Origin of the sequence: Novosphingobium sp. (assembly GCF_965228995.1) — a bacterium.
Taxonomy (GTDB): domain Bacteria; phylum Pseudomonadota; class Alphaproteobacteria; order Sphingomonadales; family Sphingomonadaceae; genus Novosphingobium.
Genome location: NZ_OZ245852.1, coordinates 2,342,171 through 2,399,841, shown reverse-complemented (window position 1 = coordinate 2,399,841; position 57,671 = coordinate 2,342,171). Strand labels below are relative to the sequence as shown.

Genomic DNA, 57,671 nt, shown 5'->3' with positions numbered 1-57,671 from the left:
TCCTCGCGGATAGCCCAGAGCAGCGGCGTATCCGGCTCGACTGCGAAGCTGACCGGCTTTCCGTTAACCTTTGCCTCGATAGCCACGATTTACCACTCCCCTGGACGCAAGCACTACCTTGCCTGCTGCACTAGGTCGCTTTTAGCAACTGATATCGCGCTACGCCACTGCCAAGAGGAAACTTGCCCGCAGCCTCACCCGAGAGGGCATCACGCTGCACCGCAGCAACGGTTGCGCTGAACCCCTAGAGCCCATACTTAGGTTAAGTGCGCCGAATCATCCTTCTCCCGCTTCTCGCAACTGCGGCGCTTGCCGCTTGCTCACCCTCAGCCCCGCCTCCGCCGCCCAAGCCTCATGTTTCCGTTGCCGTGCCGCTCAAGCGGCAAGTGGTGGACTGGGATGATTATGTGGGCCGGTTCGAAGCGGTGCAGGACGTGGAGATCCGTCCGCGCATTTCCGGTACGGTCGAAAGCGTAAACTTCCGTGAAGGCGTGGAAGTTTCCAAAGGTCAGGTGCTGTTCACCATCGATCCGCGTCCCTACCGGGCTGCGGCCGAACAGGCCCGCGCCGATCTCGCCAAGGCGCAGGCGCTTGTCACCAACGCCCGCACCGAGCTCGCCCGCGCGCAGAAGCTGGTCGATGCGCAGGCGATCAGCCGCGAAGAGTTCGAGACCAAGGAAGCCAATCTGCGCAGCGCCGTAGCCGCTGCCGGCGCCGCCCGCGCCAATCTTGAGGCCAAGTCGCTCGACCTCTCCTTCACCACGATCCGCTCGCCGATCAGCGGCCGGGTCTCCGACAAGCGCGTCTCCATCGGCACTTATGTCGCGGCGGGGCAGACGGTGCTCACCCGCGTCGTTACCGTCAATCCGATCCGCTTTGCGTTCGAGGGCGCGGAGACCTTCTACCTCAAATATGTCCGCCAGGCGCAGTCCGGCGAACGGCAATCCTCGCGCTATGCCCCCAATCCGGTCGACATAAAGCTGGCGGATGAAACGAGCTATCGCTGGCATGGCCTGATGAAGTTCGTCGACAACGCGATCGACCGCAATTCGGGTACGATCCGCGCCTTTGCCGAAGTCGACAATCCCACCGGCTTCCTCGTCCCCGGCATGTTCGGCCGCGCCCGCCTTCTGGGCTCGGGTACCTACAGCGCGCTGCTCGTGCCCGATGAAGCCATCGTCACCGATCAGACCCGCCGCTTCGTCTATGTCATCGGCAGGGACGGCAAGACGGTACAGCGCAATGTCGAAACCGGCCCGCTGGTCGAAGGCCTGCGCGTGATCAAGACGGGCCTTGCCGCCTCCGAAAAGGTCGTGCTCGATGGTCTCGCCCGGCTCCAGCCCGGCATGGATGTCGATGCCAAGGTCATCCCGCTGAAGCCCCGCGCGGCAGCGGATGCGCCCGCGTCCTCGGCGATCAAGGCGCCCGCAGCGGCAGAAGCCACGGCCAAGTAATGCGCTTGCCGCATTTCTTCATCGACCGTCCGATCTTCGCGGCGGTGCTTTCGATCCTGATCGTCATCATCGGGGCGATTGCCTATCCTTCGCTGCCGGTTGGCCAGTACCCAGAAATCGCCCCGCCAACCGTGGTCGTCTCGGCCAACTATCCGGGCGCAACCGCCGAAACGCTGGCCGAAACCATCGCCGCCCCGCTCGAGGAATCGATCAACGGCGTCGAGAACATGATCTACATGCAGTCGTCCTCCACGGGCGACGGCAACGTCACGATCACTGTCACCTTCAAGGCGGGCACCAACGTCGATCAGGCGCAAGTGCTGGTGCAGAACCGCGTCGCCACGGCGGAACCGCGCCTGCCCGAGGAAGTGCGCCAGATCGGCGTGACGGTGCGCAAGAACTCGCCCGACTTGCTGATGGTGATGAACCTCTATTCACCCAACAAGTCGCTCAGCCAGCAATATGTCGCCAACTACGCGACCTTGCAGGTGGTCGACCGGCTGAGCCGCGTGCAGGGCGTCGGCGGCGTGCGCATCATCGGCGGGCGCGATTACAACATGCGCGTGTGGATCGATCCCGATGCGGCCTCGAGCCGCAACCTCACGGTGGACGAGATCATCGCCGCGATCCGCGCGCAGAATGCGCAAGTTGCCGCAGGCTCGGTCGGGCAGCCGCCGTTCAACCAGGGCGGCACCGCATTCCAGCTCGGCATCCAGACCACCGGACGCCTGACCACAACCGAAGAGTTTGGTGACATCATCATCAAGCGCGACGAAGATGGCCGCCTGACGCGCCTGCGTGATATCGCCCGCCTCGAGCTTGGCGCGCAGGACTATGGCACCAATGCCTACCGCGATAACTACCCCTCGATCGGCGTCGCCGTCACCCAGCTTCCCGGCTCCAACGCGCTCAAGACCGCCGCTGCAGTCGAGGCGGAGATGGAGTCCCTGTCGAAGGCCTTCCCGCCGGACCTCGTCTACTCGATCCCCTACCACCCGACCGAATACATCAGCGCATCGATCAATGCGGTCGAACACACCCTGTTCGAGGCGATTGTCCTCGTCGCGCTTGTCGTGCTGGTGTTCCTGCAAAGCTGGCGCGCCTCGATCATCCCGATCATCGCCATTCCGGTCTCGCTTATCGGCAGCTTCGCAGCGATGGCCGCGTTCGGCTTCAGCCTCAACAATCTCTCGCTCTTCGGCCTCGTGCTCGCCATCGGCATCGTGGTCGACGACGCCATTGTCGTGGTCGAGAATATCGAGCGCCTGATGGAAGAAGGCCTCTCCCCGCGTGAGGCCGCGCACAAGACGATGGACGAAGTATCCGGCGCGCTTATCGCCATCGCGCTGGTGCTGTGCGGGGTGTTCATCCCCACCGCCTTCATCCCCGGCATCTCGGGCGCGTTCTACAAGCAGTTCGCGCTCACCATCGTCAGCGCCACCGCGATTTCCGCGTTCGTCTCGCTCACCCTGTCGCCGGCGCTTGCTGCGCTGATCCTCAAGCCCAAGAGCCACGAGGAAGCAGCCCCCGCACCCGGCTGGCGCGGAGTTCCGGTACGCTTTGCGCGCGGCTTCAACCGCGGGTTCGAGCGACTGTCCGAACGCTATGGCCGCCTCACCGCAAGGCTGGTGCGTTCGCTCGGGATGCTCGGGATCGCCTATATCCTGCTGCTCGCCATCGCGGGCTGGCGCTTCTACGAGACGCCCACCGGCTTCATCCCCGCGCAGGATCAAAGCTACCTGATCGGCGTCGTCCAGCTGCCGCCGGGCGCCTCGCTCCAGCGCACCGACGAGATCGTCCAGCAGGCCGCGAAGATCGCGCGCGACAATCCGGCGGTCAAGGCGACCATCGCGTTTGCGGGCTTCGACGGCGCGACGTTCACCACCGCTCCGAACGCGGGCGCGATCTTCGTCACGCTCAAGGATTTCGATCACCGCTCGGTTTCGTCGGATCAGGTCGCCGCACAATTGCGCAAGGCCTATGGGGCGATCACTGCGGGCAATGTCCTCGTCGTGCCCCCGCCGCCCGTGCGCGGTATCGGCACCGGCGGCGGCTTCAAGATGATGATCGAGGACCGCTCCGGCGCTGGCTATGCCGCGCTTGAAGGCGCCGCCTTCAAGATGATGATGGCCGCCAATCAGGAGCCCGGGCTCAATTCGGTCTTCACCACCTTCAACACCAAGACCCCGCGCCTCAAGGCGGACATCGACCGCGAGCGCGCCGAGCAGATCGGCGTGCCGGTGGAGCGCGTGTTCTCGACGCTGGGTACTTATCTCGGCAGCACCTACGTCAACGATTTCAACTTCCTCGGCCGCACCTTCCGCGTGACCGCAGAGGCAGACGCGCCCTACCGCGATGATATCGGCGATATCCTCCGCCTCAAGACGCGCTCGGCCTCTGGCACGATGGTCCCGCTCGCGGCGGTAATGACGCTCAAGAACGACAGCGGCCCCTACCGCGTCGTGCGCTTCAATCTCTATCCGGCTGCCGAACTCCAGGGCGATACCACGCGCGGGTTTTCCTCGGGCCAGTCGCTCACCACGATGGACAGCCTTGCCAAGGCCAATCTGCCCGCAGGCTTCACCTATGAATGGACCGAACTGGCCTACCAGCAGCAGCAGGCCGGCAACACCGGCAGCCTTGTGTTCGGGCTTGCGGTGGTCTTCGTGTTCCTGCTGCTCGCCGCGCAATACGAAAGCCTCGTGCTGCCGCTCGCGGTGATCCTGATCGTGCCGATGTGCCTGCTGGCCGCCATCGTCGGCGTGGGGCTGATGGGGCGTGACAACAATATCCTCACGCAGATCGGGCTCGTCGTGCTCATCGGGCTGGCCGCCAAGAACGCCATCCTCATCGTCGAATTTGCCCGCCAGGGCGAGGATGACGGGCTGGAGGCGCGCGCCGCTGCCGAACGCGCCGCGCACCAGCGCTTGCGTCCGATCCTGATGACCTCGATCGCCTTCATCCTCGGCACCCTCCCGCTCGTGATCGCAACCGGCCCCGGTGCGGAAATGCGGCAGGCGCTCGGCATCGCGGTGTTTTTCGGGATGATCGGGGTGACCGGCTTCGGCCTGCTCTTCACGCCTTCGTTCTACATCATCAGCCGTGGCTTCGGCGAACGGGTCGGCCGCTGGCTGCGCCGCCGTCCGAAGCCCGGAAGCGAGGTTGCACCGGCCGCGGAGGGCGAGGCATGAAGCGTCTTGCCGCGTTGATCCCCGCGCTGTTGCTGGCCGCCTGCGCGGTCGGCCCGAACTACAAGCGCCCCGCCGCCTTACCGCCAGAGCAAGTGCGCCTGACCGAGGCGCTCGAAAACGGTACGGTCACGCCCTCGCCCCTGCCGGACCAGTGGTGGCAGCTGTTCAAGGATCCGGAACTCGATCGGCTCGTCACGCAGGCGCTCGTGAAGAACACCGACTTGCGCGTCGCCGCCGCCAACCTGCAACGCGCCCGCGCGGTTCTCTCCGAAGCAGGCGCTGCGCGGCTACCCACGTCCACCACCAAGGCGCAGTTCTCGAACAGCCGGCAGGTTGTCCCCTCCATCGGGCGCACCGTCACGAACGATTTCTTCTCGGTCGGCTTCGATGCCTCCTACGAAGTTGATCTCTTCGGCGGGGTCAGCCGCTCGCTCGAAGCCGCCCGCGCCGATGCCGCCTCGGCGCAGGCCGCCGTCGATGCCGCGCGTGTCTCGGTCGCCGCCGAAACCGCGCGCGCCTATGCCTCGGCCTGCGGGTTCGGCGAGCAGGCCGATGTCGCGCGCGAAACCGAAGATCTGCAGGCGCACACGCTCGATCTCACCGAGCGCCGCCTCTCCGCCGGACGCGGCACCCGCAGCGAAGTCGATCAGGCCACCGTCCTCGTCGAGCAGGCCCGCGCGCAGGTCCCCGTGTTCGAAGCGCAGCGCCGCTCCGCTCTCTATGCGCTGGCGGTGCTCACCGGCGATCCGCCAGCCGCGATCCTCGACAGCGCGGCGGCCAAGTGCCGCACCGTGCCGATGGCGTCCGAACCGCTCCCGGTCGGCGATGGTCAGACGCTCCTCGCCCGCCGCCCGGATGTGCGCCAGGCCGAACGCGCGCTTGCCGCCGATACTGCGCGCATCGGTGTGGCCACGGCCGCGCTCTATCCCAAGATCTCACTGCTCGGCAGCACTTCTCTGGGCGCTACGCAGTTCAGCAATCTCGGCACCTCGAGCTCGTTCGGCTATTCGGTCGGCCCCCTGATCAGCTGGAACTTCCCGTTCAACGGCGCCGCCCGTGCGCGGGTACGCGAAAGCCAGGCCGTCGCGGAAGGCTCGCTCGCCCGCTTCGACGCCGCCATCCTCAACGCGCTCAAGGAAGCCGAACAGGCCCTCGCCCGCGCTGGCGGTGCCGCGAGCCGCGAAGGCTCACTGCGCCGCGCGATGACCGCGAGCAGCGATGCTGCCCGCCTCTCGCGCACCCGTTTCGACTACGGGGCAGACAGCTTCCTCCAGCTGCTCGACGCCGAACGCGAACGCGCCCAGACCCGCGCCGCGCTCGCCCAGGCGGAGGCGGACCGCGCGGACGCGCAGATCAGCGTGTTCAAGGCACTCGGCGGCGGCTGGCAGACCGCAGGTGCTCCCCCGGCCCCCTGAGTCCACAGCCGCACATGCCGCGCAAACCGCCCTGCCCCCCGCCTACGCGGGGGTGACGAAAGGGCGGGGACCATCAAGCCCCTCGTCATTTCCGCGAAGGCGGCGCTCAGAGCGGCTCACCCCAGCTCGCGCTCCAGCATCCGCCGCGCCGAACGCTGCACATGTTCGGCGATCACCCGGAATGCCGCTTCCATGCTCGTGCCGCGCCGCCACGCCAGCGCCACCGAACGGTGCACTTTCCACCCCTCGACATCGACCACGCCGAGCCCCGAAAGCCCGCCCACATCGCTCTGCAAATAGAGCCGTGGCAGCACTGTCAGCCCAAGGCCTGATGCGGCCATCATGTGCAGGCTGTCGAGGCTCGTCCCTTCATAGTCCGGGCTCAGTGCCATGCCATGGGTCTCGGCAATATCGCGCGTCTCGCGGTGCAGGTGGTGGCGGGTATCAAGCGAGAGCAGCACTTGCCCCGCCAGTGCCGCAGGTGCAACCGGCCCCCGCGCCAGCGGGCTGTCCACTGCCGCCACCAGATCGAGCGGCTCGCGAAACAGGGGCTCGATTTCGAGGTCGTCGCCCCGGATCGGCAGCGGCCCGAGCATGACATCAAGCTCCCCGCGCGAAACCTGCAGCGCCTGCTCGTCGGGGATTCCCTCGCGCACATAAAGCCTCAAGCCCGGCGCCGCGCGGTGCAGATCGGCAATGATCGGCGATAGCAGATAGGGCCCCAGCGTTGGCGTCGTCCCCAACCGCAGCGTGCCGGTCAGCCCCATTGCGGCACTGCGCGCCAGTTCCTCGATCCCGCGCACTTCGCCCAGAATCCCGCGCGCCTTGGACACGATGCTCCGCCCGATCGGCGTAAGGATTGCGCCGGTGGTGGACCGCTCAAGCAGCCGTACGCCCAGTCGCTCCTCGAGCGCCTTGACCTGCTGGCTCAGCGCAGGCTGCGAAACATGGCTGATCCGCGCTGCCTCCGCAAAGGAGCCGGTGTCCGCCAAGGCAACAAGATACTGTAACTGGCGAATGGTAAGCATGAGAGGTTATAACCACAGCCTATAGCGCCCCCGCAAGACTTCTGATTGGCGCTGCTCCGCGCCCTGTCGTAATTTGTAAGCCGCCGGTTTCGGACAAACAGAGCTCTCAGGGATTTTCATGGCTGCACCAACGCGGGTTGAACTGCGCGATGCAATACGCTGGCTGGCCGAGATCATCGGGCCTGATGCCGGCTATCTGCGGCTGGCGGCGGTCTATGGCATTGCCATCGGCCTGCTTTCGCTCGCCACGCCGATCTCGGTCCAGCTCCTCATCAACAGCGTGGCCTACACCGCGCTCCCCGCCCCCTTGTGGACGCTTTCGGGCCTGCTCTTCGCGCTGCTCTTCGTCGTCGCGATGCTCAGCACCCTGCGCGTCTACATCATGACCTTGTTCGAGCGCCGTCTGTTCGCCCGCGTCGTTGCCGAGATCACCATCCGCGCCGTCCACGCGCGCGATCCCTTTTTCGGTGATGCGCGCCGGGCAGACTTGTTCAACCGCTTCTTCGATCTCACCGTCGTGCAGAAATCGGTGCCAAGCCTGCTCATCGGCGGCTTCACCATCATGCTGCAATCAGCGGTCGGCCTGATCGTCACCAGTTTCTACCACCCCTTCTTCCTCGCCTTCAACGTGGTCCTGCTCCTCGCGATCCTTGTCATCTGGCTGCTGTGGTCACGCGGCTCGATGACCGGCGCGGTTGCCTTGAGCCACGCCAAACACGATACCGCGCGCTGGCTCGAAAGCGTCGGCAGCTCCAACGGCTTCTACAAGTCGAGCCGCCATGTCGGCTTCGCGATGGACCGCTCGGAAGCGATGACGGCGAACTACATCGCCAAGCACAAGAGCTATTTCCGCTATAGCTTCGCGCAGACGCTGGCCTTCTTCATGCTCTACGCGACCGCATCTGCGGCGCTGCTCGCGCTCGGCGGCAATCTCATCCTCGCGGGTGAGCTCACCATCGGCCAGCTCGTCGGCGCGGAGCTCATTCTCTCCAGCGTGTTCTACGGCGTCGGCCAGCTCGGCTGGTATCTCGACACGTTCTACGATCTCGTCGCCAGCTGCGAGGAACTCTCCCTGCTCTACGGCATCAGCCAGGAGAAGCTGCCGCTCCCGAGCACCCAGGGCCCGCGCGATGGCGCCATCGCCCTGCGCGACGTCAAGCTCGGCGAAACGCACTTCAACTTCTCGCTGGCCGCCGGCGAACGCCTCGTCACCGTGCCGGAGCCGGGGGCAGAGCGCACGCTCTCGATGCTGCTGAAGCGCCACATCGCGCCCGAACACGGCCTCGTCACCGTGGGCGGCTCCGATCTCGGCGGGCTCAACATGTACCTGCTGCGCTCCGAGATCATCGTGCTCGACCGGCCGACCATCGTCGAAGTCACCATCCGCGAATACCTCAATCTCGCCGTCTCGGGCGTCACGTCGGCCAGCATCCTCGATGCGGTGGAAGCGGTCGGCCTCAGCGAACGCATCGCCAGCCTGCCCGAAGGCCTCGATACCCCGCTCGCCTCCTCGGGCTGGCCGCTGACAGTGGGCGAAGTCATGGAACTCAAGCTCGCCAACGCGCTGCTCGCCCACCCCAAAGTGCTCGTCCTTGCGCCCGTCTTCGATGTCATGCCGCCCGCGCAGCTGTTCGGCGTGCTCGAACGGCTGAAAGTGGCGGGCACCACCGTCCTCCTGTGCACCTCGCGCCCGGGCAGCTTCGCGCTCGATGGCTGGCTCTGGCTGGGCCGCGGCGAGCAGATCCGCTTCGCCTCCGCCGCCGAACTGCAGGCCCACGTCAAGGATCGGGAGGCCGCCAATGCCCTATCGTCTTGAGCATCTCGAGCACTTCCCCACGCTCGCGGGCATGAAGGCCCCGCGCGTTGCGGTCATCACTGCGTGGATGGTCGCGCTCGGCATCATCGCCGCTGCGCTCGTCATGGCCTTTGTCCCCTGGGTGCAGACCGCCAATGGCGACGGCCAGGTCGTCGCGCTCAATCCGGACGACCGCTCGTCCGACGTCTCCGCGCTCGTCAGCGGACGCATCAGCGAATGGTACGTGAAGGACGGCGAGCAGGTCAAAGCCGGCCAACCCATCGCCCGCGTGGTCGATCTCGATCCCGATTACCTCACCCGCCTCGCCGCCGAACGCGCCCAGATCGAAGCGGAAATCGCCGCCGTCACCCAGTCCCGCGCCACCGCCCAGCTCGATGTGAACCGTACGCAGCAACTCTTCCGCGAAGGCCTCGTCGCCCGGCGCGATTATGAACTCGCGCAGATCAAGGTCGCCGAAGGCGGCGCCAAGCTCGCCGAATCGCGCGCCAAGCTCCAGCGCATCGACGTCCAGCTTGCGCGCCAGTCCTCGCAGCTTGTCCGCGCCCCGCGTGACGGGCGGATCCAGACAGTCAACGCCGGCCTCAGCGGCGGCGTCGTCTCGCCCGGCTCGGTACTCGCCACCATCGCGCCCGAAACCGCGGAGCGCGCCGTCGCGCTCTATATCGACGGCCGCGATATCGCGCTCGTCCGCCCCGGCCAGCATGTCCGGCTCGAATTCGAAGGCTGGCCCGCGATCCAGTTCAGCGGCTGGCCCTCGGTCGCGCAGGGCATCTTCGATGGCCGCGTCCGGGCGCTTGATCCCACCTCGGGCGGGGGCGGCCTGTTCCGCGTCCTCATCGAACCCGATCCCGCCAAAAAGCCCTGGCCCGACCTGCGCTTCACCAAGCTCGGCGCCAAGGTGCGCGGCTGGATCCAGATGGAAACCGTCCCGGTCGGCTACGAACTCTGGCGCCAGCTCAACGATTTCCCGCTCGAATTCAGCAAGGACATCAAGGCCTCGATGGCCGACAAGGACAGTTCCGCCGCCGCCACGAAGGATGATGACGCCACCGTGCGCAAGGCCGGGAAGCCGAAATGATCCGCCGCCTTCTGCTGTCCCTCGCCCTGCTCTGGCCTATCGCCACGGCAGCGCAGACAGCGCCGCTCACGCTCGATGAGATCCTGCGCACCTCCGCCGTGCAGGCCCCGCAGATCGTCGAGGCCATGGCCCGCGTCCGCCAGGCCGAGGGCCGCGCGCTCACTGCCGAGGGCGCGTTCGACACCGTGTTCGATGTCGATGCGCAAAGCCGCGTGCTCGGCTACTATTCGGGCAGCTATCTCGAAGGCAAGGCCACCCGTCCGCTCACCGGCAATGGCGGCCAGGTCTATGGCGGCTACCGCGTCAGCAGCGGCACCTTCCCGATCTACGAGGACAAGGCCTATACCGACCGCCTCGGCGAACTGAAGATCGGCGGCCTGTTCGCCCTCCTGCGCGACAAGGCGATCGACGAGCGCCGTGGCCGCATTTCCATGGCCGCGCGCGATATCGACGCCGCCCGGCTCGAACGCGAGATGGTCGCCATAGGCGTACAGGCGCGCGCGGCCGCCACCTACCAGAACTGGGTCGCTGCCGGCCTGCGCCTCAAGGCCTATCAGTCGCTGCTCGATCTCGCCGAAGCACGCCGCGCCGGCATCGCCCGCCAGGTCCAGCTCGGCGCGAGGCCTGCGATCCTGCTCACCGAGGCCGATACCAATATCGTTCGCCGCCGCGCGCTCGTCGTCCGCTCGGAGCAGGAATACGCCGCCGCCGCCAACGCGCTCTCGTTCTTCTACCGCGACGACAATGGCGAACGCCTCGTCCCCGGCCCCGAACGCCTCCCCGCCGCGCTCCCCGGCTTCAAGCCGACGCGCCCCGGCACCCCTGCCATCGACCGCCCCGACGTGCAGACCCTCAGCGCCCGCCTCGCCCAGTCCGAACTCAAGCTCGCGCTCGCCGAAAACGAGCTCAAGCCCCGCCTCGATGTGCGCGGCGAGCTTTCCTACGATCTCGGCAAGACCGGCCCCGGCGGCAAATCGCGCGATGGCGAGGAAGCCATCGTCGGCATCCGCCTCACCGTCCCGCTCCAGCGCCGCGCCGCCAGGGGCAAGATCGCCGAAGCCCGCGCCGAAATCGACGGCCTGCGGACCCGCCAGCAACTTGTGCGCGAACAGATCGCCGTCGAGGTCAAAGGGATCGCCATCGGGGTAGACGGCGCCGCAAAGACCGCCCGCCTCGCCGCCGAAGAATCCCGTCTCGCCGACGAACTCGCCGCTGCCGAACGCCGCCGCTTCGATCTCGGCGCGAGCGACTTCTTCCTCCTCAACATGCGCGAAGAAGCCGCCACCGACGCCCGCGTCCGCCTCCTCGACGCACAGGCCCGTTCGGCGCTGGCCGGGATAGACCTCGCCGGCGCAACCGCAGACCGCGCCGCGCTGGGCCTGCCAGACGGGCCATTGCCTTAACCCCCGTCATTCCCGCAACGGCAGCAAGCCAAAACGGCACGCACCGCGCCAACCGCCCTGCCCTCCCGCCTACGCGGGGGTGACGAAACGATTTGGACCATCAAACCCTTCGTCATTCGCGCGAAGGCGGGTGTGACGAAACAACGCGGACCATCAAACCCTTCGTCATTCCCGCGAAGGCGGGAACCCAGAGCCGCACGCACCGCGCCAGCCGATAAATCACCCGGTCCGCGACGCCTCGCGAAAGGAAACCATTTCCCGCCGGTTCTCATCCCACAAGGCCAGCCGCAGGGTCCCGCAAGCGTCCAGCGCAGTGAACCGGTTCAGCTCCCGCAGGCGCGGATGCTTCTCCAGCACTTCAGGCAACCGATAGAAGGGAATCTGGCTCGACAAATGGTGGACGTGGTGGATCCCGATATACCCGGTGAACCAGCCAAGAATGCGCGGCAATTCAAGGTATGAACTACCATGCAGCGCAGCCTCGTAGAACGACCAGTCTGCGCGCTGTTTCCAGTAGGCCTCCGGGAACTGGTGCTGCACATAGAACAGCCAGACGCCGAGCGAGGCCGCACTGAGCAGCACCGGAAAAAACACCAGCGCCGTCACGCCAAGGCCGAAGAAATAGAACGGCAGCGCCAGCAGCAGCGCCGTGACCAGATTGGTAGCCATCGCGCTCGCCCAGTAGATCCAGCCTTCCTTCATCAGGCCGATCGGCAACCGGTGACGCAGCAGGAAAAGATAGGCCGGGCCGAGCCCCAGCAGCACCAGCGGGTGGCGATAGAACCGATAGCCCAACCGCCCGAGCCACGTGCGCTGCCGGTACTCGCGCACCGTCAGCATATCCACATCGCCATATCCCCGCGCCTCGAGATTCCCGGTGCCCGCATGATGCATGGCGTGCGAACGCCGCCAGCAATCGTAAGGCGTCAAGGTGAGCACTCCCAGCGCCCGCCCGACCCAGTCGTTGCTCGCCCGCTTGCGCAAGAAGGCACCATGCCCGCAATCGTGCTGGATGATGAACAGTCGCAGTAGAAACAGCCCGGCGAGCGGGGTTGCCGCCAGCGCCAGCCAATACCCGGCATTTACCGCAACCGCGATCAGCGCAAACAGGGCGAGGAAGGGAATCAGCGTAATCGCCAATTCCCATCCGCTGCGCTCCGGGCGCGGATCGCGAAACGCCTGCATATCCCGCGCCAGTTGACGGGGATCGATCGGCGCAGACGCGGTGCTCTCAAGAGTGTCGATGGCGGGCTTCTGGAGTTCTATGACGGTCACGCAGATCAGCTAACGGCCTCCGCAGATTTTGTCACGCCGGTTGAAAAGTGCTCCACAGCCGGCAGCGATCAAACTCAGCGATTGCCCTTATTTCTTGACCACCGGCGTGATTTCCAGCGCCCCCGGCTCGACGATATTCACGCCCGAGAAGACGAACATCCCGCCGCGAAACTCGATCAGGCTGTTATCCTTGTAGCGACCCAGATCAAATCCCCGCCACTTCAAGGGCTTGCCCACGAACGGGAGCAAGCCGTTGGTGGCGACCTTGGCATCATCGTTGCGCGGAATGCGCTGTGAACGATCGAGCAGCATCACGTCCGTCGCGGTATCAAGCTCGGCCGTCAGCAGCTCCTTCAACCGGGCGCCATCATTTTCGGTCAGACTTGCCAGCGGCAGCGCCTTACCTTCGCAGCAGAAATACTTGATCGTCTTGCCCGAATCCGTGCCCGTCGCGACTTTCGTCTTCAGCACGATATAAGGGCGGACATCCTCGGTCTTCTTGACGAACGTGAGCACGACATACGGCGTCACCGTCATCGTGCTGCCACCCGGCTGAGGCGTGAGCGTGTAGGCCGTGCGGAACTTGTCGTCAGCCATCTTGGCATTGGTCATCTCGATGGCCTTGGCCCGGACGTCGAAGCGCAAGTCGTCCTCGACATTGCGGACCTTGCCCGTGCCGGTCTCGGTGTTGATCGAGCTCTGCACCAGCAGGCCGACGACGCCGAACAGCATCCCGATCCCGCCGCCGCCCTGATAGCCCGAGATCACGACGTTGCTGTCGGGAATCCGGTGGACGCCCATGGGCAGATCGCTCATCCCGTTCGCGCCCTTCTCCGAAAAGACGATAGCCGTCGGCCCTGCCGGAACGGCGCTCGCCGGCGCTGGAGGGGGAGTCGTTTGCGCCATCAACGCGGGCGCAGCCATGACCAATGCAAGAATGCCAATACGCTTCATCATTTCCCCCCTCAACCTCGGCTCGAGCTACCGCCCCCGGCGTTTGCTCGGCCATCTTATCGATTGGTAGACTAGCGAAGCAGGTAAAAACAACCTGTAAGCGATTGTGCACCGGGGAAGTTCGCGGGTTATCCTGTGCCATCGGCGATTTTTGCGGAGCGTTCGACCGCAAGGGCAAGCAGCCCTGCACGGCGGATGCAGTTCGGCGCAATGCGAACGCAGATCGATTGGCAGCTATCGGTCCTAACCCTTTGTCTCCGTTATGACCGGAATTGGTGGAAGGCGGTCATTCGCGTGCTACACTTGGCCGATGAAAACTCTCACCATTGCCAGCATGATCGCAGCTGCTGCCATAGGAAGCAGCCCGAATGCGCTCCCCAGCAAGATGCCCGGCGGTCAACAATACTTCGAGCAACGATGCCGCCCGCTTAGGACCGGATGGCGTCGGCAAGGATGTGAGTTCGGCGAGTTGGCAACTGTGAACCTACTTGAACTCCGGAAAGATCGCCTTTTCTGGAATGGCAATTTAATCAATGAGCAGACACTTCGCGATTACATAGGTCAGAGCCTTCGCTTAACGCCGTCGCCCGGTATCGCCCTTGTCGTTGACGCTGCTTCGTCAGCTGCCCGCGTGGCGACTATTCGACATCTGATCAATGTGCGCTTCGGCTGCCGTCTGGAAAAGGTTTGCGTCGAATACACAGCCTTCGAGTGGCAGCGATGGCGTTCACGGTTCAGACGAAATGTCCACTAATGGGGCGTCTCCGGAACGTCAGCTTTTGCGGCAAAACAGCGCAAAGCGGACCTCGCTCCCACGACCAAGGCCGCCAAGTATCCCCTTCCCCCACTGTCCTACTCGCCCCTGCTGCGATACAGTCCGCGCATGAGCCGAAACCGTCGCAAAACCGCCGCCCGCTTGGCCTGCCGCCCTGCCAGCACTTGCGCCGAAATCGGCCCCGCGAGTTTCTCCTCAGGACTGTGTCAACTGTGTCAACCTGACCTAAATTCAAAGCGAGTGCGCCGCCCATGAATGCTCTGATCAAAACGGCCCTCGCGGCTGTCCTCGCCCTCCCCGCAGTCGCCAACGCCGAACCGCAACGCACGCTCCTGCGCCCTGCGCAAGTGTTCGATGGCACCGATCCCGCGCCGCATCCCGGCTGGCAAGTGCTGGTGGAAGACACGCGGATCGCCGCGGTCGGTCCCAACCTCTCGCTCCCGCCTGGCACGCAGACCATCGACCTGCCCGGCCAGACTCTCATGCCCGGCATGATCGAAGGCCACGGCCACTTGTTCCTCCACCCCTACAACGAAACGCCGTGGGACGATCAGGTCCTCCACGAACCCCTCGCCTTGCGCACGATCCGCGCCGCCAGGCAGGCCGAAACGACCTTGCGCGCCGGGTTCACCACCGAGCGTGATCTCGGCACCGAGGGCGCAGGCTACGCCGATGTCGGCCTCAAGAAGGCCATCGACAGCGGCCTCACCCCCGGCCCCCGCCTCCTCGTCGCCACCCGCGCCATCGTTGCGCAGGGTGCCTATGGCCCCAAGGGCTTCGAGCCCGGCGTCAGCGTCCCGCAGGGGGCCGAGGAAGCGAGCGGCGTCGAAGGCATTGTCCGCGCGGTGCGGGGTCAGATCGCCGCCGGGGCCGATGTCGTGAAGCTCTATGCCGATTACCACTACCGCCCGGGCGAACCCAGCCTGCCCACCTTTTCCGAAGCCGAACTGACCGCCGCCACCGCCGCCGCGCACGATGCCGGGCGCACTGTCGCGGTCCACGCCGTCACGGCGGAGGGCATGCGCCGTGCCATCGCCGCCGGGGTCGATACGATCGAGCACGGCGATGAAGGGACTCCTGCGGTGTTCAAGGCCATGGCCGCCAAACACATCGCCTTTTGCCCGACACTCGCCGCCTCCGAAGCCATCGCGCGCTATCGCGGCTGGACCGATCCCGACCACCCGCCCGCCGGCGTCGCCGAAAGCCGCACCGCCTTCCGCGCCGCGCTCGCCGCCGGCGTGCCGATCTGCATGGGCGGCGATGTCGGTGTCTTCGCCCACGGCGAGAATGTGCGCGAGATCAACGCCATGGCCGCTGGCGGCATGACACCCGCCGCCGTCCTCGTCGCCGCTACATCGGGCAATGCGCAGGCCTTCCACCTGACGGATCGCGGCGCGGTCAAGTCCGGCCTTCTTGCTGACCTCATCGCTGTCGATGGTGACCCGACCCGCGACCTGTCAGCGCTCACCCATGTGAAGCTGGTGATGAAAGGAGGCGTAGTGGTCCGCTAAAACCCGCTCCGCTCAATCTCCTACCCCGTCCATGCTGAGCTTGTCGAAGCACTGTCCTTGTTCTTGCGGCGCAGCGCTGCCTCGAAAGAAAGAACAATCCTTCGACAAGCTCAGGACAGACGGGGTTAGAAGGCAGGCTGGTCGTATCCCGCGGCTCAAACCAGATTATTCCGCGCCAGCGTCGTCCCCGCGCGCCATGAAACGCCGACTTCGTGCCAGTACCCGGCGATCTTCTCCTGCGGCGCGATATCAAGCAGTTCCTCAACCGGAGAATCGAAGTACGTGAGGTCGAAATCACCCTTGAAGCAGCGCCCGAAGTCGACATCGTAGCTCGACATGGTGACCACCTCGTCAAGGCTCTGCGTCCCGTCGGTTTCGATGGCAGGCATCCAGCGGTTATGGACCATCGGCAGGCCGTTGACGAAGCCGGGTTTTTCGGCGGTTTCGGTGATCGTGAAGCGGCCTTCGGCAAGCCGCCGGTCGAACGCTGCCAGCGTCACGCCGAAGGTTCCACCGGGCTCAAGCCGCGGCCCTGCCTTGCCGACGTTGACCGGGCGGCTCATCTGGATCGAGCCGAGCTTCTTCGGGTACCCCTGATGCTGCCCGCGCAGCATCGCGAATTCCTTGTCCACCCAGATGTAGACGCAGCGCGACCACGTCTTGCCCTGGAACTGGCAGCGCACCACGATGAACATTTCCTTGTACTGCACCCGCACCGGATCAAGGATCTGCGCCGGATCGTCGCTCGTCGATTGCCAGTCCGCCCAGATCGCCGCGACAGCGCCGGGGTCTTCGTCGGCCAGGGTGAAGCCTTCGGGCAGCAGCGCGGCGACCTTCTCCGGGTCGGTGCGGTATTCGAGCGTGATGAGCTCGCCCGAATAGTGCCACGGCACGGGCGGCACGATGCTCGCCTTGCCGCTCGGTGTGCGCGGATAGAACAGGCCCTTCAGGTTGCTCATGGATACCTCATCTCGATGTCTCGCCATCCGCTTCTAGCGCCCATCCCCTCGCAAGCTTGGCCGCAGCGGCCAATGCCTGTGGCGCACGGCCCCGCTAAGGCATAGCATATCTGGAAACGAGGGCCCCGAGATGAGCAAGCCGATGACCACCGAATACCGCCGCATCCTGCTCGATGGCTACCCCATCCTCACCACCCGCCACGGCGATGAGCTCGTGACGAAGGACGGCCGCAGCATCGGTGTCGATGAAGCCGTGCACCTCGCGCCCTGCAATCCCAGCAAGATCATCTGCGTGCACCTCAACTACGCGAGCCGGGTCAAGGAGTTCATCACCAAACTCCCGCCCGCGCCCACCTATTTCCAGAAGCCGCTGACCGCGCTTAACACCCACAAGGGCGCAATCGTCCGGCCCGAACGCTGCAAGTATCTCAATTACGAAGGCGAGATCGCCATCGTCATCGGCCGGACCTGCCGCAACGTCTCGCCCGATGAGGCGGCGGACTACATCCTCGGCTACTCGGTCGCCAACGACTACGGGCTCCATGATTTCCGCGATACCGATGCGGGCTCGATGCTGCGCGTGAAAGGTTCGGACACGCTGTGCCCGATCGGCCCGGGCCTCGTCACGGGCTGGGATTTCCGGAACAAGCAGATCCGCACCATCGTCAACGGCGAAGTGAAGCAGGACGGCAATACCAGCGAGATGGAGTGGGACATGCACTACCTCGTCGCCGATATTGCCCGCACGATCACGCTGGAGCCGGGCGATGTGCTGCTTTCAGGTACGCCCGCCAACAGCCGCCCGGTGCAGCCGGGTGATGTGGTCGAAGTCGAAGTCGAAGGCCTCGGCAAGCTCACCAACACCATCGTCCACGGCCCCACCCCGATCCGCGACGATTGCGGTGCGCAGCCGACCGAATCCGAGGAAGTGATCTCCACCGCAATGGGCGGTGACTGGGAATTCCGCGGCAAGCGCGCTGCCGGAGGCCAGGGCGCAGCATTCTATGAATCCGCGCTTGAGACGAAGTAACCACGCCTTGCCTGCACGGGCGCGGCTGATAGGCTAGGCCGCATGGCCGAGCCTCAGATCGCCGCGCAGTTCCTGCGCCATGTTGCCAATTGTGTCGAGCTGACCGGCCATCCGGCGTCAGGGCTGCTGACGCGCATCGGCGTGACACGCGAGGTGCTGGAAGATCCGGACGGGCTGATCCCGCTCGCCAACTTCGTCTCGTTCTTCGAGGACGCAGCGGAGCTGGTGCGCAATCCGCACTTCGGGCTTCATGCGGGGCGGCTCTCAGGATCGGACAGCCTCGGCCCGCTGAGCTTCCTGTTCCTCAGCGCGCCCGATCTGCGCACCGCGTTCACCAGCTTCACCCGCCACCTTGCAACCATGCAGCAGGCGAGCCGGAACCAGTTCACCGACGAAGGCCGCTGGGCGACGTTCTCTTACGGCGTACTCGACCCAACGCTCACCCGGCGGCGGCAGGATGCGGAATACTCGATCGGCGCCATGTTCAGCCTCGCCCGGCAGTTCACCGGCGGCGAGATCGAGTTCCGCGAGGTGCGCTTCGAACACGAACGCATCGGCGATTATGCCCGCTACCGCGACTTCTTCGGCTGCGACGTATTCTTCGAGCAGGACTGCAACGCCATCTCGATGGACGGCCGCTACCTCGATCTGCGTGGCCGGGTGCTCAGCCCCAGCCTCCACCCGATCCTCGAGGAACATCTCCGGCGGCTCGCCGGGCGCGGCACGGACTTGTCGTTGGCAGGACAGGTCCGGGTGATGATCGAGCAGGCCCCGCTCGACATGCCGCCAGACCTTGCCGAGGCTGCGCGCAGGCTCGGCTTATCCGTACCCACCCTGCACCGCCGGCTGACTGCCGAGGGCACAGGTTGGCGCAGGCTGGTCGACGAGCACCGCATGGAAGCGGCGGCGCGCCTGCTCCGCACCAGCCGCCGCAACGTCAGCGCCATCGCGCTCGACGTCGGGTTTGCGGAAAGCGCGAGCTTTACCCGCGCCTTCGCCCGGCATTTCGGGGTCTCGCCCGGGCGTTACCGCAAGGGTTGAGGCTCACACTTAAGGAACCTCGTCATTCCCGCGAAGGTGGGAATCCAGAGCCGTAAACACCGCGCAAGCCGCTCTGGACCCCCGCTTTCGCGGGGGTGACGAGGGAATAGGACCAGAGCACTTTCCGACCAATCTGGTTCACCGTGATTGCGTCAGGAAGCTTCTCGGCAAGGAGCGCCGCGCAGTGCGGGCTGGTAGCCCGTGCCAGCGGCGCGACGCTGCCATAGAGACATTTGGCCGAGAGGCTTCCTGACGCAACCCCGAAGGGGCGGGCCGCTTTTGGCCCATCGCAGCGTCTCTCGTCGGTCACTATAGGCAAGCATAGCTCCCTCCTCGATCCTCGCGCTGGGCCGAAATCGGCTCCGTCACGGTGAACCAGATTGGTCGGAAAGTGCTCTAACCGGCAACCCGCCGCATCAGGCCGGTCAGCCGTTCCATCGCCTCGGCCAGCAGATCATCCGGCATGGTCAGCGCCGGGAGGAAGCGCACGACATTGCCGCGCATGCCGCAGGAAAGCAGCAGCAGCCCGTCCTTCGCGCCTTCCTGCACGATGGCCTTGGTGAGTTCGGGGTTCGGACGGTCCGGATCGCCGTCGTGGACCAGTTCCATCGCGACCATCGCGCCGGGCCCGCGCACATCGCCGATCGTGCGCATGCCGCCCTGCTGCAGCGCGCGCAGCGTGCCCTTGATCGTGTTGCCGATGGTCACCGCGCGTTCGCAGAGGTTGTCCTCGGCGATGATCTTGAGCACCTCGAGGCCCGCGACACAGCCTAGCGGCGAGCCGCCATAAGTGCCGCCAAGGCCGCCCGCATCGGGCGCGTCCATGATTTCGGCCTTGCCCATCACGCCCGAGATCGGGAAGCCGCCGGCCATGGCTTTGGCGATGGTCATGATATCAGGCGTGACGCCGGTCGCTTCGCGCACCCAGTCCATCGCGAAAAGGCGCCCCGTGCGCGCGAAGCCCGACTGGACCTCGTCAGCGATCAACAGGATCCCGTGCTTGTCGCAAATGTCGCGCAGCGCGCGGAAGAAGGCATATGACGCGGTGTAGAACCCGCCCTCGCCCAGCACCGGTTCGAGCACGATGGCCGCGACCGCCGAGGGTTCGATGGTCGAGGCGAACAGGGCCTCCAGCGCCGCGACGGCCTGCTTCTCGTCAAAGCCATGATAGGGGATCGGGAAGCGCGTGTGGAACACATCGCCCGGCAGCGGGCCGAAGCCGGCCTTGTAGGGGAGCACCTTGCCAGTCATCGCCAGTGTCAGCAGCGTGCGGCCATGATAGCCGCCCTGGAACGTCACCACGCCGCGCCGCCCGGTTGCCATGCGCGCGATCTTGACCGCGTTTTCCAGCGCTTCCGCCCCGGTCGTCAGGAAGATCGTCTTGACCGGGCCCTCGATGGGGGCGGCGGCATTCAGCTGCTCGGCAAGCGCGATGTAGCTTTCGTAGGGCGTCACCTGGAACGAGCAGTGCGAGAACTGATCGAGCTGGCGCTTCACCGCATCGACGATGCGCGGATCGGAATGGCCGGTGTTGCACACCGCAATGCCAGTCGCGAAATCGATGTAGCGGTTGCCCTCCGCGTCAAACGCTTCGGCATTCACGCCGCGTTCGAAGAAACGCGAATGGATCGAGGCGACCCCGCGCGGCACGGCGGCTTCGCGGCGAGCCATGAGGTCCGCGTTGTTGGTCATTGGGCTGGTCATCGGCCAATTCCTCCCATGAGGCAGTATTTGAGTTCGAGATATTCATCGAGGCCGTGGCGCGAGCCTTCGCGGCCAAGACCGGATTGCTTGATCCCGCCGAACGGCGCGACTTCGGTCGACAGGATGCCGTCATTCACCCCGACCATGCCGTATTCCAGCGCCTCCATCACGCGCCAGACACGGCCCAGATCGCGCGCATAGAAATAGGCGGCAAGGCCGTAGGGCGTGTCGTTGGCGAGGCGCACGGCCTCGTCTTCCTCGGTGAAGCGGATCAGCGGGACGACGGGGCCGAAGATTTCGGAGGTCGCAATCGCCATGTCACTGTGCACGCCGCCAAGTACGGTCGGCTCGAAGAAGCCTGGGCCGACGTTCGAGCGGTTGCCGCCCATCAGCGCGGTTGCCCCGCCGGCGAGCGCATCGCGCACCAGCGCATCCACTTTCTCCACCGCGGCGCCGTTGATCAGCGGGCCGACTGTGGTGCCGGGGGTAGCGCCATCGCCCACCACGAGCGATGCAACCTTTGCGCGCACGCGCTCGACGAACGCATCGTAGACGCCGTCCTGCACCAGCACGCGGTTGGCGCAGACGCAGGTCTGCCCGGCGTTGCGGAACTTGGAAGCCATCAGGCCATCGGCGGCCGCATCGAGATCGGCATCGTCGAACACGATGAAGGGGGCATTGCCGCCCAGTTCGAGGCTGAGGCGGGTGACGTTTTCGGCTGCCTGCGCCATCAGGATCTTGCCGACGCGGGTCGAGCCGGTGAAGCTCAGCTTGCGCACTTTGGGGTGGCGGCAGAACAGGCTGCCGACGCCTGCAGGATCGTTCGAGGGCGTGACGCGGAACAAGTCCGCCGGCACCCCGGCCTCACGTGCCAGCGTTTCCAGCGCGAGGGCGGACAGCGGCGTCGCTTCGGCGGGCTTGACGACAATCGAGCACCCCGCGGCGAGCGCGGGCCCCACCTTGCGCGTGATCATCGCAATCGGGAAGTTCCACGGCGTTATCGCGGCGCAAGTTCCCACCGGCTGCTTGATCGTGAGGACGCGCTTGCCTGCCGCGAAAGTCGGCACCGTTTCACCGTAGGCACGCTTGGCTTCTTCGGCGAACCACTCGATGAACGAGGCGCCATAGGCCACTTCGCCGCGCGCTTCGGACAGCGGCTTGCCGCATTCGGCGGTGATCAGGGCGGCAAGTTCCTCCTGCCGCTCCATGATGAGGGCGTACCAGCGGCGCAGCACAGCAGCGCGGGCCTTGGCGGTTTCAGCAGCCCAGGCAGGGCGCGCGGCATCGGCGGCATCGATGATCGCAGTGATCTCGGCCGGCGCATAGTCGCGCACCGTCGCGATCAAGGCGCCGGTGGCAGGGTTGTGGACAGCGAGGCCGGTGCCTTCTGGCACGGTTTCAAACACGCATGAGCTCCTCTTGAAACACAATCAGGTTGGCAGCGCCGATAGCGCCTGATGCTTGCGGATGGGAACCAGCAACAGCGCATAGCTCACGATGAACAGCGCCACGCAGAGCAGCTCCGCCGAGCGGTATCCGCTGCCATCGAGCAGCTGGCCCGCAATCAGCGGTCCGCCGCCGAGACCGATCATCTGCATCATGATCGCGAAGGACATCATCCGCCCGCTCTCATCGAAATCGCAAACGCGGCCAAGGATGAACGGCAGCACGAAATTCCACAGCACATTGAAGCCGCAGACGCCGATGACGAACAGAGTCAGGCTCGGCTTCCCGATGAGGAGGGCGATGCTTGCCGCGCCCGCGAGGATGCCGAAAGCAATGGCGCCATTGCGGCTGACATGGCCTGCAAGAAACACCGAGGCGAGCGCACCGCCCACAGCCAGCATCTGCGAGAGGAACAGCGCATCCGCCACCGATTGTTCGGTAATCCCCGCGCCAATGCCGACGAGAAACAGCACGGCCCAGGCGATCCCTTGCGCAATGTTGTAGGCGAGCACCCCGGCAAGCGCGACCACCAGCAGCGGGGTCGCCAGCTGGCGCGCCTCCGGATTGACCATTTCCTCAGGCGAGTAGGCGTGCGGCAGGAACGGCAGGGTGCACAGCGAGGCCAGCGTAAGGACCGCAAATCCGATGAACATGGCATCGAGGCCGTGCCCTTCCAAAAACGCAGGAAGATACCACAGCCCGAACGCGCCGTACGTCAGCAGCAGGGTGAGATAGAGCGCGAGATTGCGTTCGGCGCGGATCGTCACGCCGACGAAAGTGAAGCTGATCGAGGTGATCGTCCCCTCCCCCAGCCCGGCGACGAAGCGCGCGAGTTCGAACCGTCCGCCAAGCGGCGCGGCAAGCGAAGCGAGATCGCCCGCTGCCGCGATGAGGAGACCGCCCGCGACGACCCAGCGCCAGTTGATCCGCGTGCCCCACACCGCCATGAAGATCGTCGCCAGCGCGACGCCGAGCATTTCGACGCCGGCCAGATTGACCGCAGTAGCCTCGTCCACCCGCAGCTGGGTGACATAGCCTTGCACCACGCCCGGCTGGATGATGAACGAAAGCACGCCGATCGTGCCCAGGATCACCGCGCAGAGGATCGCCGGCCAGCCATTGACATCGATGTCGCGCCGCGCGGACGTTGCTGTCGGTTTCTGCACTCATGTCTCCCCGTTTATCCCTGCTGCCCTTGCATGGCAGGGCCGCGCCCGCTTGGCAGGATCGGACATTCCGGCCCCCGCGTCCATGCCCCCGCTCACGACTTTTTTGATCAAGTTTTGATGATTTGGATCAATATCTGTGGCAGGCGAATCGCTTAGCCTCGCACCATAAGACTACGTCCACGCGTGGCCCGGGGAGACAGCATGGCACCAGCGACCGTACGCGCCGCCGCAATGAACGGCTGGGAGAGCTTTCTGGAAGATCGCGCCGCCGCGCCGGTGCTCGGCGATGGGCCGCCGCCTGACTCGATGCCGCTCGCGGAGTTCGTGCGCTTCTCGGAAGATGTCGTCGCCCGGACCCGCGATGTGGCGATCCCGTGGCTGGCCGGAGGCAACTATGATCTTGCCGCGCTTGGGCCACTGGGCGATGCGATCAATTCGGCGGGGCGCGTCGGCTCGGCGCTGCGGCGGCTGGTGGACTACTTCTCGCTGCTGCAGGATTGCACCGATATCCGGCTCGGCCTTGAGGACGACATGGCCTCGGTCAGCTACCGCATCCTCGATCCCGATATCTGGCCGCGCCACCACGATGCCATGTTCACGCTGGGCATCGTCAGCCAGATCCTGAAGCGTGGGACGCGTGGAGGCTGGGACAAGATCGAATTCGCGTTCGAGGCGGAGAGCCACGAAATGCGCGGCGATATCGGCAAGGTCGTCTGCGCGCCTTGCACCTTCGGCGCGGATGCCAACCAGATCCGCTTCCCCGCCGCCTTGCTCGATCTAGCGCTTCCGGCGCAGGCCAATCCCCATTTGGCCGATGTCCGCCTGCTCACCCGCTCGATCGTCACAAAGCGGCGCGAGACCCCGCTGGTCGACCGGCTCAGCCAGATGGTGCTGCGCGATCTCAATACCCAGGCCATCGAGCAGGAGCGCTTTGCGCGCGAGATGGGCATGTCGAGCCGCACCTTGCGCCGCAAGCTCACCGAGCAGGGCAGCTCGTTCCAGCAGGTGCTCGATGAATGCCGCATGCGGCAGGCGGTGTTCGAATTCCGCGTGCGCCCCGATTTGTCGATCGCCCAGATCGCGCTAAGGCTGGGCTATGCCGAGCACAGCAACTTCACCCGCGCCTTTCACCGCTGGAGCGGCGTTTCGCCGCAGGCTTTCCGCGCCAAGCTGGCCGGCACCGCGCACTGATTTTCAGGACCTGACATGACCCGACTGCTGCTGCTCGAAGGCAACACCGCGCCCAAGCGTGCCCGCGCCCATGAACTCGGCGTGCGCACTTCGAGCGAGATCTACATCGAGGCGATTGCCGCGCATTACCCCGATATCGCACTCGACGTGCTGAATGGCGCCGATGCGGGCGAGACGATCCCCAGCGGGCGGACCTGGGCAGATTACGCGGGCTTTGTCGTCACCGGCTCGGCGCTCCATGCCTATGATGACGATTTTGCCGTGACCAACCAGATCGCCTTGCTGGTCGAGGCCGCAGAGGCGGGCCTGCCGATCTTTGGTTCGTGCTGGGGCCTGCAGATCGCGGCAGTCGCGGCGGGCGGCGAAGTCGCTTTCAATCCCAAGGGCCGCGAAGTGGGTTTTGCGCGCAAGATCCTGCTGAACGAGGCTGGCCGCGCGCACCCGATGTTCAAGGGCAAGGCGCCGGTGTTCGATGCGCCCTGCATCCACTACGACGAAGTGATCCGCCTGCCGCAAAGCGCGACGCTGCTGGCTTCCAATGCCCACAGCGAAATCCAGGCGGCCGTAATTCCGCTGGGGAACAGCGAAGTCTGGGCGGTGCAATATCACCCCGAGTTCGATCTGGGGCAGCTCGTGCAGCTTTATACGCTTTATGCCGAGGACATGGTCGCGCAGGGTTTCTTTGCCGATCTGCCAGAGCTGGTGGCCTACCGCGATAAACTCTCGGCGCTGGCGGCCGATCCGGGCGACGCCGGCCTCGCTTGGCAGCTGGGCGTGGACGAGGATGTGCTGGAAGACCGCACCCGGCGCGCGGAGATCCTCGCGTGGATCGAGGCGAAGGTCCTTTAGCAAAAGGCAAAGCTCCGGCTCCTCCGTTCGTCATCCCTACGAAGGCGGGAATTCAGAGCCTTAAACGCCGCGCTTGCCGCTCTGGATTCCCGCCTTCGCGGGAATGACGAAGGGGTGGGTTTCGGACCTCACATATCAAACCACACGTGAACCTGGCTGGTGCCGGTCGCGTTTTCGTAGTCCGAGAACTGCCGCCCCTTGGCCCTCCAGTCGTGCCCGCCGCATGCCGCAGCCATCATCAGGTAGTGGCCGAAGCGCGCTTCGGGGGCGTGGCGCAAATAGTCCGGCATCGTGTCGATGACTGCGGCGTGGTTGCCATCGGCAAACCAGCGCAAGCGTTCGAGGTCGGCCTCGCGGGCTTCGGGTGAGGAAATGTGGATGGGATCGGAGGCTTCATGCGCCGCGATCTGATCGAAGGGCCAGAAGCGGTGGCTCATCGATCCGCTGGCGATCAGCACGACGCGCTTGTCCGATTCGCGGATTGCCTGACCGATCCCTGCCCCCACGCCGAGAAAATTGTGCGGCTCGGCCGAATAGGCGTGGCTGACCGAAATCCACTGTTCGTCGCCCTGCAGGAAGGTCGCAAGGTTCACGGTGGGATAGTGGATCGGCAAGTGCGGATCGTCGATCGCATTGGTGCGCACGCCGTGCTCCGTGGCGCGCTCGGCCATCGCAAAGGCAAGTTCCGGGCAGCCGGGGATATCATAGGGAATCTGGCGCATACCGCGCGGCAATTCGTCTGACGTGAAGTGCCCGGTGCGGCGGGCCTGCGCAGCAATGCAGAATTCCACGATGGTGAACCAGTGCGTGTCGAACAGCACGATCACATCGGGTTTCAGCACATCGAGCACTTCGCTCTTGAGCCGCCGCAGCCCCGGTACGAGGCTGATTTCCTTGCCCTCGTTGAGTTCGTAGCGATCCGCCTCGGACATCATGATGGTCGGCGCATGTGCGACCAGACCGGCTCCGATGATTTCACCCATGCTGCGGCTCCCTATGCTGCGGTACGCCGCCTCAATAGGCCCGCCGCGCGCCGACAAGAAGGCCTGCAGCATGGTGGGCCCTCACTCTGTCCGGTTATGCCAAGTCCCTGCCCGGCCAGTGGGACTAGCACGGCAATCGAACTGGAGGTTCCCATGCCCTTTGCCTTTTCGCGTCAGGCCGATCCCAACGTCGATCTGTCCTCGCTTGATGCCTTCAACGACGGTGCCCCGTTCGAGACCTTTGCACGCATGCGCCGCGAAGCGCCGATGGCGTGGAACGAAATGGCAAGCGGCGAGAAAGGCTTCTGGTCGGTGACGCGGCACGCCGATCTGCTCGAGCTCAACCGGCAGGCCGATCTCCTCTCCTCTGCGCGCGGCATTCGCATGGAAGACCAGACCATGGAGGAAGTCGAGGCGCGCAAGACCTTTCAGGAAACCGATGCGCCCCACCACCGGGGCTTTCGCGCGCTGGTTTCCAAGGCCTTCGCCAAGGGCACCGTCGCGCAATTCGAGGACCAGATCCGCGCCATCGTGACCGATCTCCTCGATGTTGGGCTGGAGGAAGGTGAGTTTGACGCGGTGGACCGCATCGCGCGGCGCCTCCCCATGCAGATGCTCGCGCAAATCATGGGCGTGCCGCAGGAAGATGGGCCGTGGCTCGTCGAGAAGGGCGATGCGCTGATTTCCAACGCGGACCCGGACTACACCGATTTCGTTGTCGATCAGCTGGATAGCGATGCTTACCGCATGCTCCCCTTCCGCTCGCCCGCCGCGGTGGACCTGTTCGATTATGCCAACAAGCTGCTCGACCGGATGGATGCGGGCGAGCAGATCGGTGTGCTCAATCTGGTGCGCGAGCCCACCAACAGCGGTGCGCAGATGTCGCGTGACGAGTTCCGCAATTTCTTCTGCCTGCTGGTCGCGGCGGGGAACGACACCACGCGCTATTCGATTTCGGCGACGATCCACGCGCTGGCGAACGATCCCGCACTGCTGAAGCGCCTGCAAACCGGCGACTTTCACAGCTGGGAAGGCGCGGCGGACGAAATGATCCGCTATGCCTCGCCGACCACCCATTTCCGCCGCACCGCGATGCGCGACTTCACCTTTCACGGGCAACAGGTGCGCGAAGGTGACAAAGTGCTGCTGTGGTTCATTTCGGGCAACCGCGATGAAACCGCGATCCCCGATCCCTACCGCATCGACCTTGGCCGGGAGCGCAATCCGTTCCTCTCGTTCGGCCAGGGCGGCCCGCATATCTGCCTCGGCATGTGGCTGGCAAAGCTCGAGGTTGCCATCGTCATGCAGGAACTGGCCAAGCGGCTCACCGGCATCGAGCAGATCAGCGACCACGCCTTTTTGCGCAGCAACTTCATTCACGGCATAAAGCATCTGCCGGTACGCGTCAGCGCGCGCTGAAGGGGAGAGAGATGAACCGCCTGTCTAAAATCGAACAGCCTAAAATCGAACAGTCCAAGATCGAACCGGGTCTGGTGCGCGCCGAAGGTTTCGAGCGCTGCCGAATTCTTTTCGCCGACCAGCTCAATCTGGCGCGTGGCAAATATGTGCCGATGAGCGAGGCGGCCAAGGGCCACGCGCGCATGTGTGTCGGCACGTTTGCAGTGACGTATGACAAGGCCCTTGTCGCAGCGCCCGGCGGCGGGCTGCTGACCGGCCTGCCCGACATGGAAGTGACCTTCGATCCCGCCGACTTGCGGCCCTCGTGGGAGCCGAACACGCAGATCGCGCTCGGCGCGCTGCGCTTTCAGGGCGAACCCTTCGCGCTCTGTGGCCGCTCGGCGCTGGCCCGGGCGATCGAGGCCTGGCGCGCGCGCGGGCTTGACCCGATGGTCGGCATCGAGATGGAAGCCTATGTCTTCCAGCGCGGTGCGGACGGCAGCTGGGTGCCGTATGACACCCCGGGCGCTTTCGTCTACGGCACCGGTCCCTTCGCTGATCCGGCTGGCCTGATCGAGGAAGTCTGGGCGATGGCGGCGGCCTGCGGCATCCCCATCGAATCCATCAACGCCGAATATGACGCGCCGCAGTTCGAGCTCACCTTGCGCTATGCGGATGCGATGAAGGCGGCGGACGATGCGTTCCTGTTCCGCCAGATGGCGCGGGAAGTGCTCTACAAGCGCGGCTACCTGCTTTCGTTCCTGCCCAAGCCCTTTGCCGAAAAGAGCGGCAGCGGGCTTCACTTCAACCTGAGCTTCACCCAGGGCGACGGCAGCAACGCGTTTGCAAACGATGTGGCGAGCGGCACGCTGTCAGACACCATGAAGGGCGCCATCGCCGGGATGTTGCGCCATCATGAGGCGCTCTCCGCGATCATGGCGCCGCTCACCCAGAGCTATGCGCGGCTCCAGCCAGCCAGCCTTTCGGGCTATTGGGCCAACTGGGGCATCGACCACCGCAGCGTGACCGTGCGCGTCTCGGCCGAAACCGGCCCCGCCGCGCGCATCGAGCACCGCCTCGCCGATTGCGCCGCAAGCCCGTATTTCGCGATGGCGGCGCTGCTGCAAGCAGGCTTGCTCGGCCTCGAAAACGGCTACGAACTGCCGCCTGAGGAAGTGAACGACGGGCTGGAGACGATCAACACCGATCGCCACACACCCCACGATCTGGGCACCGCACTCGATGCGCTGGAGGCCGATACCGTGCTCTCCGGCGCGATCGGGCAAGTGCTGATCGACAATTTCATCGCGATCAAGCGCGAGGAAGTGCGCATTCTCGAAGGCAAGTCGGCCGAGGAACAGCTCGCCTACTACCTTCATTACATCTGACGGAAACCCCATGCGCGACCGGATCGATATCGACGGTGCTTCCGTCTCGCCCGACCATTTCATCGGCGGCAAGCGGGTCAGCTCGCCTGAAACCTTCGAGACGCGCTGCCCGTTCGACTGGGAGCGCAAGCTGGCCGACATCGCACGCGGCGATGCGCAGACGGCAGCTCTGGCAGCAGAAGCCGCCAGCGCGGCATTTCCGGCCTGGGCGGCGCTGACGGCAGCCGAGCGGGGCGCCTATCTCCACCGGCTGGCGGACCTGATCGAGGCCAATGTCGAAAAGCTCGCGCGCGTAGAATGCCTCGACATGGGCATGCTGCTCGAAAGCCTGCGCCTGCGCGTGATCCTGCGCGGTGCGGCCAATTTCCGGAATTACGCCGATCTCGCCACGGCACACGAGGAGCGCGTCTGGTCCTCGCGCGGGACACTCAACCGCGTGATCCGCATGCCGGCAGGTCCGGCGCTGATCATCACGCCGTGGAACGCACCGTTCATGCTTTCCACGTGGAAGTGCGCACCGGCGCTGGCAGCGGGCAACACGGTCATCCTCAAGCCCGCCGACTGGTCGCCGCTGTCTGCCTCGGTACTGGCGGACCTGATCGCGGAGGCGGGCTTCCCGGCGGGCGTGTTCAACATCGTGCAGGGCCTTGGCGCGGAGCTTGGCAATGCGCTCACCTCCGATCCCCGGATCAAGCGCATCAGCTTCACCGGCTCGGTGCCCACCGCGCGCGTGATCGGCAAGGCGGCGGCGGAAAACATCGTGCCCTTCACCGCCGAACTGGGCGGCAAATCGCCGCTCCTCGTATTCGCCGACGCCGATCTCGATGCGGCGGCGAAGAAGGCGGCGGGGCAGTTCGACGACAGCGGACAAGTCTGCATGGCTGGCACGCGGATCATCGTCGAAGAGAGCGTGAAGGACGCCTTCCTCGCGAAGTTCCATGCCTATACCGATGCGCATGTCATGGGTGACAGCCGCGATCCGGCCACCACGATGTCGGCGCTGATCCATCCAGTGCATGCGGAGCGCGTGCTCGGCTTCATCGACCGCGCGCGGGCGGCGGGCGATACTATCGTGCGCGGCGGCAAGCGGTGGAAGGAAGGCGCAAACTGGATCGAGCCGACGCTGATCGTTCCGAAGGACAACCACAGCGAAGTCGTCCAGAACGAAGTCTTCGGCCCGGTCCTCACGTTCCAGACGTTCAGGGACGAAGCCGAAGGCGTCATGCTCGCCAATTCGACCGCCTTTGGCCTTTCCGGCATTGTCTACACCGGCAGCGAGGAACGCGCCCAGCGTGTCGGCCGGGCGGTTCGCGGCGGGACGGTGTGGGTCAACACGTTTCTGGTGCGCGATCTCACCGCGCCGTTCGGCGGCATCGGCATATCGGGCATCGGGCGCGAGGGCGGCGATTATGCGCTCGATTTCCACTCGGATCTCAAGACGCTGCAGATTCTGGAAGGCAGTGTCGCCTAACCCGGATCGAAGCTGCGCACGATGTCGATGAACGAGCGGACCGCGATCTGCTCCACTGCCGGCATCCGCTGCGCAAACGGCATCTGGTACCCGGCGAACACGGTGAGGCCTTCCATCGAGGCGGAAATGAACAGCCCAAGGTCCAGACGCGCCGCTTCCGGCAGATCGGGGCGCATTTCGGCGATGATTTCAACCAGCGGTGCGCGGGCGCGGTCGTAGAGTTCGTGGACGCGTTCGTAGACAAAGGCATCGTGGTTCGAGAGCGCCCAGAGCTCGGGAAACAGCCGCGTCGTCTTCTTGCTGCCGATGTCCTCGATGATGAGGCTGCACAGCCGCGTGAGACGTTCCTCCGGCGAGAGGCCGGGCGCATGGACAATCGCGGCGAATTCGACCTCGTAGCTGCTGATCACCGCATTTAGCAGTTCGCGCACGAGATCCTCGCGCGTGGGGTAATGGTAGGTCAGGTTGCCAAGTCGCATGCCGCAAGCCGCCGCAATCCGGCGCATCGACATGGCGCGGTAGCCTTCCTCGATGAGGATATGCAGCGCGGTGCGCAGGATCAGCTCGCGGGTTTCATAGCCCTTCGCGTAGCCACCATCGCGATCGGGCATGAGCAGGTCGGTGACCAGCTTCGGGATACCGTCCATGTCTCTCTCCGGTTTGGTCTGGCGCCGTGCCGATTACCTAGCGCAGGTTGAATTTATGTCCAACGTCCAATTTAGGACAGTTGACAATTTTATGCCGATTGGGTCAGTTCCCGGAAGGGAAAGCGGGGTCCGCCCGTTTTGAAAGGGGAATAGAATGCGACCGATCGCGCCCGTTTTCGCATCTGCTGCTTTTTGCCTATCCGCATTGCTGGCTTCGCCGGCCGCCGCAGCCGAGAACCGCTTCCCGCAGCCGCTGGCAGAAGAAAGCCTGCCGAGCGTTGCGAAGTTGCCCGCTGTCTGGCCGCAGAGCTGGGTGACGGTGCACGATTTCCATTTCAATGCGATCGTGGATGGCCGCGTCGCGGTGGTGGACACGGCCGATCCGGTGCAGCCGCTCAAAGGCCTTGTCCGCGCGTCACAGTTCGCCAACCTGCTCATCGCGAAGGATAAGGGCGAGCTGTATACCGCAGAGACGTTCTACCCCCGCCTTACCCGCGGTGAGCGCACCGATGCGATCACCGTGTGGGACATGGCGACGCTCCAGCCCAAGGGCGAGATCGTGCTGCCCGGCGGCAAGCGCCAGCAATCGGTGACATATCCGCACCTGTTCCAGTTCACCAATGGCGGCAAGTGGGCGCTGGTCGCCAACTTCACGCCTGCGCAGTCGGTGACCGTCGTCGATCTTGCCGCGCGCAAGGTGCTGGGTGAGATCGACCTCCCCGGCTGCTCGCAGATCTACCCGACGGGCGAGCGCGGCTTCACCAGCCTGTGCGCCGATGGCTCGCTGTTCAGCGTGGCGCTGGATGCAAATGGCGCGGCGGCCTCGTCGAAGTCAGTCGCCCACGTGCAGAATATCGACAACCAGGCCCTGTTCAGCACCCCCGCCATGGTCGGCACAACCGCGTGGTTCGTCAGCTTCCACGGGATGATCCAGGGCTTCGATCTCTCGGGCACCGTGGCAAAGCCGATCCCCGGCACCTTCAGCGTGGGCACGGCCGAGGGCGGATCACCCGAATGGCGCCCCGGCGGCTGGCAGGTCATCAATGCCGACGCTTCGGGCAAGCTCTATGTGCTGATGAGCCCCTACGGCAAGGAAGGCAGCCACAAGGACGGCGGGACCGAAGTCTGGGTTGTCGATCCTGCCAAGAAGGCGCGCACCTTGCGCATTCCGCTCAAGGGCCAGACGCTCGCCATCGCGGTGACGAAGGAAAGCACGCCGCATCTGGTGGCGGCGCAGGCAAACGGCACAATCGACATCTTTGATGCGGCGACCGGTGCCTTCGTGCGGACGCTGGGCGCCACGGTCGCGGCCAATCCGATCCTGATCCAGGTGCCCTGATGGCGGCATTGGTCCTGTTCTGCGCCGCGCTGCTGGCCGCCTCTGCGCTGCACAAGGCGCTCTCGCGCGAGCGGCTGACGGAGGCATCGGCACGGCTGGCAGGTGTCGGGCCAGTTCCGGCGCAGCTGCTGCTGATCCTTGCCGGGACGCTCGAACTGGTGGCCGCTGCGTGCCTCCTGGCAGCGCCGGTCCGCGTACTTGGCGGCGTGATTGCGGCGCTGGTGTGGGGGACCTACGCGCTTGCCCTAGCCCGCCGCCGCGGCGAGACGCTCGATTGCGGCTGTGATCTTGCCGCCCGCAGCAAGCCGGTCTCCACCGCGCTGGTGCTGCGCGCCGCTGGCCTTGCCGTCCTCGCCGGGATCGTCGCGCTGCTGCCCGATGCCCCCTTCTCGCTCGATGCGCCGTTCGCGGCGGCCGGGCTCATCGCTCTTTACCTTGGGGCCAGCGAACTTCTCGCGATCCCCGCACCGTACTGGAAAACCGCATGATGCTGACAAGCCAGATCCTGCTGTGGACGGCCGTGATCGCCCAGGCCCTGCTGATCGCCGCACTCGCGCGGCAAGTCGGCGTGCTGCATGAACGGATCGCCCCCGCCGGCGCGCTGACCCTGCACCAGAAAGTCGCGCTCGGCGAAAAGGCCACGCCGATGACGCTGGCCGACATGAACGGCGTCGGTGTCGCCATCGGCGGCCAACGCGATGGGCGCAGCCAATTGCTGTTCTTTGCCTCACCGGATTGCCCGATGTGCAAGTCATTGCTGCCCATCGTGCGCAGCGCCGCGCGCGCTGAAGCCGGCTGGCTCGATATCGTGGTGGCGGGTGACGGCGGCAAGCCCGGCTATCTCGCAATGGTTCGCGATCACGGGCTCGACGCGATGCCGGTCGTCCTTTCCGAAGCGCTCGGCCGCGCTTTCGGCGTCTCCAAGCTGCCCTATGCCGTACTGCTCGACGAGGAAGGCCGCGTGGCCTCGCTCGGCCTCGTCAACAGCCGTGAACATCTCGAAAGCCTCTTCGAGGCCAAGGAGCGGGGCGTCGCCTCGATCCAGGAATTTCTCGCCCGCCGCCAAGCTACTCATCAGGAGGCCTGATCCATGGCGCGTTTCGACAAGCTGACCGAAAACCTTGCGCGCGGGATTGCCCGGGGAACCTCGCGCCGCTCGCTGCTAGCCTGGCTGGGTGCCGGGATGACCGGCGCCGCCTCGATCCCGCTGCTGCCGGTGGCCCGCGCGGCCACGCCGCCCGCGCCCGAAGCACCACATGGGCCGCACGGCGCAGGCGCAGCCCGGCCCGCGATCATCTCGGGGCTGGAACAGGATCCGGGCGACCGTTCGAGCTGCGATTACTGGCGCTACTGTGCCATCGACGGGTTCCTGTGCTCGTGCTGCGGCGGCTCGGTCAACACGTGCCCGCCGGGGACCGAGATGTCGCCGATCACCTGGATCGGCACCTGCACCAACCCGGCTGACGGCCGCGCCTACGTCATCAGCTACAACGACTGCTGCGGTACGTCCTCGTGCGGACAGTGCCTGTGCAACCGCAACGAGGGCGACCGCCCGCAGGTCCGTCCGCAGTCCAACAACGACTACAACTGGTGCCTGGGCTCGGAGAGCTCGGTCTACAACTGCTCGGTGGCTGCGGTCATCGGCGTAGCATTGCCGGCGGCGAAGTGAGGCGCGCGGCTCTTGCAGTCGCGGCGAGCGCCGGGGCGGTTCTTGTCGGCCTGACGCTCCCCGTCCACGCGGCCCCTGATGGCGCGGCGATCTACGCCCGTTGCGCCGCCTGCCACACCAAGACCGGTGCCGGCGTCCCGGGGGTATTTCCGCCGCTGGGCGAGGACTTCCGCGTGATGGCCTCGAGTGAGGCGGGGCGCCGCTATCTCGCGCTGGTCGTCACGCGCGGCGTGAGCGGCCCGATCAAGGTCGGCGGCAAGCCCTTCGCCGGGGTGATGCCCGCGCAGGCAACGCTTGATGACGCTTCGGTGGCCGCCGTGCTCAACCACGTCGGGACCGAAATCACCAAGACAGGGCCCGCCTTCAAGCCCTTCGCCGAAGCGGAAGTCGCCGGCATCCGGGCAGGCGGTGCGGCACTTTCCGCGCAGGACGTCGGCAAGCTCCACGCCAGCGCGGGCGGCCAATGAAGCCCGGCCGCCTTGCCCTTCTCGCCGTGCTTCCGCTCGGCCTCGGGTTGGCGGCAGGCGCGGCAGTCCGGGCGGATGAGGCGGCCATTCCCGGCGTGCGCGATGCCTATCAGGCGCGCACCGATTACCAGCTCAAGTGTCAGGGCTGCCACCGACCGGACGGCAGCGGTGACGATAATTCCAACCCGCCGATGCGCGGCATTGTCGCGCGCTTTCTGACAGTACCCGGCGGGCGGGAGTTCATCGGCCGCGTTCCGGGCGTGGCAACTGTCGATCTGCCCGACGACCGCCTCGCCAATCTCGTCAACTGGACCATCTTCCGGTTCGATCCGGCACATGTGCCGCAGAATTTCCAGCCCTACACGGCCGAGGAAATCGGGCGCCTGCGCCAAAACCCGCTCCGCCTGGAACGCGCCGCCATGAGAGCGCGTCTGGTGGCCGGTTTTGCCAAGACGCAAGAGCGTCAATCACAATAAGCAGAGCAGTTAGAAAAGAAGCGAGGGAATGAACATGAGGACCGTCTTTCTTTCCAGCGCCGCGCTGGCCGCCTTCCTTGCGGCGCAGCCGGCCCTGGCCCAGCAGGCCGCACAGGCCACGACCGGTACGGATGCCGAAAGCACCGGCGAGATCGTCGTGACAGCGGCCAAGCGTTCGGAAAACCTGCAGGCCGTGCCGATCTCGATCTCGGCCATCGGCGGCGATGCGCTGGCCAAGGCGCGCGTGACCAGCGTCGACAGCCTCGTCACCAAAGTCGCCAACCTGCAGATCAGTTCGACCGTGGGCGACAATACACCGATCTTCGCGCTGCGCGGCGTCTCGATGTCGGACTACAGCCTCAACCAATCGAGCCCGGTCGCGACGTATTACGACGAAGTCTACAAGGGCAACTTCGCGTTTCTTGGTATCGCGCTCTACGATATCGAGCGCGTCGAAGTGCTGCGCGGGCCGCAAGGCACGCTCTATGGCAAGAACACCACCGGCGGCGCAGTCAACCTGATCAGCCGCGATGCCAAGCTTGGCGAGACGAACGGTTACGTCAACTTCGGCTATGGCAACTACAACCGCTTCGACGTGAATGGCGCCATCAACGTGCCGCTGGGCGATAAGGCTGCGCTGCGCATCGCGAGCACCTATTCCAAGGGCGACGGCTGGTTCAAGAACGTCAACCCGGGTTTCCCTGATCTTGCCAGCACCGACGAATGGGCCATTCGCGGCACGCTGAAGCTGGAGCCGACGGACGGCGTCAAGATCACCCTGCGCGCCTCGCACAGCTACCAGAAGCCGCAGAACTACGGCATCTTTGCCCAGCCTGAAGCGGTCAACCGCCCGGGCCTCGGCAATTTCCAGATCTCGTCGAATGTGCCCGAGAAGCGCCGCGCCGAGACCAATTCGCTGGCGCTGACTGTCAATGTCGACGTCTCGGATACTCTCGCCGTCACCAGCATCACCAGCTACGACAAGGGCTCGCTGTTCTTCAAGGAAGACACTGACGGCATTTCCGGGCAGGTCCTCGAAGTGCCTTATGGCGACCGGGCCAGCCAGTTCGCGCAGGACTTGCGCCTCACCAGCAACACCGGCGGTCCGTTCGATTTCATTCTCGGCGCCTATTACAACCGCGAGAAGGTCTACAATCAGACCACGCTGGAAGTGCTCAACGGCACTGACGTCAACGGCGATGGCAAGATCGATGCCGCAGACTGCGCCGCCGGCCTGCCGGTTGCCTGCAAGGTGCGCAACCAGTTCGACCAGCTCAAGAAGAGCTTCGCGCTCTACACCGACCTTAAATACAAGCTTTCGGACGCGCTCACCCTGCGCGGCGGCCTGCGCTATACGCACGACGATGGCTCGCAGACCGGGTTCTCTTCGGATGCACTGGGCGTTGATGGCAGCTTCGTCGCCAATCTCATCCCGCTCTCGAACCTGGCGTTCAAGACTGACAACGTCTCGGGCAAGATCGGCCTCGATTACAAGCTGTCGAGCGGCAATTTGCTCTACGCCAGCGTAAGCCGCGGCTACCGCGCGCCGAGCTTCAACGCGCAGGCCTTCTTCGGGAGCTACGAGCTTGGCGTTGCAAAGGCGGAGCAGGTGACTTCCTACGAAGTCGGCGCCAAGACCCAGTTCTGGGACCGCCGCATCACGCTCAACATGGCGGGGTTCTACTACGACTACAAGAACCAGCAGTTCATCAACGTCGATCCGGCAACCGCGGCGCAGCAGCTGCTCAACATTCCCAAGTCGCGGCTCTTCGGCGCCGAGGCGGAACTCACGGTGCGCGCCACCGATACCTTCACGTTCCACGGCGGGCTTGGCCTGCTTTCGACGAAGATCAAGACCGGCACGGTGAGCGGCGTCAATGTCAGCGGCAACCGCCTCTCCAACGCGCCGAGCCTGACTTTCAACGCCAGTGTCGACTGGACCGTGCTCAAGGGCGGCTTCGGCTCCATCTCGCTGCATCCAGAGATGTCGTACCAGTCGAGCCAGTTCTTCGAGAACATCAACGTGCCGCGCCTGCGCCAGCCTTCGTACGCGCTTTATGGCGGGCACATCGACTGGACCAGCGCCGACGACCGGTTCTCCGTCTCGGCCTGGGCGCGCAATCTCGGCAACAAGCTCTACTTCACCTCGCGCATCGACCTGCTTTCGGGCTTCGGCTTCGATTACAACCACATCGGCAATCCGCGGATGTATGGCGTGACAGCGGGGGTGAAGTTCTGATCGGCAACTAGCGGCGGGAGGAGCCGGAAAAAGGCTTCCCCGCCCGGGAGAGGACCATGGCTGATTACAAGCTGCTCATCGGCGGGAAGCTCGTCGATGGTGACATGACGATGGACGTCATCAATCCGGCGACCGGCGAGACATTCGCCGTGGTGCCGCGCGCTTCGGTGCGGCAGGCCGACGCGGCGATTGCCGCCGCAAAGGCAGCCCAGCCCGCGTGGGGTGGGCTCGGTTTCGCCGAGCGGAGCGCAAAGCTCAACGAACTGGCCGATGCAATCGTGGCGCGCCGGGACGAGTTTGCCCGCATCCTCACGCAGGAACAGGGCAAGCCGCTTCCCGAAGCGCTTGGTGAAGTGGCGTGGACCGAAGGGTTCCTGCGCCACTACGCCACGCTCGATCTGCCCGACCGCGTGATCCAGGATGACGCGGCCGGCTACATCGCGGTCAAGCACCGGCCGCTCGGGGTCGTCGTCGGGATCATCGCGTGGAATTTCCCGCTGCTGGTCGCGTGCTGGAAGATTGGCCCGGCGGTCCTTGCGGGGAATGCCATCGTGCTCAAGCCGGCGCCGACCACCCCGGTCACCGCTCTGCTGCTGGGCGAGCTTTGCCGCGAGATCTTCCCGGCCGGCATCGTCAACATCCTCACCGATGCCAACGACCTTGGCCCGCACCTCACCGCGCACCCCGATGTCGCCAAGATCGGCTTCACCGGCTCGACCGCCACCGGCAAGCGGATCGCCGCAAGCGGGGCGGACACGCTCAAGCGCATCACGCTGGAATTGGGCGGCAACGATCCCGCGATCATTCTGGACGACGTCGATGTGAAGGAAACTGCAGCGGCGATTTTCGGCAATGCTTTCCTCAATTGCGGGCAGGTCTGCCTTGCGATCAAGCGCGCCTATGTCCACGCCGATATCTACGACACGATGTGTGCCGAACTCGCACGGCTGGCTGAAGAAGCCATCGTCGGTGACGGGCTGGAACAGGGCACCCAGATCGGCCCGATCCAGAACGCGGCCCAGTTCGAGAAGGTCAAAGGCTTTCTCGATGCTGCCCGGGCCGAGGGCTCGATCGTCGCCGGGGGCAAGGCGCTGGAACGCGCCGGCTACTTCATCGCGCCCACCATCGTGCGTGACGTGACCGATGGCGCGAAGATCGTCGACGAGGAGCAATTCGGCCCGATCCTGCCGCTGGTGAAGTTCGACAATGTCGAAGATGTCATCGCTCGCGCCAATGCCTCGGAATATGGCCTAGGCGGTTCGGTCTGGTCGAAGGACGTGCAGCGCGCGAGCGAGATCGCCTCACGCATCGAAAGCGGTCAGGTCTGGGTCAACCAGCATATTGCCATCGGGCCGCACATTCCCATGGCGGGCTTCAAGCAGTCCGGCCTCGGCGTCGAGCAATCGGTCGAGGGCCTTGCCGAATACACCCAGGTTCAGGTCATCAACGTCAAGCGATGAGCATGCTGTCCTATGCCAGGGGGCAGACTGACACGCCCCTGCTCGATACGACGATCGGCGAGGCCCTGCGCCAGGCGGCATCGCGCTGGCCGCAAGGCCTTGCGCTCGCCTCGCGCCACCAGGGCCTGCGCTACAGCTGGAGCGAGCTCGACGCTGCGGTGGACCGCGTCGCGACGGGGCTGCTGCAGCTGGGTGTCGCGGCAGGCGACCGGGTCGGCATCTGGGGACCCAACTGCGCGGAATGGACCCTGATCCAGTTCGCCACCGCGCGGATTGGTGCGATCCTCGTGACGATCAATCCGGCCTACCGGGCGAGCGAAGTCGAGTATGCGCTGAACAAGGTCGAATGCAGCGTGCTCGTCACCGCGGTGCGTTTCAAGACCAGCGAGTACCTTGCCATGCTGCGCGAGATCGGAGCGGAGCGGCTGCCTCATCTGCGGCATATCATCACCATCGGCGCAGAAACGCACGAAGGTTTCCTGCCATGGCATAAGCTCGAAATCCCGGCCGATGCGGACGCACTTGCCGCTGCGGGCGCTGGCCTCGGGCCCGATGACGCGATCAATATCCAGTTCACCAGCGGAACCACCGGCTTTCCCAAGGGCGCCACGCTGACGCACCGCAATATCCTGAACAACGGCTATTTCACAGCACAGACCATCGCGCTGACCGTGGCAGACCGGATCTGCATTCCGGTGCCGCTCTACCACTGCTTCGGCATGGTACTGGGCAACCTTGCCGCCCTCACCAGCGGCGCGGCGATGGTCTATCCCGGCGAGGCGTTCGATCCCGCTGCTGTGCTCGACGCTGTCGCGGCGGAAGGCTGCACCGCGCTCTACGGCGTACCGACCATGTTCATCGCGGTACTGGGCCAGCCCGCGCTGGACAGCACCGATGTATCGAGCTTGCGTACCGGCATCATGGCCGGCTCACCCTGCCCCGTCACCGTGATGCGGCAGGTGATTGACCGGCTCGGCATGCGCGAAGTCACCATCGGCTACGGGATGACCGAGACGAGCCCGCTCACGACCCAGACCGCGCGCGATGATCCGCTCGAGGAACGCGTCGGCACCGTCGGGCGCGTCCACCCGCATGCGGAGGCGAAGATCGTCAGCCCGGACGGGCAGACCGTGCCCATAGGCGAACAGGGCGAATACTGCGCGCGCGGCTATGCCGTCATGCTCGGCTACTGGGACGATCCAGCCAAGACCGCCGAGGCGATCGACGCGGAAGGCTGGATGCATTCAGGCGATCTCGCGACGATGGATGCCAGGGGTTATGTCCGCATCACCGGCCGTATCAAGGACATGATCATCCGCGGCGGCGAAAACATCTACCCGCGCGAGATCGAGGAGTTCCTCCTCACCCACCCGCACGTGGCCGATGCGCAAGTCTTCGGCGTCAGCGACGAGCGCTATGGCGAGGAAGTCTGCGCCTGGGTAATCGCCCGTGCCGGGGCCTCGCTCGGACCGGACGACATACTCGCGCACTGCCGCGGGAGCATCGCGCACTACAAGGTTCCGCGCCACGTTCGCGTGGTTGAAAGCTTCGCCATGACTGTCACCGGAAAGGCGCAGAAGTTCGAGATGCGGCGGATGATGGAAGCCGAACTGCGGATCGCGGCGGGCTGATTGCGCCTTAAATGTGCGACTCTGCTGCAACAGACGGCGTAATTCACTCGGCTCGTCGCACATGCCCCAAGGGGCATTTATTCAGGTCCGGAACGAACCGAACGCATCGATTCCGGTGCAGGAACGGGCGCTCATGATTCCTGTTGCCGGATCAATGCAAAGTTACATTCGGGATGAAATTGTGCCAGTTATCCTGTGGATAACACCTGGAACGGGCTTTGCCGGCGCTCTCGCACTATGAACCTGAACGGTTAAATTTATGCCGTGAGCGCGAACCACTCTACCAGAAATCTCCATTTCGGGCATAGTGCGAGAAACAAACGATATTTCCCATAAAGTCCGATTTTTCGCAGTTTCTTGCGGGTTACCGCTCTGTGGGGTGAGGATATTGCCAAGACTTCGTCGTTGAGGCTCCCTCTGTTTCTGAACACCAAAAAGGGAGAGGCGATTCGGTCATGACCGAGGGCCATGTCATCGAGAGGGCCCCGCAGGCCGAAATCAATCCCGTGCGTACCCGCGCGGATTGGGAAGCCATGCGCGCTGCCGCACTCGCGGATCCCGGCGCGTTTCACGGTGATATCGCGTCGCGGCGGATCCACTGGTTCGTCGCCAACTGCGGGCCGGATGGTGCCTGGCTGACGAAGACCGATGCCGGTGCATGGACAGGATGGGATGCCGCCACCGCCGCCCCCGTCACGCCGGAACTCCCGGCGACCTTCGCGCCCTGGACCAAGGCGTTCGACGACAGCAATCCGCCGCACTGGCGCTGGTTCACCGGTGCGCGGACCAATGCCGCGTTCAACGAGATCGACCGTCATGTCCTTTCGGGACACGGCGCCGAAGCCGCGCTGATCTTCGAAGGCGACCGCTGGGACATGGCGGCGGACGGCGGGCGCGGCGCGCCAGTCGATACATTTTCCGTAAGCCGCAAGCGCCTGCTGCTGGAAGTCGCCAAGTGCGCCGTCGCGCTTGAAGCATTGGGCCTCAAGGCGGGCGACCGCATTGCGCTCAACATGCCGAGCATCGTGCCGCAGATCTTCTGGACCGAAGCGGCAAAGCGTCTCGGGATCGTCTACACCGCCGTGTTCGGCGGCTTCAGCGACAAGACCCTTTCGGACCGCATTGCGGACGCCGGTGCGCGCGTCATCGTCACCTCGGACGGCAGCTATCGCAACGCGCAGGTTGCCGCGTTCAAGACCGCGTATACCGACCCCGCGCTCGACAACTATGTGCCGGTTTCGACCGCGCTTGCCGTGCTGGCCGCGACCGACCTCGGCCTTGACGCGGCTGATGCTGCCGTCATCACCGATACCGTCGCAGAAACGCTGGCCGGCGAAGTTACGGTCGAACGCTCCGACGTCATGCGCGGGGTTGGCCGTGCTCTGATCAAGCTCGGCGAATCCGGCCGGATCGGCACCAGCGACGCTGCCCGCGTGCGGCTTGCCATTGCCTCAAGCCTCGTCACCCTGCCGCCGCGCGTCGATACCGTCATCGTCGTGCGCCACACCGCGCAGCCCGATATCGTATGGCGCACCGAGCGCGACCGGTGGAGCCACGAGCTGACCGACGCAGCGCTGGAGACGATCCTCGAGAAGGCGGGCGTCGCCAGCGAAGACGCGCTGATGGCGCTGCCTGACGCAGAATTCGTTCGCGCGATCTGGGCGAGCTCGAAGCCGTTGCCCGTTGATTCCGAATATCCGCTGTTCTTCATTTATACCTCAGGCTCGACCGGAAAGCCCAAGGGCATCGTCCACGTCCACGGCGGCTACACCGCCGGCATCGCGGACTCGATGCAGGTCGCGTTCGATGCGCGGCCCGGCGACACGATCTTCGTCGTCGCCGATCCGGGCTGGATCACCGGGCAGAGCTACCAGATCTCCGGCTCGCTGCTTTCGCGCGTCACCACGGTCGTGTCCGAAGGCTCGCCCGTATTCCCGCATGCGGGCCGCTTCGCCTCAATGATCGAGCGCCACAAGGTCACGATCTTCAAGGCGGGCGTGACCTTCCTCAAGTCGATCATGTCCGATCCGTCGAACCTGGCAGACGTGCAGCGCTACGACATGAGCCACTTGCGGGTGGCGACGTTCTGCGCCGAACCGACCTCGCCGTCCGTGCAGGCTTTCGGCATGGAGCATGTGACCCGGCAGTACATCAACAGCTACTGGGCGACCGAGCACGGCGGCATTGCCTGGACACATTTCTACGGCAACGCTGACTATCCGCTGAAGGCAGATGCCCACGCCTTCCCGCTGCCGTGGATCGTCGGCGAAGTCTGGGTGGAAGACGAAAACGCCAGCCCCGGAGCCGCGCCCTTCACCCGCTCAGGCAGCGAAGGCGTCAGCTGGCGCCGCGCCGCTCCCGGCGAAAAGGGCGAGATCGTCATTGCCGCCCCCTACCCCTATCTCGCGCGCACGATCTGGGGCGATGTGGAGAACTTCCGCGTCAAGGATGGCAGCGTGCTGGGCGATTGGCGCGGGGATGCCGGCCGCTGGGAATCCGGCTACTGGAGCCGCTGGCAGGGCGCCTGGGCCTATACCCAGGGCGATTTCGCCATCGCGCATGAAGACGGCTCGTTCTCGTTCCACGGCCGCTCGGATGACGTCATCAACGTCTCGGGCCACCGCATGGGCACCGAGGAAATCGAAGGCGCGGTCCTGCGCGACAAGGCGCTCGATCCCAATTCGCCGGTCGGCAACGTCCTTGTCGTCGGCGCGCCGCACCGCGAAAAGGGGCTGACCCCGCTGGCGTTTGTGGTCCCCGTGGCGGGCCGCAAGCTCACCGAGGAAGACCGCCAGCGCCTGTTCAACCTCGTCCGAACCGAAAAGGGCGCGGTTGCGGTTCCGGCCGATTTCATCGAGGTCAGCCAGTTCCCCGAAACCCGCTCGGGCAAATACATGCGCCGCATGGTCCGCGCTCTGGTGGAGGGCGGCGAGCTGGGTGACGTCACCACCTTGCGCAACCCGGAAAGCCTGACCGAACTCAAGACCGCGATCGACGCGTGGCAGCGCCAGCAGCGCCTGAGCGAGGAGCAATCGCTGTTCGAGCGCTATCGCTACTTCCTGATCCAGTACAACGCTGTCGCCCCCGGCAAGCGCGTCGCCACCGTCACCGTCACCAACCCGCCGGTCAACGCACTCAACGAACGCGCGATCGACGAGCTGGTGATCGTGGTCGAGCATCTCAGCCGCAAGGACGATGTCGTCGCGGTGGTCTTCACGGGCGAAGGCACTTCCTCGTTCGTCGCGGGCGCTGATATCCGGCAGATGCTGGAGGAAATCCACAGCCACGACGAGGCGCTGGTGCTGCCGAACAACGCGCAGCTCGCCTTCCGCAAGATCGAGCTGATGGGCAAGCCCTGCATCGCGGCGGTCCAGGGCGTTGCGCTCGGCGGCGGCATGGAATTTGCGCTCGCCTGCCACGTCCGTGTGGCAGAAACCACAGCGCGCTTCGGCCAGCCCGAAATTCGCCTGCGCCTGCTTCCGGGCTATGGCGGCACGCAGCGCCTGCCGCGCCTCCTGGCAGACCGAAACGGCGCGACTGGCGTGCGTGATGCGCTCGACCTCATCCTCGGCGGACGCAGCATCGATGCGGCGCAGGCCCATGAGATCGGCCTCGTCGATGCGCTCGCCGATGGCCACCGCGATGCGCTGGCCGAAGCGCACGCGATGGTGCGCGATTGGGTGAAGCGCGGGGCGGACAGCCCACTCGGCAAGGCCTTCGCCGCGCGCGAGGAAGCGACCGTGCTGTGGGACGAGCCTTCCACTGTCGAACTCGATGCGGTGCTTCAGGACGATTTCCTGCAGCGCATCCTGCGCCAGCTCGATTGGGCGGGACGGGGGCCTGCAGGCACTCGCGCGCTCGATGCCGTGCGCACCGGCCTTGCTTCGGGCATGTCCGCCGGTCTCGCGCGCGAGGCGGCGCTGTTTGCCGAGGCGATCATCGATCCCGAGGGCGGCAAGACCGGTATCCGCCAGTTCATGGACAAGGTCGCGCCCCCACTCCCCGTGCGCCGCGACGGCGTGTGGATCGACGCCGAGCATGAGACCCGCGCCGCCGCGCTGGAAGCGAACGGCGATCTGCTTCTCGTTGGTGCGCCGTTCTACCCCGGCGTCACCGCTATCCCGCCATACCAGTACGCGTTCGGCATTGCCCGCGATCCCGATACCGGCGCCCCCCGCTTCGGTCCGCCCGCGACGCATGAGCGCGAACTGATCGTGAAGGTGCCCGAGCCAGCGCCCAACGAAGCGCTGCTCTACATGCTGACCAGCGAGGTCAACTTCAACGATATCTGGGCGCTTACCGGCATCCCCGTCTCGCCCTTCGACAGCCACGAGGAAGACGTCCAGATCACCGGCTCGGGCGGCATCGCGCTCGTCGCCGCACTCGGCAGCGAGACGCGCGCCGAGGGCCGCGTGAAGGTCGGCGATCTGGTCACGGTCTATTCGGGCACCAACGATCTGCTCTCGCCCGCGGTCGGCAACGATCCGATGTATGCCGATTTCTCCATCCAGGGCTACGAAACCGAGACGGGCAGCCACGCCCAGTTCCTCACCGTGCAGGCACCGCAGATGCACAAGGTCCCGCCGAACCTGACGCTGGAGCAGGCGGGCAGCTATGTGCTCAATCTCGGCACGATCTCGCGCTGCCTGTTCACCACGCTGCAGATCGCGCCGGGCCGCACGCTGTTCGTCGAAGGTGCTGCCACCGGCACCGGGCTCGATGCGCTGCGCTCCTCGGTGCGCACCGGCCTGCAGGTCACGGGCCTCGTTTCCAGCCCGGACCGCGCCGCGTTCATCACCGGCCAGCAGGGCGCGGTCGGCGCGATCAACCGCAAGGACCCGCGCTTCGCCGATCTCTACACCACGGTGCCCGAAGACGCGGTAGAAGCCCGCGCATGGGAAGCAGCAGGCGCTTCGCTGGTAGAGGAATACAAGGCACTCAATGGCGGCAAGCTGGCGGACTATGTTGTCAGCCACGCCGGCGAGACGGCCTTCCCGCGCAGCTTCCAGCTCCTTGCCGAGGGCGGCACGCTGGCGTTCTACGGTGCCTCGTCGGGCTATCACTTCAGCTTCATGGGCAAGCCCGGCAAGGCGAGCCCCGAAGAGATGCTGCGCCGTGCCGCGCTGCGCGGCGGCGAAGCGGTGCTGATCTACTACGGCCCCGGCTCGGATGCGCTGCTCGACGACATGGGCCTCGAAATCATCGAGGCCGCGCGCCGCTTCAACGCGCGCAGCGTTGTCGCCACCACGACCGATGGCCAGCGCGAGTTCCTTGGTTCGCTAGGGCTGGAGGACGCCATCGAAGGCATCGTCAGCCTCGAATCCATCCGCCGGCGCGAGGGGGACAACTTCCTCTGGCCCGACACGATGCCGCGCCTGCCCGATGCCAAAGTCGATATCGAAGTCTTCAAGGCCGCCGTGCGCGATTATCAGGACCGCGTGATGAAGCCGTTCGGCTCGGCCATCGGCAAGATCCTGCGTTCGCCCGATAATCCGCGCGGCGCGCCCGATCTGGTGTTCGAGCGGACCGGCCAGGACACGCTCGGTGTTTCGACCTCGCTGGTGAAGCCCTTCACCGGCCGCGTCGTCTTCGCCGAAGACTGCGAAGGCAGCCGCTTCACCTTCTACGCGCCGCAAGTCTGGACCCGCCAGCGCAAGATCCTCATGCCTACCGCCGCGATCCTCGGCACGCACCTGTGCAATGCCTTCGAAGTCGCGCGCATGAACGACATGATCGCGGCCGGCCTCCTCGAAGTGACCGAGCCCGAAGTCGTCGCATGGGACGGCCTCCCCGAAGCGCACCAGTCGATGTGGGACAATCGCCATTCCGGTGCGACTTACGTCGTCAATCATGCCCTTCCCGCCATGGGCATGCGCAGCCGTGACGCGCTGCTCGAAGCCTGGGCTGTCCAGTCAGCGGAGGGCGCGCATGAGTAGCAGACCACAGCGATCGAACGCGCCGCACTAGCGCGGCACCCACCTCCCGGCTGCCCTCCCCAGGCCCATTACCACCTCAAACCGGCGCGCAGATCCACGCGCGCATTATTCAGGAGAGTGACATGGCCAAGGCAAAGACTATCGCCCCCGCGCCGCTCGAAGCGCCCGCAGGCACACCGGCGACAACCGGCCGGCTCGCCGGCAAGATCGCCCTCGTCACGGGCGCCGCCGGCAACCTCGGCGGCTATATCGTGCGGCACTATCTTGCCGAAGGCGCCACCGTGGTGATGACCGGGCGCACCGAAACGCGCCTCGAAGCCGCTGCCGAAGCGATGCGCGCGGCGAGCGGCGTCGATGCCTCGCGCCTTGCCACGGTCATTCTCGATGGCGGCAATCCGCAGTCCGTGCGCGACGGCGTGGCCGATGTGGTCAGCCGCTTTGGCCGCATCGACATTCTCGTCAACAACGCGGGTTCGGCCGGTCCCAAGCAGCCGATCGAGCAGCTTCCGTTTGACGAGGGGGAGCTAGCCGCTCTGCAGAAGCGCGGTTCCACCGATACGGAGACCGTTCCGGCAGCGATGCGCAACATCTTCGGTGTCGCGTGGAACCTTGCCCGCACGGTTGCCGCAGCGATGCCCGAGGGCGGCTCGATCATCAACGTCTCGACGATCTTCTCGCGCACGCCCTACTACGCGCGTGCGGCCTATGTCGTCCCCAAGGCGGCGATGAATGCGTGGTCGCGCGAGCTTTCGCTAGAGCTTGGCCCCCGCGGCATCCGCGTCAATCTCGTCTTCCCCGGCCCGATCGAAAGCGAGCGGATCCGCACCGTGTTCGCTGCGATGGACACCATGCGCGGCGACGAGCAGGGCACCACCGCGAACACGTTCTTCGACATGATGTCGCTGGAGCGCAGTACCGGCGGCGCGCCCAAGGCCAAGACGTTCCCGGTTCCGGACGATATCGCGACGACCTGCGTGTTCCTCGGCAGCGACGAATCTGCTGCCTACAACGGCCACGATTTCGAAGTCACTCACGGCATGACCGTGCGCAAGGAAGAGCGCTCGACCTACCTCGCCCGCCCCACCATGCGCTCGATGGACGGCGCGGGCCTCGCCATTCTCATCGCCGCTGGTGAAGGCTGGGAGGAAGCGCTCGAGATCGCCAGGATCCAGATCAACTGCGGCACCAATGTCCTCCTCGGCGTGCCGCGCCAGGCCGACGTCGCCATCGCGCAGGCGCGCGCCAAGGCGGAAGGGATCGGGGACGCGCTCACTATCGTGCGCTTCAACCGGACCGAACCCGCCACCATCGAGGCCGCGCTGGCCGCCTATACCGAAAGCAACTCGCCGATCACCGGTGCGATCTTCATGCCGGTGTTCGGCCCGGGCGAGTTCGGCGGCCGCCTCGTCGATGCCGAGGACGACATGATCGACACCTTCATGGATGTCGAACTCGTCGGCGCCATGGCCCTTGCCCGCACGCTCAGCCGCTACTGGAAGCGCCAGGGCTCGCTGCTGCAGCCGCCCCGGTTCATCTTCATGTCGAACGCCAGCGACGGCAAGGACAACGTCTACGCCAACGTGCTGCGCGCCGCGATCGAGCAGCTCATCCGCATCTGGCGCGACGAGAGCGAGATCGACGTGGCCCATGGCCGCCGCCGTCAGGGCGAATGGGGCAACCAGATCGTGCGCTTCAGCAATGCGGAAAGCGAGAACACCCGCTTTGCCGCCGGGCACGCCGCGCGCGTGCTGATCAAGGAAAGCAAGATCGCCGAAGTCACGCTCTACGTGCCGCGCAGCATTGGCGAGGCGACGGGCGCGCGCAAGGCGATGGCGGGCTTCAGCGAGAACATCACCGGCCTCCACCTTGGCAAGGTCGCGCTCATCACCGGCGGTTCGGCAGGCATCGGCGGCCAGGTCGCGCGCCTGCTCGCGCTCGCTGGCGGCAAGGTGATGATGGTCGCCCGGCGGGAAAGCGAACTCGCGGTGGCCCGCGCGCGCATCGTCAGCGAGCTTGAGGACATCGGCTTTGCCGGGGTCGAACGCCGCGTGCAGACCATGGCCGGCATGGACGTCAGCAATCTCGATAGCCTCAAGGCCGCCGTGGATGCCACGATCAAGGCCTTCGGACGGATCGACTACCTGATCAACAACGCCGGCGTTGCGGGCGCGGAAGAGATGGTCGTCGACATGAGCCTCGATGCCTGGAACTACACGCTCGACGCGAACCTCATTTCGAACTTCACGCTGATGCACCACGTGGTGCCAATCATGAAGGCGCAAGGCTCGGGCTACGTGCTCAACGTCTCGTCCTACTTCGGCGGCGAAAAGTACCTCGCGGTCGCCTATCCCAACCGCGCCGACTATGCCGCGTCCAAGTCCGGCCAGCGCGCGATGGTCGAATCGATGGCGCGCTACCTCGGGCCCGAAGTGCAGTTCAACGCGATTGCCCCCGGCCCCGTCGATGGCGACCGCCTGGCCGGAACCGGCGGCAAGCCCGGCCTGTTCGAACGGCGCGGCAAGCTGATCCTTGCCAACAAGCGCCTCAACGCGATCCATGCCGCGGCGGTGAAGTCGCTCCGGCGCGGGGTGCGGGTCGAGGCACTGCTCGGCCGCCTTGCCCGCAACGATACCGTCCGCATGTCGCACGATACCAACAACCCGCGCGAGATCCGCGAGCTGGCGTTGGCCTGCGCGCGCGAGGGCGACGGCGTGTGCACCTGGGACCGGTATCTGATGACGCCGGATATCGCCGCCAAGCTCGTCGCGCGCCTGCGCGGCGCCGGCTACTTCCTCGATTCTCCGGAATGGAGCGAGCGGCCCGATACGTCTGAGGCAAACCGGGATTGGCTGCTCAAGGCCCCGCCCGAGGACGAACCCTTCCTCCCTGGTGACAAGATCGCGGTGGAGGCCAAGAAAGTCGGCACTGGCGTGCTTTCGCAGCTCTTCCTCGGCAAGATGCCGACCGAGACCGACGTGGCGCAGGCGACGGTGTTCTTCCTCGCCGACCGTGCCGTCTCGGGCGAGACGTTCATGCCATCGGGCGGCCTCAGCGTCGAACGTTCAACCACCGAGCGCGAACTGTTTGGCAGCCCGAAGCAGGAACGGCTCGACCAGATGCGCGGCCGCACCGTGTGGATGATCGGGGAACACCTCACCGACTACCTCGCGGAAACGGCGCGTCAGTTCATCGCCGATTGCCATGTCGCGCGTGTGGTGATGATGACCGGCACCGAGGGCGCGTTCACCGCGCTCAAGGATCAGCTCGACGATATCGAGAACCCGCCGCTCGAATATGTCGGGCTGGACGGCGGTATCGAAGCCGCGATGGACGAGGCGATCCGCCGTTGGGGCCACCCCACCACGATCGTCTCCACCCCCATGCAGCCGCTGCCGACCCGGCTGTTCGCCACTGACGCGCTGCTGACGCCGGAGGAATTCCGCGCGCTGGTGGCGGACAATCTGACCAATCACTTCCGCGTCGCTCGCAAGGCCTCGCTCTATGATGATTGCCAGCTTGTCCTCGTCTCGCCCGATGTGCCGATGGGTGACAAGAGCCCGGCCTTCGCGCTGGCCAACTTCATCAAGACGACGCTGCACTCGTTCACCGCCACGCTGGCCGTGGAGAACGAGCGCCTTGTCCACGGCGCGCCGGTCAACCAGATCAACCTCACCCGCCGTGTCCGTTCGGAAGAGCCGCGCGATCTTGATGAGCATATCGAGGAAGTCCGCCGCTTTGCCCGCGCCGTGCTCCTCGTCGGCACCCCCCTCCCGGATGCCGAGGATTCGCGCTATCGTGCGCGCATCTATCGCGGGATGTCGATGACGGTTTGATGGAATACTTATCGTTCGAAAAGCCGGTCGAAGCCCTCGCGAAGCGCGCTGCCGCGCTCCGCGAGGCGGGGGAGAGTGAGGCCGAGGCCCTGATGCTTGACGAGCGGGCACACCGCCAGCTCGGCGATATCTACGCGCGGCTGACCCCGTGGCAGCGCACGCAAGTCGCCCGGCATCCGTCGCGACCGCACTTCGTCCACTATGTGCAAGGCTTGTTCGAAGACTTCCTGCCGCTGGGCGGTGACCGGCTCTATGGCAACGATCAAGCCATCATCGGGGGTTTTGCGCGGCTTGGCGGGCGCCCGGTCATGGTGATCGGCCATGCCAAGGGCGAAGATACGACCTCGCGCCTCCGGCACAATTTCGGCATGGCGCGGCCCGAAGGCTATCGCAAGGCGATCCGCCTGATGGATATGGCCGACCGGTTCGGCCTGCCGGTCATCACGCTGGTCGATACCCCCGGCGCCTTTCCCGGAGTCGATGCCGAAGCGCGCGGACAGGCCGAAGCCATCGCGCGCAGCACCGAGAAATGCCTTGAGATCGGCGTGCCGCTGGTCGCGGTGATCGTCGGCGAAGGCGGCTCGGGCGGCGCGGTGGCGCTCGCAAGCGCCAATCGCGTGCTGATGCTGGAGCATGCAGTCTATTCGGTCATTTCGCCGGAAGGCTGCGCCTCGATCCTCTGGCGCGGTGCAGACCGCGCGCCCGATGCGGCCGAAGCCATGAAGATGACCGCGCCCGATCTCATGCAACTCGGCGTGATCCACAAGGTGATCTACGAACCCGTGGGCGGGGCGCACCGCAACCATGCCGAGACGATCAAGCGCCTCGGCACCGCACTGCGCAACGAATTGCAGGATCTGACCTCAATGACCGCCGAGGAACTGCGCGCCGACCGCTGGTCGTTCTTCATGAAACTGGGTTCGATCTGAGAGCATGCCTGATGGCCCGATCGAGAACGACCGCGATGGCCGCGAAGTTGTGGCGGCAATGCGCGGCGGCCCCGGGAGCGTCACCGTCCGCCATTTCCGTTTCGCCGGAAAAGGCACGCCCACGCGCTTCCTGATCCTCGAAATTCCGCCCGGCGCTGCAGAGGGCAGCCATGTCCACTACGCCGATGATCGCAATGGCACCGGCGCCTATGAGGAATTCTATTATATCATCTCAGGGCGCGGCCTCGCGACGCTCGGTGATGAGACGTATCCCGTCGCCGCAGGTGATTACTGGCACGCCCCGCTCGATATGGCGCGCGGGCTGGCCAATGCCGATCCGCTGGAAACGCTTAAGGTGCACCTCACCGTAGTGCTGCGCGATCCTGCCTAAAGCGCCGTGCAGGCCGCTTCCGCAATCGCCTCCGCCTGCCCCGGATCTGCCCCGAGGCCCGTCAGGCCAAGGACCAGCATCGAGCCAAGCCGCTCCCTCGCGGAATCGCGGTCGGGACGCTCCTCGACAAAGTTCGCAATCAGCATCTGGCACAGACCGAGCCAGTAGAGCACGCCGCCCTTCCGCGCCGCACCGCGAAGCAACCCGGCTGCCAGCGCGGCGTCGACGTCGTCCACCAGCCCCTGATTGAGGGGATGCGAACTGAGCGTGGAACTCGCATTGCTGCGCAGGAGTACGATCGTGCGCTTGGGCTGCGCGAGCGCCAATAGCGCGCCTTCGCGCATACCCCCGGCCAACCGCACAAGGGGATCCGCAACCCCGGCGTTGGCAAGGGTAATGCGATCTTCAAGTTCGCGCCGCACTTCGTCGGCGATCGCAGATGAAAAGGCAGCTTTATCAGAAAAGTGATTGAAGAAGCTGCCTTTTGCTACGCTAGCCCGTGCCACGACTTCATCGATGGGGATCGCATCAATCGGCTTTTCGGCAAGCAGCTCGAAGCCGGCAGCAATCAACGCGCGGCGTGTTCTGGCGGCCCTGGGAGACAGTGTCGGGGGCGAAAGGGCGGGATGTGAAGGCATGCACCTCCCGTACTTGACTATATGGTCAGATGCAAGGTATTTGACCATATAGTCAAGTACGACTCGCGCGATCTGCATTCGCGAGCCAGCCGGGAGAGGGCGCCGTGCCAACGATCAGGATCGAAGACATCGCGCATGTCCGCTTCGCCGCGCCCGATCTTGCCATGATGCGCGGCTTTCTGAACGATTTCGGGTTCGAAACCTTCGAGGTAGCCGGACGGCTCTACGGCCGCGGCCGCGATGGCCGCCCCTTCCTCCACGTGACAGAGCACGGCGAGGCGCGCTTCCTTGCAGTGGGACTGCGCGCCGCATCGCTCGCCGATCTTGAAACGCTGGCCAGCGCTGAAGGCGTGGCGGTGGAAACGCTGGGCGAACCTGGCGGCGGCCACATTGTGAGGCTGGTGGACCCGGATGGCTACCGGGTTGAAGTCGTCGCCGGACAGCAAGTCCGCGCGCCAGCCCTTCCCTTTACCGATCCCCCGCGCAACACGGCCGCTGCCAAGCCCCGGATGCGGGCCCCCTTGCGGCTCCCGTCCGCTCCAGCCCATATCCAGCGCATCGGCCACGCCGTCCTGCGCGTGCGCGATTTCCGCAAGTCGGAAGCCTGGTACAAGGAGCGCTTCGGGCTCCTCACTTCGGACGAGGTGGAAGCAGCCAAGGGCGTACCCCTCGGCGCTTTCCTGCGCTGCGATCGCGGCAATGTGCCGAGCGATCACCACACGCTGTTCCTCGCCGAGCTGCCCGGCCCCCCGGGGCTGCTTCACGCCGCGTTCGAAGTCGCCAACCTTGATGACCTGATGCTTGGTCACCAGCACCTCAAGGCGGCCGGGCGCAAGCCTGCATGGGGGGTGGGCCGCCACATCATGGGCAGCCAGATCTTCGACTACTGGCTCGATCCCTTCGGCAATGAGCTTGAACACTGGACCGACGGCGATCTGTTCACCGCCAATGATCCACCTCAGAAGCAGACCATGCAGGCGCTGCTTGCAGTGCAGTGGGGCTCGCCGCATCCCGTGCAGGCAGGCCGCCTCGCCCCGCCGGCCGGTCTTGTTGCCATGTTCATGGCGCTGCGCCTGCGCGTGCTGCGTCTTTTCCGCCGCAAACACGAAGGAACCGCCGCATGAAGCTCGCCACTTACACCGTCGCTGGCCGTACCCGCACCGGGATCGTCGCCGAGGGCACGATCATCGACACTGGCTTCGAGGGCACGATGATCGACCTGATCCGCGATTGGGATGCGCTGAAGGACGGTCTTGCCACCAAGGCAGCAGCGGGCGGCGGCATTCCCCTCGCCGAGGTGACACTCGAAGCTCCGGTGCAGCGGCCCGGCAAGATCTTCGCCATCGGCCTCAATTATGCCGATCATATCGCTGAATCGAATATGAAAACGCCCGAGCGGCAAGTGTGGTTCACCAAGGCGCAGACCAGCGTCAACGCGCCCTACGCCGAAATCGAGATCGCCAAGGACCAGTTGACCACCGACTACGAAGTCGAACTTGTCGCGGTGATCGGCAAAGGCGGCAAGCATCTCTCCGCCACCGACGCGCCGGCCGCGATCTTCGGCTACTGTGTAGGCAACGATGTGACCGAACGCATGTGGCAGCACGCCTCACCCCAATGGTCGCTGGGCAAGAGCTTCGATACCCACGCGCCGATGGGCCCGTGGATCGTCACCGCCGATGAAGTGGGCGATCCTCATGAGCTTGGCCTGCGCTGCTTTGTGAACGGCGAAAAGCGTCAGGATTCCAATACGTCGCATCTCGTATTCAATATCTGGCAGCAGGTTGAGCACCTCTCTGTCGGGATGACGCTGGAGCCGGGAGACTGCCTCTTCACCGGCACGCCGGGCGGTGTTGGCGCCGCGATGGATCCGCGCCAGTTCCTCAAGGCCGGCGATGTCGTGCGCTGCGAGATCGACAAGCTGGGCGCCATTGAAGGCACGATGATCGCAGAAAGGTAAGCGCATGGCCTTCGATTGCGACGTCCTGATCGCCGGCGGCGGGCCCACCGGGGTCACGCTCGCGATCCTGCTGGCAAAGCGCGGCGTGAAGGTGATCGTCGCCGAGAAGGAAGCGGAGATCTACCCGCTGCCGCGGGCTGCGCACATCGATCACGAAGGCATGCGCATCCTGCAGGAAGCCGGTGCGGCCGATGCCGTGATGGCCACCAGCCGCCGCGCCTCTCGCTATGAGTTCCGCAACGCACGGGGCGAGGTCCTGCTCTGCTTCGAGGGGTCGGACCGCATCGGCCCCGGCGGCTGGCCGGGCGCCAACATGATCCACCAGCCCTCGGTCGAACGCGCTTTGCGCGCCAGCCTCGCCGCCTGTCCCCATGCCGTGCTTCATGGCGGCTGGGAACTTGGCGCGTTCACCGAGGACGAGGAGGGCGTGACTGCCGAGATCGCCACGCCCGAGGGCCCGCGCACGATCCGCACGCGCTGGCTCGTCGGTGCGGACGGAGCGCGTTCCCCTGTGCGCAAGGCGATGGGGATCGCGTTCGATGATCTCGATTTCGAGGAACCCTGGCTGGTCGTTGACGTGCTGGTGGATGATCCCGCGCGCCTGCCCACCGCAAATCTCCAGATCTGCGATCCCCGGCGCCCGACGACCTGCGTGCTGATGGGCGAGGGTCGGCATCGCTGGGAGTTCATGATCCTGCCGGGAGAGACGCCCGAGCAAGTCAGCGAAGACGCCTTTATCGCAGAGCTCTTGAGGCCCTGGAACGTCGAAGGCGCGGTGCGCATTGAGCGCAAGGCGGTTTACACGTTCCGCGCGCGCATCGCCCGCACCTGGCGCAAGGGCCGGGTCTGCCTCGCCGGCGATGCCGCGCATCAGACCCCGCCGTTCGCCGGACAAGGCATGTGCTCTGGCCTGCGCGATGCCGCGAACCTTGCGTGGAAGCTTGCCGCCGTGATCAGGCACGGCGCGCCGGACAGCCTGCTCGGCACCTACCAGCCCGAGCGCGAACCCAATTTGCGCGCAACCATCGCAATGGCGATCATGATGGGCCGCATGGTCTGTACCACGAGCCGCTGGGCGGCCTTCCTGCGCGACACCAGAATGCGCATCGGCCGCGCGCTGGGCAAGCTGCCGACCACGCCGCCCGATTATCCGCCGATCTCGGCCGGAGCAATCCTTGCAGGCAGCGCGGACGCGGGCGGGTACTTCCCGCAAGCCATGGCAAGCGGCGGCACGAAGCTTGACGACACGCTTGGCGGCGACGCTTTGCTCATCACCCGCGATGCGCTGCCAGGGCAGGCCCTTGCCCCCTTTGCCCACAAGCTCACCGGCTGGCTCGACCGGCACGCTGCAGAAGCGGTCCTCGTCCGGCCTGATCACTATGTCTTCGGCTCGGGCGATCCCGAAGCGCTCCGCACCGCATGGAAGTCCGCAACCGGCCTTGAGCCGCCCTCGCCCCTCGCCTAAGCCGGAGCCGGCCCGGTCGGGGCCGCCAAGGGAGAACGGCTGGAATGCAGGCACGGCAGGATCAGGCCCCACTTGATCAAGAATGGGTCCACTGGGCGATCGGGCGCATCGAGGCCGATTATGCCCGTTCCGCCGACACGCATCTGCTGCCGGTGCCGCTGCCCGCGCTCCCCGGCATCGCGATCTACCTGAAGGATGAGAGCAGCCATCCGACCGGCAGCCTCAAGCACCGCCTCGCCCGCTCGCTGTTTCTCCACGCGCTGTGCAGCGGGTGGATCGGACCGGATACCACGGTAGTCGAAGCTTCCTCCGGCTCGACCGCGGTTTCCGAAGCCTATTTCGCGCGCATGCTCGGCCTGCCCTTCGTCGCGGTGATCCCGCAGCGCACCGCGCGCGAGAAGATTGCCGCGATCGAAGCGCTGGGCGGCACCTGCCACCCGGTAGCTGATCCCGGCACCGTCCACGCCGTTGCCTCGCGCATCGCGGCGGACTGCGGCGGGCACCATATCGACCAGTTCACCTTTGCCGAACGCGCGACCGATTGGCGCGGCAACAACAATATCGCCGAAAGCATCTTCACCCAGATGCGCCGCGAACCGCATCCCGTGCCGACCTGGATCGTTTGCGGCGCAGGAACGGGCGGCACATCAGCCACCATCGGCCGCTTCCTGCGCTATTATCGCCATCCCACCCGGCTGTGCCTTGCCGATCCGGCTTCCTCCGCATTCCACCGCCATTGGCATGACCGCGCGCAAAGCGCCGGCAGCGGTGAGCCTTGCCATATCGAGGGTATCGGCCGCCCGCGCGTCGAAGCCTCGTTCGTTCCGAGCGTGATCGACCGCGCCGAAGTGGTGGACGACCGCGCCTCGATCGGCGCCGCGCGGGCGCTTTCGCGCCATCTCGGGCGGCGGGTCGGTGGCTCCACCGGCACCAACCTCGTCGCCTGCGCAAGGATCGCGTGCGAAATGGCAGCGCGCGGTGAGGACGGGGCGATTGTCTCGATCCTGTGCGATTCGGGCGAACGCTATGCTTCGACGCTTTACAGCGACGAATGGCTGGCAGCGCAGGGGCTCGATGTCAGCGCGGATGAGGCACGCATGGCGCGGTTCCTCGCCGAGGGTTGCTGGCAGGACTGAGCTGAGCGGGGCCTACCAGGGTATGATCAGCTGCTTGCCATCCCAGTTTTCTGACTCATGGCGCGCCCGGGCGTACATGCCGCGGATGATATCGCTCTCCGGGTAGAGCTCGATCATGTGGCCCATAGTGGCGCGCGCATCGATGTAGCAGATCTGCGCGCCGAAGCTGACGATGAACTCGCTCGCCACCGGCATGCCCGCCGCGACATAGCGGTCGCGCGTGCCCTCGTAATCCGCGCAGAACATCGCCATATGGTGGATGCCCCCACCCCGCTCGCGGCCGCCATCCGGATACATATCGTGAAACGCGCTCGGCCCGGTCGAAACCAGCTCCACCAGTTCGATATTGAGATCGCCGCTCTGCACGAAGACGCCGCGGATGCGGATCGGTTCGGCAGGCTGGCCGCGATAGACATGATCGGACAGCACGCCCTGCCCGCCCCCGATGAACGGCCCCATGCCGAACAGCGCGTTGTAGCGCGTGCAGGCCGCCTCAAGGTTGTCCACCACGTGGCAGACCTGAATGAATGCTCCGCTTGGCACCGTCATGGCAATCCCCTCCTCCTAGTCGACCACGGCCTCCACAAGGCTCGGGAAATCGGCGGCAAACGACCATTTCAGCGCTTCATCAAGCTCGCCCGCCGTCTCCGCCCGGCGCGCGGCCACGCCTTGCGCCTGCGCCAGCGCGCAGAAATCGAGTTCGGGCAGCTGCGTTCCGGGCAGCGATTGCATGCCGAAGCGGCGCCCGAAACTGTGCAGCGCCTCGTAGCGGCCATTCCGGACGATCACGAAGCTCACCGGCGTGCCGAGCTGCGCGGCTGCATGAAGCCCCTGGATCGCATACATGCTGGCCCCGTCACCCAGCACCGCGATGACCTTGTCACCGCTCCGCGCAAGCGCGGTACCGATGGCGGCGGGCAGGCCAT

44 protein-coding genes (2 of these 44 running past the window's edge) are annotated in these 57,671 nt (G+C 65.5%); 31 read left to right on the top strand and 13 right to left on the bottom strand.

What is annotated here, in order from left to right:
• Nucleotides 1-86: the 5' end (the start) of a (2Fe-2S)-binding protein gene (locus ACO056_RS11085; protein WP_421846666.1), read on the bottom strand. The gene continues 397 nt to the left of window position 1, outside the view; 86 of the gene's 483 nt are visible here — the first part of the coding sequence; its start codon is at nucleotides 84-86; its stop codon lies off the left edge, out of view.
• Between the two features lie 180 nt (nucleotides 87-266).
• Between ACO056_RS11085 and ACO056_RS11080 the strand changes: the two genes are divergently transcribed.
• From ACO056_RS11080 to ACO056_RS11070, 3 genes are read left to right on the top strand one after another with little or no spacing between them, the layout of a single operon-like run.
• Complete coding sequence (locus tag ACO056_RS11080; RefSeq protein WP_421846664.1) at nucleotides 267-1,454, top strand: efflux RND transporter periplasmic adaptor subunit; 1,188 nt, start codon at nucleotides 267-269, stop codon at nucleotides 1,452-1,454.
• Nucleotides 1,454-4,645 (top strand): efflux RND transporter permease subunit, encoded by a 3,192-nt coding sequence (locus ACO056_RS11075; protein WP_421846662.1) that lies wholly within the window; start codon nucleotides 1,454-1,456, stop codon nucleotides 4,643-4,645. The genes ACO056_RS11080 and ACO056_RS11075 overlap by 1 nt, the downstream gene beginning before the upstream one ends.
• Nucleotides 4,642-6,060 carry an efflux transporter outer membrane subunit gene (locus tag ACO056_RS11070; RefSeq protein ID WP_421846660.1) on the top strand — a complete coding sequence of 473 codons (1,419 nt, stop codon included), beginning with the start codon at nucleotides 4,642-4,644 and terminating at the stop codon, nucleotides 6,058-6,060. The genes ACO056_RS11075 and ACO056_RS11070 overlap by 4 nt, the downstream gene beginning before the upstream one ends.
• Nucleotides 6,061-6,176: 116 nt before the next feature.
• Here ACO056_RS11070 and ACO056_RS11065 read toward each other — a convergent pair whose 3' ends face one another.
• Nucleotides 6,177-7,088, bottom strand: a complete 912-nt coding sequence (locus tag ACO056_RS11065; RefSeq protein WP_421846658.1) for a LysR family transcriptional regulator — start codon at nucleotides 7,086-7,088, stop codon at nucleotides 6,177-6,179.
• Between the two features lie 118 nt (nucleotides 7,089-7,206).
• Here ACO056_RS11065 and ACO056_RS11060 point away from each other — a divergent pair, with 118 nt between their 5' ends.
• From ACO056_RS11060 to ACO056_RS11050, 3 genes are read left to right on the top strand one after another with little or no spacing between them, the layout of a single operon-like run.
• A complete protein-coding gene (locus ACO056_RS11060) occupies nucleotides 7,207-8,904 on the top strand; it encodes an ABC transporter ATP-binding protein (protein ID WP_421846656.1) in 1,698 nt (565 codons plus the stop codon).
• Nucleotides 8,888-9,982, top strand: a complete 1,095-nt coding sequence (locus ACO056_RS11055; RefSeq protein ID WP_421846654.1) for an HlyD family secretion protein — start codon at nucleotides 8,888-8,890, stop codon at nucleotides 9,980-9,982. Before ACO056_RS11060 ends, ACO056_RS11055 begins: the two co-directional genes overlap by 17 nt.
• On the top strand, nucleotides 9,979-11,385 hold the full coding sequence (locus ACO056_RS11050; RefSeq protein WP_421846652.1) for a TolC family protein: 1,407 nt from the start codon (nucleotides 9,979-9,981) through the stop codon (nucleotides 11,383-11,385). Before ACO056_RS11055 ends, ACO056_RS11050 begins: the two co-directional genes overlap by 4 nt.
• 219 nt (nucleotides 11,386-11,604) lie before the next feature.
• Here ACO056_RS11050 and ACO056_RS11045 read toward each other — a convergent pair whose 3' ends face one another.
• Nucleotides 11,605-12,660, bottom strand: coding sequence for a fatty acid desaturase (locus ACO056_RS11045; RefSeq protein ID WP_421846650.1), 1,056 nt, complete (start codon nucleotides 12,658-12,660; stop codon nucleotides 11,605-11,607).
• A gap of 87 nt (nucleotides 12,661-12,747) precedes the next feature.
• On the bottom strand, nucleotides 12,748-13,617 hold the full coding sequence (locus tag ACO056_RS11040; RefSeq protein ID WP_421846648.1) for a hypothetical protein: 870 nt from the start codon (nucleotides 13,615-13,617) through the stop codon (nucleotides 12,748-12,750).
• A gap of 1,023 nt (nucleotides 13,618-14,640) precedes the next feature.
• Here ACO056_RS11040 and ACO056_RS11035 point away from each other — a divergent pair.
• Complete coding sequence (locus ACO056_RS11035) at nucleotides 14,641-15,900, top strand: amidohydrolase family protein (RefSeq protein WP_421846646.1); 1,260 nt, start codon at nucleotides 14,641-14,643, stop codon at nucleotides 15,898-15,900.
• Between the two features lie 155 nt (nucleotides 15,901-16,055).
• Here the strand turns inward: ACO056_RS11035 and ACO056_RS11030 are convergent, their stop codons facing one another.
• Entirely contained in the window at nucleotides 16,056-16,859 is an 804-nt protein-coding gene (locus tag ACO056_RS11030; RefSeq protein WP_421846644.1) for an acetoacetate decarboxylase family protein, read from the bottom strand.
• A 130-nt stretch (nucleotides 16,860-16,989) separates the two neighbouring features.
• Between ACO056_RS11030 and ACO056_RS11025 the strand changes: the two genes are divergently transcribed.
• Both ACO056_RS11025 and ACO056_RS11020 read left to right on the top strand, forming a co-directional pair.
• Nucleotides 16,990-17,889 (top strand): fumarylacetoacetate hydrolase family protein, encoded by a 900-nt coding sequence (locus ACO056_RS11025; RefSeq protein WP_421846642.1) that lies wholly within the window; start codon nucleotides 16,990-16,992, stop codon nucleotides 17,887-17,889.
• A 42-nt stretch (nucleotides 17,890-17,931) separates the two neighbouring features.
• Complete coding sequence (locus ACO056_RS11020) at nucleotides 17,932-18,930, top strand: AraC family transcriptional regulator (protein ID WP_421846640.1); 999 nt, start codon at nucleotides 17,932-17,934, stop codon at nucleotides 18,928-18,930.
• Between the two features lie 396 nt (nucleotides 18,931-19,326).
• On the opposite strand, the gene gabT is transcribed toward ACO056_RS11020, so the two are convergent.
• Genes gabT through ACO056_RS11005 form a run of 3 tightly spaced genes read right to left on the bottom strand, consistent with a single transcriptional unit; the run spans nucleotide 19,327 to nucleotide 23,246 of the window.
• Entirely contained in the window at nucleotides 19,327-20,634 is a 1,308-nt protein-coding gene (gene gabT / locus ACO056_RS11015) for a 4-aminobutyrate--2-oxoglutarate transaminase (protein ID WP_421846638.1), read from the bottom strand.
• On the bottom strand, nucleotides 20,631-22,040 hold the full coding sequence (locus ACO056_RS11010; protein ID WP_421846636.1) for an NAD-dependent succinate-semialdehyde dehydrogenase: 1,410 nt from the start codon (nucleotides 22,038-22,040) through the stop codon (nucleotides 20,631-20,633). The genes gabT and ACO056_RS11010 overlap by 4 nt, the downstream gene beginning before the upstream one ends.
• A gap of 24 nt (nucleotides 22,041-22,064) precedes the next feature.
• Nucleotides 22,065-23,246, bottom strand: a complete 1,182-nt coding sequence (locus ACO056_RS11005) for a hypothetical protein (RefSeq protein WP_421846634.1) — start codon at nucleotides 23,244-23,246, stop codon at nucleotides 22,065-22,067.
• Between the two features lie 204 nt (nucleotides 23,247-23,450).
• Here ACO056_RS11005 and qhpR point away from each other — a divergent pair, with 204 nt between their 5' ends.
• Together qhpR and ACO056_RS10995 are read left to right on the top strand one after the other, a co-directional pair.
• Nucleotides 23,451-24,440 (top strand): AraC-like transcriptional regulator QhpR, encoded by a 990-nt coding sequence (qhpR, locus tag ACO056_RS11000; RefSeq protein WP_421846632.1) that lies wholly within the window; start codon nucleotides 23,451-23,453, stop codon nucleotides 24,438-24,440.
• Between the two features lie 15 nt (nucleotides 24,441-24,455).
• Nucleotides 24,456-25,289: a type 1 glutamine amidotransferase gene (locus ACO056_RS10995; RefSeq protein ID WP_421846630.1), complete on the top strand. Its 834-nt coding sequence runs from the start codon at nucleotides 24,456-24,458 to the stop codon at nucleotides 25,287-25,289.
• A gap of 128 nt (nucleotides 25,290-25,417) precedes the next feature.
• Here ACO056_RS10995 and ACO056_RS10990 read toward each other — a convergent pair whose 3' ends face one another.
• Nucleotides 25,418-26,272: a 3,4-dihydroxyphenylacetate 2,3-dioxygenase gene (locus ACO056_RS10990; protein ID WP_421846628.1), complete on the bottom strand. Its 855-nt coding sequence runs from the start codon at nucleotides 26,270-26,272 to the stop codon at nucleotides 25,418-25,420.
• 153 nt (nucleotides 26,273-26,425) lie between these two features.
• On the opposite strand from ACO056_RS10990, the gene ACO056_RS10985 reads away from it, so the two are divergent.
• The 3 genes from ACO056_RS10985 to ACO056_RS10975 are packed head-to-tail and all read left to right on the top strand — an operon-like array spanning nucleotide 26,426 to nucleotide 30,529.
• Nucleotides 26,426-27,691 (top strand): cytochrome P450, encoded by a 1,266-nt coding sequence (locus ACO056_RS10985; protein ID WP_421846626.1) that lies wholly within the window; start codon nucleotides 26,426-26,428, stop codon nucleotides 27,689-27,691.
• 11 nt (nucleotides 27,692-27,702) lie between these two features.
• Complete coding sequence (locus ACO056_RS10980; RefSeq protein ID WP_421846624.1) at nucleotides 27,703-29,058, top strand: glutamine synthetase; 1,356 nt, start codon at nucleotides 27,703-27,705, stop codon at nucleotides 29,056-29,058.
• A gap of 10 nt (nucleotides 29,059-29,068) precedes the next feature.
• Complete coding sequence (locus ACO056_RS10975; protein WP_421846622.1) at nucleotides 29,069-30,529, top strand: aldehyde dehydrogenase family protein; 1,461 nt, start codon at nucleotides 29,069-29,071, stop codon at nucleotides 30,527-30,529.
• Here the strand turns inward: ACO056_RS10975 and ACO056_RS10970 are convergent.
• On the bottom strand, nucleotides 30,526-31,176 hold the full coding sequence (locus tag ACO056_RS10970) for a TetR/AcrR family transcriptional regulator (RefSeq protein ID WP_421846620.1): 651 nt from the start codon (nucleotides 31,174-31,176) through the stop codon (nucleotides 30,526-30,528). The two genes, ACO056_RS10975 and ACO056_RS10970, sit on opposite strands and share 4 nt — an antisense overlap.
• A 205-nt stretch (nucleotides 31,177-31,381) precedes the next feature.
• On the opposite strand from ACO056_RS10970, the gene ACO056_RS10965 reads away from it, so the two are divergent.
• The 13 genes from ACO056_RS10965 (at nucleotide 31,382) to ACO056_RS10905 (ending at nucleotide 51,546) form a co-directional block, all read left to right on the top strand.
• The gene (locus tag ACO056_RS10965; RefSeq protein WP_421846618.1) at nucleotides 31,382-32,515 is read left to right on the top strand and encodes an amine dehydrogenase large subunit; all 1,134 of its coding nucleotides are present in this window, start codon (nucleotides 31,382-31,384) and stop codon (nucleotides 32,513-32,515) included.
• The gene (locus ACO056_RS10960) at nucleotides 32,515-33,003 is read left to right on the top strand and encodes a MauE/DoxX family redox-associated membrane protein (protein ID WP_421846616.1); all 489 of its coding nucleotides are present in this window, start codon (nucleotides 32,515-32,517) and stop codon (nucleotides 33,001-33,003) included. Before ACO056_RS10965 ends, ACO056_RS10960 begins: the two co-directional genes overlap by 1 nt.
• Nucleotides 33,000-33,602, top strand: coding sequence for a methylamine dehydrogenase (locus tag ACO056_RS10955; protein WP_421846614.1), 603 nt, complete (start codon nucleotides 33,000-33,002; stop codon nucleotides 33,600-33,602). The genes ACO056_RS10960 and ACO056_RS10955 overlap by 4 nt, the downstream gene beginning before the upstream one ends.
• 3 nt (nucleotides 33,603-33,605) lie before the next feature.
• Nucleotides 33,606-34,184 (top strand): methylamine dehydrogenase light chain, encoded by a 579-nt coding sequence (locus ACO056_RS10950; protein WP_421846613.1) that lies wholly within the window; start codon nucleotides 33,606-33,608, stop codon nucleotides 34,182-34,184.
• Nucleotides 34,181-34,651, top strand: a complete 471-nt coding sequence (locus tag ACO056_RS10945; RefSeq protein WP_421846611.1) for a c-type cytochrome — start codon at nucleotides 34,181-34,183, stop codon at nucleotides 34,649-34,651. The genes ACO056_RS10950 and ACO056_RS10945 overlap by 4 nt, the downstream gene beginning before the upstream one ends.
• The gene (locus tag ACO056_RS10940) at nucleotides 34,648-35,127 is read left to right on the top strand and encodes a cytochrome C (protein WP_421846609.1); all 480 of its coding nucleotides are present in this window, start codon (nucleotides 34,648-34,650) and stop codon (nucleotides 35,125-35,127) included. The genes ACO056_RS10945 and ACO056_RS10940 overlap by 4 nt, the downstream gene beginning before the upstream one ends.
• A 34-nt stretch (nucleotides 35,128-35,161) precedes the next feature.
• Nucleotides 35,162-37,366 carry a TonB-dependent receptor gene (locus ACO056_RS10935; protein WP_421846607.1) on the top strand — a complete coding sequence of 735 codons (2,205 nt, stop codon included), beginning with the start codon at nucleotides 35,162-35,164 and terminating at the stop codon, nucleotides 37,364-37,366.
• 56 nt (nucleotides 37,367-37,422) lie between these two features.
• Nucleotides 37,423-38,826, top strand: a complete 1,404-nt coding sequence (locus tag ACO056_RS10930) for an aldehyde dehydrogenase family protein (protein ID WP_421846605.1) — start codon at nucleotides 37,423-37,425, stop codon at nucleotides 38,824-38,826.
• Entirely contained in the window at nucleotides 38,823-40,457 is a 1,635-nt protein-coding gene (locus tag ACO056_RS10925; RefSeq protein ID WP_421846603.1) for an AMP-binding protein, read from the top strand. The genes ACO056_RS10930 and ACO056_RS10925 overlap by 4 nt, the downstream gene beginning before the upstream one ends.
• A 455-nt stretch (nucleotides 40,458-40,912) precedes the next feature.
• Nucleotides 40,913-46,393 carry an AMP-binding protein gene (locus ACO056_RS10920; protein ID WP_421846601.1) on the top strand — a complete coding sequence of 1,827 codons (5,481 nt, stop codon included), beginning with the start codon at nucleotides 40,913-40,915 and terminating at the stop codon, nucleotides 46,391-46,393.
• A gap of 122 nt (nucleotides 46,394-46,515) precedes the next feature.
• Nucleotides 46,516-50,226, top strand: a complete 3,711-nt coding sequence (locus ACO056_RS10915) for an SDR family NAD(P)-dependent oxidoreductase (protein ID WP_421846599.1) — start codon at nucleotides 46,516-46,518, stop codon at nucleotides 50,224-50,226.
• Nucleotides 50,223-51,155, top strand: a complete 933-nt coding sequence (locus tag ACO056_RS10910) for an acetyl-CoA carboxylase carboxyltransferase subunit alpha (RefSeq protein ID WP_421846597.1) — start codon at nucleotides 50,223-50,225, stop codon at nucleotides 51,153-51,155. Before ACO056_RS10915 ends, ACO056_RS10910 begins: the two co-directional genes overlap by 4 nt.
• Nucleotides 51,156-51,159: 4 nt before the next feature.
• Entirely contained in the window at nucleotides 51,160-51,546 is a 387-nt protein-coding gene (locus ACO056_RS10905) for a cupin domain-containing protein (protein ID WP_421846595.1), read from the top strand.
• Here ACO056_RS10905 and ACO056_RS10900 read toward each other — a convergent pair.
• The gene (locus ACO056_RS10900; protein WP_421846593.1) at nucleotides 51,543-52,262 is read right to left on the bottom strand and encodes a TetR/AcrR family transcriptional regulator; all 720 of its coding nucleotides are present in this window, start codon (nucleotides 52,260-52,262) and stop codon (nucleotides 51,543-51,545) included. The two genes, ACO056_RS10905 and ACO056_RS10900, sit on opposite strands and share 4 nt — an antisense overlap.
• 26 nt (nucleotides 52,263-52,288) lie before the next feature.
• On the opposite strand from ACO056_RS10900, the gene ACO056_RS10895 reads away from it, so the two are divergent.
• The 4 genes from ACO056_RS10895 to ACO056_RS10880 are packed head-to-tail and all read left to right on the top strand — an operon-like array spanning nucleotide 52,289 to nucleotide 56,745.
• A complete protein-coding gene (locus ACO056_RS10895; RefSeq protein WP_421846591.1) occupies nucleotides 52,289-53,308 on the top strand; it encodes a VOC family protein in 1,020 nt (339 codons plus the stop codon).
• Nucleotides 53,305-54,144 carry a fumarylacetoacetate hydrolase family protein gene (locus tag ACO056_RS10890; RefSeq protein WP_421846589.1) on the top strand — a complete coding sequence of 280 codons (840 nt, stop codon included), beginning with the start codon at nucleotides 53,305-53,307 and terminating at the stop codon, nucleotides 54,142-54,144. The genes ACO056_RS10895 and ACO056_RS10890 overlap by 4 nt, the downstream gene beginning before the upstream one ends.
• 4 nt (nucleotides 54,145-54,148) lie before the next feature.
• Nucleotides 54,149-55,609, top strand: coding sequence for a bifunctional 3-(3-hydroxy-phenyl)propionate/3-hydroxycinnamic acid hydroxylase (locus tag ACO056_RS10885; protein WP_421846587.1), 1,461 nt, complete (start codon nucleotides 54,149-54,151; stop codon nucleotides 55,607-55,609).
• 44 nt (nucleotides 55,610-55,653) lie between these two features.
• Entirely contained in the window at nucleotides 55,654-56,745 is a 1,092-nt protein-coding gene (locus ACO056_RS10880; protein ID WP_421846585.1) for a PLP-dependent cysteine synthase family protein, read from the top strand.
• 12 nt (nucleotides 56,746-56,757) lie between these two features.
• Here ACO056_RS10880 and ACO056_RS10875 read toward each other — a convergent pair whose 3' ends face one another.
• Both ACO056_RS10875 and mdlC read right to left on the bottom strand, forming a co-directional pair.
• Nucleotides 56,758-57,294, bottom strand: a complete 537-nt coding sequence (locus ACO056_RS10875) for a VOC family protein (protein ID WP_421846583.1) — start codon at nucleotides 57,292-57,294, stop codon at nucleotides 56,758-56,760.
• 15 nt (nucleotides 57,295-57,309) lie between these two features.
• Nucleotides 57,310-57,671, bottom strand: the 3' end of a protein-coding gene (gene mdlC, locus ACO056_RS10870) for a benzoylformate decarboxylase (protein WP_421846581.1). Its footprint extends 1,195 nt past the window's final position; the window shows 362 of its 1,557 coding nt (coding positions 1,196-1,557); its start codon lies off the right edge, out of view — the gene reads right to left on this strand; its stop codon occupies nucleotides 57,310-57,312.

Bases quoted from the DNA above. Each gene is read 5' to 3' on its own strand.
- qhpR (WP_421846632.1), top strand. From the start codon at position 23,451: ATGGCACCAGCGACCGTACGCGCCGCCGCAATGAACGGCTGGGAGAGC.
- gabT (WP_421846638.1), bottom strand. From the start codon at position 20,634: ATGACCAGCCCAATGACCAACAACGCGGACCTCATGGCTCGCCGCGAA.
- ACO056_RS10975 (WP_421846622.1), top strand. From the start codon at position 29,069: ATGCGCGACCGGATCGATATCGACGGTGCTTCCGTCTCGCCCGACCAT.
- ACO056_RS10915 (WP_421846599.1), top strand. From the start codon at position 46,516: ATGGCCAAGGCAAAGACTATCGCCCCCGCGCCGCTCGAAGCGCCCGCA.
- ACO056_RS10900 (WP_421846593.1), bottom strand. From the start codon at position 52,262: ATGCAGATCGCGCGAGTCGTACTTGACTATATGGTCAAATACCTTGCA.
- ACO056_RS10940 (WP_421846609.1), top strand. From the start codon at position 34,648: ATGAAGCCCGGCCGCCTTGCCCTTCTCGCCGTGCTTCCGCTCGGCCTC.
- ACO056_RS11030 (WP_421846644.1), bottom strand. From the start codon at position 16,859: ATGAGCAACCTGAAGGGCCTGTTCTATCCGCGCACACCGAGCGGCAAG.
- ACO056_RS10995 (WP_421846630.1), top strand. From the start codon at position 24,456: ATGACCCGACTGCTGCTGCTCGAAGGCAACACCGCGCCCAAGCGTGCC.
- ACO056_RS10875 (WP_421846583.1), bottom strand. From the start codon at position 57,294: ATGACGGTGCCAAGCGGAGCATTCATTCAGGTCTGCCACGTGGTGGAC.
- ACO056_RS11035 (WP_421846646.1), top strand. From the start codon at position 14,641: ATGAATGCTCTGATCAAAACGGCCCTCGCGGCTGTCCTCGCCCTCCCC.
- ACO056_RS10935 (WP_421846607.1), top strand. From the start codon at position 35,162: ATGAGGACCGTCTTTCTTTCCAGCGCCGCGCTGGCCGCCTTCCTTGCG.
- ACO056_RS11060 (WP_421846656.1), top strand. From the start codon at position 7,207: ATGGCTGCACCAACGCGGGTTGAACTGCGCGATGCAATACGCTGGCTG.
- ACO056_RS11065 (WP_421846658.1), bottom strand. From the start codon at position 7,088: ATGCTTACCATTCGCCAGTTACAGTATCTTGTTGCCTTGGCGGACACC.
- ACO056_RS11040 (WP_421846648.1), bottom strand. From the start codon at position 13,617: ATGATGAAGCGTATTGGCATTCTTGCATTGGTCATGGCTGCGCCCGCG.
- ACO056_RS11075 (WP_421846662.1), top strand. From the start codon at position 1,454: ATGCGCTTGCCGCATTTCTTCATCGACCGTCCGATCTTCGCGGCGGTG.
- ACO056_RS10905 (WP_421846595.1), top strand. From the start codon at position 51,160: ATGCCTGATGGCCCGATCGAGAACGACCGCGATGGCCGCGAAGTTGTG.
- ACO056_RS11020 (WP_421846640.1), top strand. From the start codon at position 17,932: ATGGCCGAGCCTCAGATCGCCGCGCAGTTCCTGCGCCATGTTGCCAAT.
- ACO056_RS11070 (WP_421846660.1), top strand. From the start codon at position 4,642: ATGAAGCGTCTTGCCGCGTTGATCCCCGCGCTGTTGCTGGCCGCCTGC.
- ACO056_RS10880 (WP_421846585.1), top strand. From the start codon at position 55,654: ATGCAGGCACGGCAGGATCAGGCCCCACTTGATCAAGAATGGGTCCAC.
- ACO056_RS10890 (WP_421846589.1), top strand. From the start codon at position 53,305: ATGAAGCTCGCCACTTACACCGTCGCTGGCCGTACCCGCACCGGGATC.
- ACO056_RS10960 (WP_421846616.1), top strand. From the start codon at position 32,515: ATGGCGGCATTGGTCCTGTTCTGCGCCGCGCTGCTGGCCGCCTCTGCG.
- ACO056_RS10925 (WP_421846603.1), top strand. From the start codon at position 38,823: ATGAGCATGCTGTCCTATGCCAGGGGGCAGACTGACACGCCCCTGCTC.
- ACO056_RS10930 (WP_421846605.1), top strand. From the start codon at position 37,423: ATGGCTGATTACAAGCTGCTCATCGGCGGGAAGCTCGTCGATGGTGAC.
- ACO056_RS11025 (WP_421846642.1), top strand. From the start codon at position 16,990: ATGAGCAAGCCGATGACCACCGAATACCGCCGCATCCTGCTCGATGGC.
- ACO056_RS10990 (WP_421846628.1), bottom strand. From the start codon at position 26,272: ATGGGTGAAATCATCGGAGCCGGTCTGGTCGCACATGCGCCGACCATC.
- ACO056_RS10985 (WP_421846626.1), top strand. From the start codon at position 26,426: ATGCCCTTTGCCTTTTCGCGTCAGGCCGATCCCAACGTCGATCTGTCC.
- ACO056_RS10955 (WP_421846614.1), top strand. From the start codon at position 33,000: ATGATGCTGACAAGCCAGATCCTGCTGTGGACGGCCGTGATCGCCCAG.
- ACO056_RS10980 (WP_421846624.1), top strand. From the start codon at position 27,703: ATGAACCGCCTGTCTAAAATCGAACAGCCTAAAATCGAACAGTCCAAG.
- ACO056_RS10970 (WP_421846620.1), bottom strand. From the start codon at position 31,176: ATGGACGGTATCCCGAAGCTGGTCACCGACCTGCTCATGCCCGATCGC.
- ACO056_RS11055 (WP_421846654.1), top strand. From the start codon at position 8,888: ATGCCCTATCGTCTTGAGCATCTCGAGCACTTCCCCACGCTCGCGGGC.
- ACO056_RS10950 (WP_421846613.1), top strand. From the start codon at position 33,606: ATGGCGCGTTTCGACAAGCTGACCGAAAACCTTGCGCGCGGGATTGCC.
- ACO056_RS11050 (WP_421846652.1), top strand. From the start codon at position 9,979: ATGATCCGCCGCCTTCTGCTGTCCCTCGCCCTGCTCTGGCCTATCGCC.
- ACO056_RS10885 (WP_421846587.1), top strand. From the start codon at position 54,149: ATGGCCTTCGATTGCGACGTCCTGATCGCCGGCGGCGGGCCCACCGGG.
- ACO056_RS10920 (WP_421846601.1), top strand. From the start codon at position 40,913: ATGACCGAGGGCCATGTCATCGAGAGGGCCCCGCAGGCCGAAATCAAT.